This is a genomic window from Micromonospora sp. NPDC049139 (assembly GCF_055586845.1).
Genome location: NZ_JBVJHK010000018.1, coordinates 1 through 55,528, shown reverse-complemented (window position 1 = coordinate 55,528; position 55,528 = coordinate 1). Strand labels below are relative to the sequence as shown.

Sequence of the window (55,528 nt, the reverse complement as noted above, 5' to 3'; positions counted from 1 at the left end):
ACCTCACCCAGAAACGCCAGATCGGGCTGCCTCTTCATCTCCGTCAGCGCCCGATCCGTCTCCGCGTAGGAGGTGGACTTCCGTTCGGCGTGCCAGCGGGCGTGACGGGCAGCGAGAGTGCGGTTCCACACCACCCGGATGCAACCGAACGTGCGGTTCAGCACCGCCGCCTGCTCCGGGGTCGGGTACGCCCGACACCTGTACGCCGTCCGCACAGAACCAGTCATACCAGAAAGGACAGTCATGGCTGACAACGCATCCGCCATTCCTCCCCGCCCTGAAGGACGGGGCATCCTGGCGGTGATCCGGTGACCGCTCTGGTCATCGTCGGGCACGGCACGCGCAGCGCGGCCGGGGTCGACCAGTTCGTGGCGTTCGTGGAGCGGGTCCGCCGGCGCGCCGCCGGCGCGGTCGGCGACGTCGAGGGCGGCTTCATCGAGCTGTCCCGGCCGCCGCTGACCGACGCGGTGGGCGCGCTCGTCGACCGGGGACACCGGTCGCTGGTGGCGCTGCCGCTGGTGCTGACCGCCGCCGGCCACGGCAAGGGCGACATCCCCGCCGCGCTGGCCCGCGAGCGGCAGCGCCACCCCGGGCTCAGCTACGCCTACGGCCGGCCGCTGGGCCCGCACCCGCTGCTGCACACCGCTCTGGAGCAGCGGATCGACGCCGCGCTGGCCGGCGCCGATCGGGCCGGCACCTGGGTGGCGCTGATCGGGCGCGGCTCCACCGACCCGGACGCCAACGCCGAGGTGGCCAAGGTGGCCCGGCTGCTCTGGGAGGGGCGCGGCTACGCCGGCGTCGAGCCGGGCTTCATCTCGCTCGCGGAGCCGTCGGTGCCGGCGGTGCTGGACCGGCTGCGCCGGCTCGGCGCGCGGCGCATCGTCGTCGCGCCGTACTTCCTCTTCGCCGGCGTGCTGCCCGACCGGATCGTCGCCCAGTCGGCCGACTTTGCCGCCGCCCACCCCGAGCTGGACGTGCGGGTGGCCGACCTGATCGGCGACTGCGACGCCCTCGCCGACCTCGTCCTCGAACGGCATGCCGAGGCGCGCCGCGGCGACATCCGGATGAACTGCGACACCTGCGCGTACCGGGTGCTGATGCCGGGCTTCGTCGACAAGGTGGGCCGGCCGCAGACCCCGCACGACCACCCCGACGACCCGGTCGACGGCCACGGCCACCACCATCACGGGGACCACCACCAGCACGGGGACCACCACCACGGCGGCCGTCACCACCACCGCGACCAGCGGCCCGGCCTGCGCCCGGGACAGGTCGCGGTCGTGGGCGGCGGCCCCGGCCCCGACGACCTGATCACCGTACGGGGGAAGGCCCTGCTGGACAGCGCCGACGTGGTGGTCGCCGACCGGCTCGCCCCGCGCGGGCTGCTCACCGGGCTGCGCCCGGACGTGGTGGTGGTCGACGCCGCCAAGGTGCCGCGCGGGCCGTCGATGCCGCAGGACACCATCAACGACACCCTGATCGCGTACGCCCGCGCGGGCAAGCGGGTGGTTCGGCTCAAGGGCGGCGACCCGTACGTCTTCGGCCGGGGCCACGAGGAGGTCCAGGCGTGCGCCGCGGCCGGGGTCGAGACCGTGCTGGTTCCCGGGGTGAGCAGCGCGCTGGCCGTGCCGGCCCTGGCCGGCGTCCCGGTCACCCACCGGGGCGTCGCCCACGACGTCACCGTCGTCTCCGGGCACCTGCCGCCGGGGCACCCCGACTCCCTGGTGGACTGGGTGGCGCTGGGCCGGTCCCGGGGCACCGTGGTGCTGCTGATGGCGGTGGACACCATCGCCAAGATCGCGGCGGTGCTGGTGGAGCACGGCCGCGCCCCGGACACCCCCGTGCTCGTCGTGGCCGACGGCGGCCAGCCGGAGCAGCGCACCTGGTCGTCCCGGCTGGACGAGGTGGGCGGGTTGGCCGCGCGGGAGGACGTCCGGCCGCCGGCGGTGTTCGTGCTCGGACCGGTGGTGCGGCTGCGGGAGACCGGCATGGCGGCCGGTCAGCCGGTGGCCGCGCGGGCGAGGGCGTAGCCGGCGGTGGCCGCGGCGAGGCCGGCGGCGACGCTGAGGGCCATGTTGGCCAGCGCGGCGTGCCGCCGTCCCGCCCGGGCCAGCCGCAGCGTCTCGTAGCTCAGCGTGGACCAGGTGGTCAGCGCCCCGCAGAAGCCGGTGCCGACCAGCGCCGTGAGTGCGGGGTCCGCCGGCAGGCCGGTGACCGCACCGAGCAGCAGCGACCCGACTACGTTGACCGTCAGCGTGCCCCACGGGAACCCGGTGCCGAAGCGGGCCTGCACGGCCCGGTCGGTGAGGTAGCGCAGCGGGGCGCCGAGCGCCGCGCCGAGCGCCACGAGCAGGGCGGTCACCGGCCGCTCCGGGCGAGCAGCCGCCCGGCGGCGGCCTCGCCGGCCCAGACCGCGAGCAGCGCGCCGACCAGCGTGGCGCCGAGGGCGGCCAGCGCGGTGCCGGGGGCGCCGGCGAGCAGCGCCTGGTGCGCGTCGACCGCGTAGGTGGAGAAGGTCGTGTACCCGCCGAGCACGCCCACGCCGAGGAACGGGCGGGCCAGCGGTCGGCCGCCGCCGACGTGGCCGAGCACCGCCATCAGGACACCGATCAGCAGGCACCCGCTCACGTTGACGCAGAAGGTGGCCCAGCCGAACGTGGCGGGGGAGTGCGGGACGGCGGCCTGCAGGCCGGCCCGGGCCAGCGCGCCGAGCACACCCCCGGCGGAGACGGCGGCGAGCACCGCCGCCGGGTGCGCGGTGAGTTCGTCGCGGTCGGCCGGGACCCGAAGGTCGACATCCGGGTCGACGCGCGACGGCTCGGACGGGCCGGTCACGTCTCCTCCCACGGTGCCGTCGGCCGCCATCCGGCCGTCGCCGCAGCATACGCCGGGTCGGCCGCGGACGGCCGACCCGTGCCGTGGTGCCCCGCCGTCAGCGCACCGCCGCGACGGCGGCGTCGGCGCCGCCGCGCCAGACCACGCCGGCCTCGGTGAAGCCGGCGTCGGTCAGCGCCGCCAGGTGCCAGGAGGCCGGCGGGTTCCACTCCGGGCTGTGCCCGGTCGGGTAGATCTCGCGCCGCCGTTGCACCAGTGGGGCGAGCGCCGGGTCGGCCGCCGCCCGCTCCCACCAGTCCGACCAGGAGAGCACGGCGCCGCTGGCGTAGCGGGCCTCGCGCCGGGTCCGCGCGCTGTCCAGCAGGCGCTTGGTCAGCTCCGGCAGCGCGTCGTCGGGCATGTGGTCGGCGTTGAGCAGGATCCCGCCCGGGCGCAGCACGCCGTGCAGCTCGGCGTAGAGGCGGGCCAGCCGGTCGCCCGGCAGCCAGTGCAGCGCGGTGGCGGTGAGCACCGCGTCGTACTCCCGCACCGGCAGCGCGGTCGTCCACTCCGGCTGCCCGAGGTCGGCCTCGACCACGGTGACCCGGTCGCCGAACGTCGACCTGGCGATGGCCAGCAGCGCGGGATCGAGGTCGACCAGGGTGATCTCGGCGTCGGGGAAGCGGCGCAGCGCCCGGGCCGAGATGGTGCCGGTGCCGCCGGCCAGGTCGAGCAGGCGGGGTCGCCCGCCGTCGAGGATCGCCTCGACCGCGTCGAGCATCGCGGTGAACCGGTGCTCCCGGTCCGGCAGGTACGCCTCCTGCTGCCGGTCCCAGCTCTCCTGCCAGGCGGCGACGTTGCTGATGTAAGGACTCATAGCGATGAGGCTAGTTACCGTTCCGGAGCGCTGTCCAGACCTTGTTGCCAATAATTTGCAACAGCGAGAAGATTGCAGCGGGATGGTCCGGGTCGGGGCGGCGGGGCCCGGCCCGACCGGCCCCGCTGCCGCCGGTCGGTCAGGTCGAGGCGACCAGTTCCCGCTCCGCCGGCCGCGCCGCGGCCTGCCGGCGGGCCAGTCGCAGGGCGGCCAGCAGCACGCCCAGGCCGGCCAGGGTGACCGCCGCGCCCGCCCAGATCGGGGCGGTGTAGCCGAGCCCGGCCGCGATCGTCGTCCCGCCCACCCACGCGCCGAGGGCGTTGCCGACGTTGAAGGCCGCGATGTTCGCCCCGGAGGCCAGCGTCGGCGCCTGGTGGGCGTACCTCATGATCCGCATCTGCAACGGGGGAACGGTGGCGAAGCCGAACCCGCCCATCAGCAGCAGCGAGGCCACGGTGAGCGGCCGGCTGCCGGCGGTCAGGGCGAAGAACGCGAGCACCACGGTCAGCGCCGCGAGCACGACGACCAGGGTGCGCGACAGCGACACGTCGGCGGCGCGACCGCCGAGCAGGTTCCCCACGAACAGGCCCACCCCGAAGAGCACCAGCAGCCACGGCACCGTCCCGGTGGCGAAGCCGCTGACCTCGGTCAGGGTGTACGCGATGTAGGTGAACGCGCCGAACATGCCGCCGAAGCCGAGGACGGTCACCGCGAGCGACAGCCACACCTGCGGATGGGTGAAGGCGCGCAGCTCGCCGCGGAGCCCGTCGGCGGGGCGGTCGGCGTCGCCGGTCGGGCGGGCCGGGACGAGCAGGGCCAGGCCGGCGAGCGCGACCACGCCGATGCCGGTGATCGCCCAGAACGTCGACCGCCAGCCGAGATGCTGGCCGAGGAAGGTGCCGAACGGTACGCCGAGCACGTTGGCCGTGGTCAGCCCGGCGAACATCAGCGCGATGGCGCCCGCGCGCCGGGCCGGCGCGACCAGTCCGGCGGCGACCACGGCGCCGATGCCGAAGAACGCCCCGTGGCAGAGCGCGGCCACGATCCGGCCGGCCATCATCACGCCGTAGCCGTCGGCCAGGGCGGAGAGCAGGTTGCCGATGATGAAGAGCACCATCAGGCCGAGCAGCACCGGCTTGCGCGGCAGCCGGGTGACCGCCGCGGTCAGCGCCACGCCGCCGATCGCGACGCTGAGCGCATAGCCGGAGATCAGCCACCCGGCGACCGACTCGGTCACCGCGAAGTCGGCGGCCACCTGGGGCAGCAGCCCCATGATCACGAACTCGGTGAGGCCGATGCCGAAGGCGCCGACGGCCAGCGCGAGCAGTCCACCGGGCAGGGACCGGTTCCGTCCAGACATGGTCTTCCGTTCCAGGAGAGAGGCAGAATAGCTGGCGCATGCAACTACACGCGGAAGCAACGAAATAGTTGCACGCGCGGGATAACGGCGCAAGCCTGCTAGGCTGGGGGTCGACCAGGTCACACCGCGAGGAGGTCGGATGGGCATCGGCGACGACGCCGTGGAGGTCCGCGCACAGGGCTGGCGCACCCTCGCCGCGCTGCACGGCCTCATCGAGGCGTCCCTGGAACGCGCGCTCCAGGCCGGGCACCAGCTCTCCGTGGTCGAGTACACGGTGCTCGACGCGCTCTCCCGCCAGGACGGCTGGCACATGCGGATGCGGCAGCTGGCCCGGGCCGCCGCGCTCTCCGACAGCGCCACCACCCGGCTGGTCACCCGCCTGGAGGACCGCGGCCTGCTCACCCGGGTCCTCTGCGCCGACGACCGACGCGGCATCTACACCGAGCTCACCCCCGCCGGGTGCGAGCTGCTCGCCCAGGCCCGGCCCACCCACGACCGGGTGCTGGCCGAGGCGCTGGCCGAGGCCGAGGCCGCACCGGAACTCGCCCCGCTGGTCGACGCGCTGCACCGGCTCCCGGCGTCCCGCTGACCCGCCGATCCGCCGATCCGCCGTTTCGCCGCGCCGTTCCGCCGCGCCGACCCGCCGTTTCGGCAGCGCCGAGCCGGGGCACATGCCCGACAGGGGATCGTCGAGAGGGGGTCGTGATGGCGGATACGACGACGCCGGCACAGGTGCGTCCGTCCGGTCCAGCGTCCGACGGGGGAGGTTCGCGCCGCAACGCCAGGCAGGCCGGGGGGCCGCCGTTCCGGAAGCCGCGCTGGCCCCGGGCGTACGCGTTCGCGCTGGTGACCGGGGCGCTGTTCCTGTTCTCCTGGATCGGCCAGTTCGTCTTCCAGGCGGTGGCGGAGAGCAACGAGGCGAGCCAGCACGGTCAGTCCTTCGCCTGGGCGGACTTCCTGCCGCAGTTCCTCGCCTCCACCTTCGAGAACTGGCAGTCCGAGTTCCTCCAGCTGATCTGGCAGGCGGCCGGCCTGGCCCTGTTCTACTACTGGGGCTCCTCCCAGTCCCGCGAGTCCGACGAGCGGATCGAAGCCAAGCTGGACGCGCTGCTGCGCGAGCGCGACCTGGACCCGGAGAACCCGTGACGTGTGGGCGGCGCCACGGCGCCGCCCGTTGACCTCAACCTCGCTTCACCTCCGAGGCTTGACCGCGTCGGCGAGCGATGTGGAGGGTTGACATGCGGGTGATCGAGGTGGCGACGTTCGGCGGGCCGGAGGTGCTGGCCCTGACCGAGGCCCCCGAGCCGGTACCCGGTCCGGACGAGGTCGTGGTCGAGGTGTCCGTCGCGGACGTGCTCTGGGTGGAGACGATGATCCGACGCGGGCAGGGCGGCGAATACTTTCCCGTCCGGCCGCCGTACCGGCCGGGGGTCGGGGTCGCCGGCACCGTCGGCGCGGTCGGCGCGGGGGTCGACCCGGGCTGGATCGGCCGGCGGGTGGTCACCAGGACCGACGAGCGGGGTGGCTACCTGGAGCGCGCCGTGGTGCCCGCCGAGGGGCTGGTGCCGGTGCCCGACGGGGTCTCCCTGCCGGCCGCGGCGGCGCTGCTGCACGACGGGACGACCGCGTTCGGCCTGCTCGACCTGGTGCCGGTCCGCCCCGGGGACCACGTGCTGGTCACGGCCGCCGCCGGCGGCCTCGGCGTGGTGCTCGTGCAGGAGGTCCGCGCCCGAGGCGGGTTCGTCGTCGCGGCGGCCCGGGGCGCGGCCAAGCTCGACGCGCTGCGCCGGCTGGGCGCCGACGTCGTGGTGGACTACGCCGAGCCGGACTGGACGCTGCGGGTCCGGGCCGCGACGGACGGCCCGCACGTCGTCTTCGACGGTGCCGGCGGCGACTACGGCCGGGCGGCGTTCGACCTGGTGCGCGACGGCGGGCGGTTCTCCGCGCACGGCACCCCGGCCGGGGAGTTCGCGGTGCCCGCCGCCGAGGCCGCGCGCGCCCGGGGCATCACCGTCACCGGCATCGGCGACGTCCAGTTCACCCCCGAGCAGGCGCGCCGGCACCTGCGGGCCGCGCTCGACGCCACGGCGGCGGGGCGGATCGCGCCCCTGGTCGGCCAGACCTTCCCGTTGCACCGGGCCGCCGACGCCCATCGGGCGATCGAGGAGCGTGCCGCGATCGGCAAGACGCTGCTCACCGTCTGACCGCCGGGCCCGCCGGCCGTCCCGGCCACCGGTGGTGCCGCGCCGCCGGCCGGCGTACGGTACCAAGATCGGCAGGCGGGGCGGCCCGGTTCCGGGGCGATCCGGAGGTGTCGGCACGCGACCGCCGCCGCCGCGCCAGCGTGACGTGCAGGAGGCACCGATGCAGGACCGCACCCCGCGCCCCGAGGACCTGGAGCCGATCGAGCGGGCGAGCGTCGACGAGCTGCGGGCGGTGCAGCGGGAGCGGCTGCGCTGGTCGCTGCGGCACGCGTACGACAACGTGCCGCACTACCGCCGCGCCTTCGACGCCGCCGGGGTGCACCCCGACGACTGCCGGGACCTGGCCGACCTGGCCCGCTTCCCGTTCACCGGCAAGGCGGAGCTGCGGGAGAACTACCCGTTCGGCATGTTCGCCGTGCCGCGCGAACGCATCGCCCGGCTGCACGCCTCCTCCGGCACCACCGGCCGGCCGACGGTGGTCGGCTACACCGCCGACGACCTGCGGACCTGGGCCCGGCTGATGGCCAGGTCGATCCGGGCCGCCGGCGGCCGCCCCGGCGACCGCGTGCACGTCGCGTACGGCTACGGGCTGTTCACCGGCGGGCTCGGTGCGCACTACGGCGCGGAGGAACTGGGCTGCACCGTCATCCCCGTCTCCGGCGGGATGACCGAACGCCAGGTGATGCTGATCCGGGACTTCGAGCCGGAGGTCATCATGGCGACCCCCAGCTACCTGCTCGCGATCGTGGACGAGATGGAGCGGCAGGGGATCGACCCGCGCGCCACCTCGCTCCAGGTCGGTGTCCTCGGCGCGGAGCCGTGGACGGAGGACATGCGCCGGGAGATGGAACAGCGCCTCGACATGCACGCCGTGGACGTCTACGGCCTCTCCGAGATGATGGGCCCGGGCGTGGCCAACGAGTGCGTGGAGACCAAGGACGGGCCGCACCTGTGGGAGGACCACTTCTATCCGGAGATCGTCGACCCGGTCACCGGGGAGGTGCTCCCCGACGGCGAGCGCGGCGAGTTGGTGCTCACCTCGCTCACGAGGGAGGCCATGCCGGTCGTCCGCTACCGCACCCGCGACCTGACCCGGCTGCTGCCCGGCACCGCCCGCCCGATGCGCCGGATGGAGAAGATCACCGGGCGCAGCGACGACATGATGATCGTGCGCGGGGTGAACGTCTTCCCCACCCAGATCGAGGAGCTGATCCTGCGTACGCCGCAGCTCTCGCCGCACTTCCAGTGCGTCCTCGGGCGGGAGGGGCGGATGGACACGCTGACCGTCCGGGTGGAGCGGCGGGCGGGGGTGGCCGCCGAGGCCGCCGAGCGGGCCGGCGGCGCGCTGGTCGGGCTGGTCAAGAACACGATCGGAGTGAGCGTGGCGGTCGAGGTGGTCGCCCCGGACGGGGTGGAGCGGTCGATGGGCAAGATGCGGCGGATCGTCGACCAGCGGCGGGGCGGCTGACATGGCGGGGCGCAACGCCGCGTACGAGATGTTCGACGCCGACGCGGCGTCGAAGGGGCTCGGCATCGAGCTGGTGGACGCCGCCGGCGGCGCGGCGGTGGCCCGGATGCGGGTGACCGGTGCGATGGTCAACGGCCACGCGATCGCCCACGGGGGCTTCGTCTTCCTGCTCGCCGACACCGCCTTCGCGCTGGCCTGCAACAGCCACGGTCCGGTCACCGTCGCCGCCGGCGGCGAGATCACCTTCGTCCGTCCCGCCCGCGAGGGCGACCTGCTGACCGCCCGCGCCACCGAACGCACCCGGTACGGCCGCAGCGGCATCTACGACGTCACCGTCACCCGAGACGGCGGCGAGGTGGTCGCCGAGTTCCGGGGCCGCAGCCGCACCCTGCCGCCGCCCGCCGGCTGAGCCTCGCGCCGCCGCCGATGCGCCCCACCTCGCCGCCCCCACGAGCCTTACCGGCGCGGCTAGCATCGGGGCGGTGCGAGTTCTGGTGGTCTCCGCGCCGTTGATCGGGCACGTCTTCCCCCTGCTGCCGCTGGCCGCCGCGCTGCGCGACGCCGGGCACGAGGTGCTCGTCGCCACCGCCGCCGACGGCCTGCGGGCGGAGCAGTCCGGGCTGCCGGTGCGCGATGTCGCGCCGGCGTTCGACTTCGGCCGGATCGCCCGGGGCGTCATGCTGCGCCACCCGCTGATCGCCCGGGCCGAGCTGGCCGGCACGGCCGGCACCCGGGGCGCGGCGCTGCTCTTCGGCGCGGTCAACGACCAGATCGCCGACGGGGTGGTCGCCGTCGCCGCGCGGTGGAAGCCCGACCTGGTGGTCCACGAGCCGTTCGCGGTGGCCGGCGCGCTCGCCGCCGCGACGCGCGGCGTGCCCGCCGTACGCCAGGAGAACGCCCTCTTCGACGGCCGGGAGCTGGTCCGGGTCACCCTCGCGCGCCTGGGCGGGGCCCTGCGCCGGCACGGCCTGACGGAGCTGCCGCCCCCGGCCGCCGCGATCGCCGTCGCCCCGCCCAGCGTGCGGCACCAGGACGGCTGGCCCATGCGCTACGCCGCCCACACCGGCGGCGGCGAGCTGCCGGGCTGGCTGCGCGAGCCGGGGGAACGCCCGCGGGTGCTGGTCAGCCGCAGCACCGTCGCCGGCCCCGGCAGCGCCGGGCCGATGCCGGCGGTCGTCGCCGCCGCCGACCGGGTCGACGCCGAGTTCGTCCTGGTCCGCCCGGACGCACGGCTGGCCCGCCGGGCGCTGCCCGGCAACGTGCGCACCGTCGACTGGATTCCGCTCGCCGAGGCCCTGCCGGCGAGCGCGGCGCTGGTCCACCACGGCGGCGCGGGCAGCGTCTTCACCGCGCTGACCGCGGGGGTGCCGCAGCTGGCCACCGTCGGGCCCGGCGACCGGCGGCACAACGCCGAGCTGGTGGCGGCGCGCGGCGCGGGAATCGCGGTCCGGGCCCGCGACATCACCGCCGACACCCTGACCCGGCTGGTCGGCGATCCGGCGCTGCGCGACGCGGCGAGGCAGGTCAGCGCCGAGATCGCCGCGATGCCGGGGCCGGCGGAGCTGGTGCGCCGGCTGGAGTCGCTGGGCTGACGCCGTCCCGCCCGCGCGGCGGCCCGTTCCGGTCGGGGGTGTGAGGCAGGATGCCTCCATGGGACATGTCGTGCTGTTTCACTCCGTCTACGGGCTGCGGCCGGCCGTGCTGACCGCCGCCGACCGGCTGCGCGCCGCCGGGCACACGGTCGTCACCCCCGACCTCTACGGCGCGCCGGCCGCGGCGACGGTGGAGGACGGCTTCGCCCTGCTCGGCAAGATCGGCCAGGAGGCCGTGCTGGACCGGGCCCGGGAGGCCCTGCGCGAGGCGCCGGCCGACGCGGTGCTGGCCGGCTTCTCGATGGGCGCGGGGGTGGCCGGCGCGATGCTCGCCGAGCGCCCCGACGCGGCGGCGCTGCTGCTGCTCTCCGGCGTCGGCGGCGAGCCGGAGTCGGTCCGGCCGGGCCTGCCGGTGCAGCTGCACCTGGGCGACCCGGACGACTACGACGCGGAACCGGAGGTCGCGCAGTGGCGGCGGGCGATGACCGACGCCGGCGCGGAGCTGTCCGTCCACCGTTATCCCGGCGTCGGGCACCTCTACACCGACCCGCACCTGCCCGACCACGACGCGACGGCCGCCGCGCAGACCTGGGAGCGGGCCATCGCCTTCCTCGCCGACCGCTGACCGGACCCCGGCGGGGCGGGCCGTCGGCCCGCTGAGCCGCCCCGGGCTTGGGCCAGACCGGGCCGCTCAGCTGAGGCGGGCCAGGTCGTCGGCGGAGAGCCGGATCGCGCCGGCCGCCACGTTCTGCGCCAGGTGCTCCGGGTCGCCGGTGCCGGGGATGGCCAGCACGTGCCGCCCCCGGTGCAGCGTCCAGGCCAGGCGGACCTGGTGCGGGGTCACCCCGTGGGCGCGGGCCACCGCGCGCACCGCGTCGTCGTGCTCGCCGGTCGCGCCCGCCTCCCGCCCGGCGCCGGCGATCGCGAAGAACGGCACGAAGGCCACTCCGCGCTCGCCGCAGACCCGCAGCAGGTCGTCGGCCCACCGGTTCGTGTCGAGGGCGTACGCGTTCTGCACGCAGACCACCGGTGCGACGGCCTGCGCCTCGTCCAGGTGGTCCACCCGCACGTTGGACAGGCCGAGGTGCCGGATCAGCCCGGCGTCGCGCAGCTCGGCGAGGGCGGCGAAGCGCTCCGCCACCGAGTCCCGCCCCTCGCGCCGGACGATCCGCAGGTTGACCACGTCCAGGTGGTCCCGGCCGAGGCGGCGCAGGTTCTCCTCCACCTCCCGGCGCAGCTCGGCCGGGGTCAGCTCCCGGTGCCGGTTCGCCGCGTCGAACGACGGCCCGACCTTCGTGGTGATGACCAGGTCGTTCGGGTACGGCGCGAGCGCCTCCCGGATGAGTTCGGTGGCGTACCGGCGCGGTCCGGTGCCGACGCCGAGGGGCCCGCCCGGCGAGACGTAGAAGGCGGCGGTGTCGATGTGGTTGACGCCGAGCTCGACCGCCCGGCGCAGGACGCGGAGGGCGCGCGCCCGGTCCGGGTCGGCGGTCAGCCGCATCGACCCGAAGCCCATCCGGTGCACGGTGCGGTCGCCGAGGGTCCAGGTGCCGGCGGCGGAGGCGGTGATCTCTTCGACAGGCATCAGGCGAAGCTAGCCAAGGGGATCCGGCCCGCGCACTCGGTCAGCCGCCCGATACCGCCCGGGGCCGGCACCGGCTTAACATGGATCGTGGGGGAAGAAGGCCCTCCGTCACGCCGCCGCCGACGCCCCGCGCGGCAGCCCCCACGCCGACCGCCATTCGCGGCGCCTCCGCCAGTCCGACCGTGCCGGCCGGGCCGACGGGGCGCGGTCGCGTTCGACGGGCACGGCGGAGGACGGGGCGGCCCCCGACGCGGTTACGGCCGCCGCGGCGAGCCGGCGGGCCGGCGCCACCGGATCCGAGGGCTGCCCGGCCCACCCGGCGATCGCGGCCCGCACCGCCCTCGGCAGCCGGGCGCATGCGACCTCGCGCAGCACCGGGTCGGCGACCGCGTACCCGCCGCCGGCGCGGCCGACCAGCAGGCCCGAGGCGGCGAGGGCGCGTAGCTCCGGCACCGCGCGGGCGGGCGACCAGCCGAGCAGGTGCCCCACCGCCGACGCGGTGACCCCCGCGCCGAGGGCAGCGACGCCGAGGGCCGCCACCGCCGTCAGCGCCGCCCGCCGGACGCCGTCGAGGCGGTCCAGCCGGGCGTCCACCTCCCGGCGCACCGGCTCGGGCACGGGCGGCACCGCGGTCGGCGCCACGTCGGTCGGCGCCACGTCGAGCGACGCCACGTACGCGGCGGCTCGGCCGGGGTTGCCCCCGACCAGCGGCAGCAGGCGCGCGGCCTCCGCCGCCGGCCGGTCGGCCCGGCGCAGCAGGTGACGCAGCAGCCGGCCGGTCTCCACCGGGCGCAGCGGCGGCACGTCCAGCCGGTGCCGGCGGTCCCGGGCCCCGGGCAGCACGTCCGCCCACTCGGGACGGTGCAGCACCACGACCGCCAGCGGCAGGGACCGGGCGGTGGCCGCCGCGAAGAGCCGGTGCAGGAAGCGGTTCAGCTCCCCGGTGGCCCGGTCGAGGTCGTCCACCGCCACCACCAGCGGCTCCCGGGCGGCGAGCGACAGCAGCACCTCCCGCGCCACCTCGGCGCCCCGCGCGGCCTCACCGGCGGCGTCCGGGCCCGCCAGGAGTCCTTCCAGCGCGGACACCGCCTCGGTCAGGCCGGCGGGCGGCACCAGGCCCGCGAGGGCGGCGGCGAGCCGACGGCGTACGACCGGAGGTGGGTCGTTCGCGCGGAGGCCGGCGGCTCCGCGTACCAGGTCGGCGACGGGCGCCAGGGCCTCCGGGCACGGCGGGCAGTGCGCGACGCACCAGCGCACCGGCACGTCGTCCACGGTCGGGACGGCGTGCCGCAGCTCTTGCAGCAGCCGGCTGCGCCCGCTGCCGGCGGGACCGACCAGCGACAGCCAGCGCGGGCTGCGGTCCCGCACGGCGCGGACGATCAGGTCCCGGGCGGTGGCGAGTTCCCGCCGTCGCCCGACCAGCGGGCCCTCGTGCGGGGCCGGGGCCGGCCGGGTGGCGCCGGTGGCGTGCCACACGTCCACCGGCAGCGCCTTGCCCGCGAGGGCCACCGGCGGCACGCGGCGCTGGTCGATCAGCCCCACGGTGGCCCGGTGGGTGGCCGCGCAGAGCGCCACCCCGCCCGGCGGGGCGTACTCCTGCAACCGGGCGGCGGTGCTGGTCACCGCGCCGCTGGCCGCGCCGTGCCCGCCGTCGTGCGTCGCGGCGAGGTCCACCAGCGCCTCACCGGTGGCCACCCCGACCCGGACCCGCAGCCGCGGCGCGCCGGGCACGGGACGCCGGTCGAGGGCCCGCTGGATGTCCAGCGCCGCCCGCACCGCCCGGTACGCGTCGAACCCGTCGGACTCGCGCGCGCCGAACAGCGCCATGACCGCGTCGCCGACGTACTTCTCGACCACCCCGTGCCACCGGCGCAGCACCCCGGCGACGGTGGCGAAGTAGGCGCGCTGCAGGGCCCGTACGTCCTCGGGGTCGAGCCGGTCGACGAGCGCGGTCGACCCGACGATGTCGGCGAACAGCACGGTGACCATGCGTCTCTCCTCCGGTGCCGGCCAGCCTGCCGACGCGACACGTTGCGGACCGGCGACGATGGTGAGCATGGGCATCGCACCCGCCTTTCCCCCCGTTGCCTGCCGACGCCTCGGAGACTGTCACCTGTGGGTCGACGGGGGATCTGCAGAACGACGTATGTCGGCCAGCCGCAACCTCCGGTCGCAATGTCGACGCGACGGGTACCACAGGGGCAGAAGACCCGTAGAACGGTGCGCGGACGTGTGACTAGGCTGCGTGCCATGGCCAGCGATGTGGACGCCGCACCGCTCGTCGGCCGGGCCGACCTGGTGACGACGGTACGGTCCGCGCTGCTCGACGAGGTCGCGCAGGGGCACACCGCCGCCGTCTTCCTCACCGGCGAGAGCGGCGTGGGCAAGACCCGGCTGCTGCGCGAGGTGGGCGCCCGGCTGCGCGACGCGGGCGCCCTGGTGCTCACCGGCTCCTGTCTGGACATCGGCGACGCGTCCCCGCTGCACCCGCTGCTGCAGGCGTTGCGCCGCTTCGACGCCGAGCTGACCGGCTCCCACGCCCGGACGTCCTCGGCCGTCCGCGGCCTCCTGCAGATGTTCGCCGACGAGACCGCCGGCCCGGACGGCGCCGGGGCGCTGCTGGAGCGGGTCTCCCGGGGGCTGCACCTGATCGCCGAAGGGCGCCCGCTGGTGCTCGTGCTGGACGACCTCCAGTGGGTCGACCGCAGCACCCGACAGTTGCTGCTCTATCTGCTCGCCGGCCTCGGCGACCTCCAGTTGTCCGTGCTCGCCGCGGTGCGGGCCGAGTCGTTGCAGGGCGCGCACCCGCTGCGCCGGGTGCTCACCGAGCTGCGTCGGCTGCGCTCGGTGCGGGTGCTCGACCTGGTTCCGTTGGACCGGGCCGGCACCGACCAGCTCGCCGCCGCCGTGGTCGGCCGACCGCTCGCGCCTGAGGCGGCGGAGCTGGTGTGGCGGCGCAGCGGCGGCAACCCGTTCGTGGTGGAGGAGTTGGCCCGCGACCTGCGCGACGGCCGGGACGGCCTCTCCGACACGCTGCGCGAGATCTTCCTGGCCCGGGTCGACGCGTTGCCCCAGCACGCGCACGCCGTGGTGCACGCGGTCGCGGCCGGCGTCGAGCCGGTGGAGCACTGGCTGCTGGCGCGGGTGACGCGGCTGCCCGAGGACGAGCTGATCGAGGCGGTCCGCGCGGCCGTCGCGCACCGGCTGCTGGTGGGCGCGGACGACGGCTACCGGCTGCGGCACCGGCTGGTCGCCGAGGTGCTGGAGCACGAGCTGCTGCCCGCCGAGCGGGCCGCCCTGCACCGCCGCTACGCCGAGGCGCTCACCTCGGCCCCGGCGGAGCTGCACCAGGCCCGCCTGGCGCACCACTGGCGGCTGGCCGGTGAGCCGGCGCGGGCGCTGCCGGCGGCGACGGCGGCGGCCCGGGAGGCCGAGCGGCTGCACGGCTGGGCCGAGGCGCACCGGCACTGGTCGGTCGCGTTGCAGCTGGCCGGCTCGCCCGGCGTGGGTCCGCTGGACGTGGACCGGGTGACCCTGCTGGAGCGCGCCGCCGAGGCCGCCCACCACTGTGGCGAGCACGCCCGCGCGCTGACCCTGCTCGAGGAGTTGGCCGGCTCCGGCGCCGACCGGTCGACCTGTGCGCTGCACATCCGGCGGGCCCGCTACCTGGCCGCCGCCGGCCGGTCGGCGCTCGCCGAGGCGGAATACCGGCGGGCCCTGGAGGCCGCCGACTGCACGCCCCGGGAACGCGCCACCGCCGCCGCCCACCTGGCCGAGCTGCTGCTGCACCTCGGCCGGTACGCCGACGCCGGCCGGCGGGCCCGGGAGGCGCTGAAGCTGTCCGCCGCGGTCGAGGGCTCCACGTCGGAGGTCGTGCTGGCCAGCGCGGCCCTCGGGTTCTCCGAGGCGTACCTGGAGGACCCGGACGCCGGGCTGGCGGTGATGCGCCGGGCGCTGGAGACCGCCGAGCGCTCCGGCCGCCCCGAGGACGTGGCCTGCGCGTACCTACACCTGGCCGAGCTGTTGACCGGGCCGCTGAACGTGCTGGAGGAGGGCGTCGTCGTCGCCCGCCGGGGTGCCGAGCGGGTGGCCGAGCTGGGCCTCGGTCGCACCTGGGAGACCCGGCTGCTGGCCATCGCCACCAACGGGCTGTTCCGCGTGGGCCAGTGGGCGGAGGCGGAGAAGGTCGTCGCGGCGGCGCTGCGGCACCGCCCCTCCGGCGCGGACGCGGTCGAGCTGCTGCTGGCCCGCTGCCGGCTGTCGGTGGGCTACGGCGACATCGCGGCCGCCGACCGCGACCTGGATGCCGTGGCCACGGTGCTCGCCGGCGGCGGGGCGCGGCACGTGATTCCGTTGCTCACACTGCGGGCGGGGCTGGCCATGTGGCAGGGCCGGCACGACCTCGCCCGGCAGGCGGTGCAGCGCGGCCTGACCGAGAGCCGTTCCGACGACGTGGGCATCCTCGCCGCGCTGGTGTGGCACGGCCTGCGGGCCGAGGCGGAGGCGCACGCCAGCCGGACGATCGCGGTGGACGAGACCGCGGTGCGGCGGCTGCGGGAGGTGGCCGACCGGGTGGCCCGCAAGAGCGAGCACGCGGCCCGCCCGGTGCGCGATGTGGTCGACGGGTTCCTGGCGCTGTGCGCCGCCGAGGTGAGCCGCCTCGACGGCAGCGACCCGGAGCTGTGGGCCCGGTCCGTGGCGCAGTGGGACCGGCGCCACCACCCCTACCCGGCGGCCTACTCGCGGCTGCGTCAGGCCGAGGCGCTGCTGGCCCGGCGCAGCCGCAGCGCCACGGCGGGCAAGCTGCTGCGGCAGGCGTACCAGGTGGCGCAGGGGCTCGGCGCGGTGCCGTTGACCTCGGAGATCCGGACCCTCGCGGGCCGGGCCCGGGTGGCGCTGGAGGACCGGCCGGTCGCGGGTGAGCCGACCGCCGGCCCGGACGGCGACGAGTTGGCGGTGCTGACCGCGCGGGAGCGGGAGGTGCTCGCCGCCGTCGCCGAGGGGCTGACGAACCGGGAGATCGGCCAGCGGCTGTTCATCAGCGAGCGGACCATCGGCGTGCACGTCTCGCACATCTTCGACAAGCTCCAGGTCCGCACCCGGGTGCAGGCCAGCGCCATCTTCCTGCGCAACCGGCCCACCTGACGCGCGTACGGATACGTCGTTCTACTGATCCGGCCGACGGTCGTCGGCTGGCAGGCTGTGCAGCGTCGCCGACGGCACGGGGTGCCGGGAACCACTGTGGAGGAGAGATGACGGAACCGGTGTGGGGGCCCGTGCATCGGGACGTCGTCGACCTGCTCGCCGACCACCCCGCCGACGTGCCGGCGGTGGTCGACCACCTCACCAAGCTCCAGGACCTGCTGGTCCGGCTGCCTCCGCTGGAGGCGAGCTGCCCGCTGGCCGACTTCAACAAGCTCTATCTGACGATCACCGAGAACGTGCTGAACGGGCTCTACGACGACCGGTTCTCCGACCCCGTGTTCCTGTCGCGCCTCGACGTGGAGTTCGCCGCGCGCTACTTCGACGCGATGCGGCTGTGGACCGACTCCAGCCCGGGCACGCCGAAGGCCTGGACGTGCCTGTTCGAGCGGATGCGCGGGCCGGACGCCCGCCCGCTGCCGTCGGCGGCGGCCGGGGTGAACGCGCACATCAACTTCGACCTGCCGTTCGCGCTGGTGACCACGTTCGACAGCCTGGAGTCGGAGCCGGTCGACGGCACCGAGCAGCATCGCGACTACCTCGAGATCAACAACATCTTCGCGGACAAGATCCCCGGCCTGCGGCGCGGCTACCTGGAGCGGTGGCAGCTGCTCATCGACATGCTCAACGGCGACATCGACGACTGGTACCAGGGGGAACTGGTCGAGTACACCCGCGACGTCGCCTGGCGCAACGCGCAGAAGATCTGGCGGTGCCGGCACGACCCGGCCGCCCACGAGTGTGAGCGCGCGCGGTTGGACGACACCGCCGCGGCGCTCGGCCGGCTGCTGCTCTCGCCCCTCGGGGCGTTCCTGCAGTAGCCGGGACGGGGGGTCCCCGCGCTCCGCACCGGCACACGGCGGAGCGCGGGGACGCGTCCGCGCCGCGCCGCGCGCACGGCCGCCCGTCGCCGCCCCGCCCGCCATCCGCCGAGGCCGGTCGGGCGCGCCGCCGGCCGCGCCGGGTGGCGCGCTCAGGGGCGTTTCGACCTGCTGCGGTACGCCGCGGCGGCTGCCCGGTTGGTTACAGCTCGCAGCAGACGCGCTGCCGGGCCGACACCCGGGACGACCGGGCGGCCTGGCTGGCCGGGCGGCTGGCACCGGCCGGCTGAGGGCGGCGCCGACGGCGGCCGGGCCCGGGGGGTGCCCGGCCGAAGTCGGCGCGCGGCGGGCGGGTCCGGGGGGTGCCCGGCCGCCGTGGCCGCCCGGCGGGCGGGCCGTGGTCGGGGGTTGGGGGGAGGGCCGGCCGGCTCGGGGGGTGTCGGCCGGTCCGCGCGGGGTACGCCCGCGCCGGCCGGTGTCGGCCGGTCCGGCCGGCGTCCCCGGCCGGCCCGTCCGTCCGGGAGGCCTCCCGCCTCGTGGAAGGGCGCTCCGGGTTCGCCGTTCCGGCGGGCGGCCGGCGGGAGACCGCCTACGGTCGGGTCAGGACGGCCGAGGGGCGGGGACGGGGGATGGCTGACGAGCACGGGGCGGGGCCGCGGCGCACGCGCGGCCGCCGCCCGCCGCGCGGCGGAATGGACCGGGAGCTGCGCGCCGCGCGCGATCCCACCCACCCCGGCCGCCGCGCGGGTCGCCCGGTCGCCGTTCCGGAGGTCGTGGCCAGTCCCAGCCGGCCGGTGGCGCCGCCCAGCCCGCTGCGACGGTGGCTGTTGACGCACCGGGTGCAGCCGGTGGGCCCCGAGTCGGCGGAGGGCCAGGCCCGCTCGCACGCCTGGTGGCAGGTCATGTGCCTGACCGGGGTGGACTACTTCTCCACCCTGTCGTACCTGCCGGGGATCGCGGCGGTCGCGGCCGGGGCGCTCTCCCCGCTGGCCACCCTGCTGATCGTCGCGCTGACGCTGCTGGGCATGCTGCCGATGTACCGGCGGGTGGCCCGGGAGAGCCCGCACGGGCAGGGCTCGGTGGCGATGCTGGAACGGCTGCTGCCGTTCTGGCGGGGCAAGGTCTTCGTGCTGGTCCTGCTCGGCTTCGTGGCCACCTCCTGGATCATCACGATCACCCTCTCCTCGGCCGACGCCACGGTGCACCTGCTGGAGAACCCGCTGCTGCCCGAGGGCGTCGGCGGAACGGCGGTCGCCGTCGGCGTCACCGTCGTGCTGCTGCTGGTCCTCGGCGGCGTCTTCCTGCTCGGCTTCCGGGAGGCGGTGGCGGTGGCCATTCCGCTGGTCGCCGTCTTCCTGGCGCTGAACGCGGTGGTCGTCGCGGTCTCGGTGGCCGAGATCGCGGCGAACCCGGGGGCGCTGGCGGGCTGGACTTCGGCGCTGAGCGCGGGTCGGGGTCCCGGCGAGGTGGTGGTGACCGCCGTGCTGGCCTTCCCGCTGCTGGTGCTCGGGCTCTCCGGTTTCGAGACCGGGGTCAGCATGATGCCGCTGGTGGCCGGGGAGGGGCCGGACCGCGCGGCCCGGTTTGCCGCGCGGATCCGCAACACCCGCCGGATGCTCGCCACCGCCGCCCTCGTCATGTCGGTCTACCTGGTCTCGACCTCGCTCGTGACCACGGTCCTGATCCCGCCCGGTGAGTTCGCGCCGGGCGGGGCCGCCAACGGCCGGGCGCTGGCGTACCTCGCCCACGAGCACGTCGGCGAGGTCTTCGGCACCGTCTACGACGTCAGCAGCGCGCTCATCCTCTGGTTCGCCGGCGCCTCCGCGATGGCCGGCCTGATCAACATCGTGCCCCGCTATCTGCCCACCTACGGCATGGCGCCGGAGTGGGCCCGCGCGGTGCGGCCGGTCGTGATCGTCTACACGCTGGTCAGCATCGCGATCACCGTGGTGTTCCGGGCCGACGTCAACGAACAGGCCGGGGCGTACGCCACCGGGATCCTCGCCATGATGGTCTCCGCCGCCGTGGCGGTCACCATCTCCGCGGCCGGCCGCCGGGAGCGCGTCGCCGCCGTCGGCTTCGCCGTGCTCACCCTGGTCCTGTTGTACGCCCTGGCCGAGAACGCCATCGCCAAACCGGACGGCATCACCATCTCGGTCCTGTTCATCCTCGGCATCGTCGCGGTCTCGCTGGCCTCGCGGGTGAGCCGGACCACCGAGCTGCGCACGGAGCGGATCGAGTTCGACGAGCCGGCCCGCCGGTTCGTCGCCGACTCGCTGGCGCACGACGGCCGGCTGCACCTCATCGCCCACAAGCGGGCCCGGGGCGCGGTGAAGGAGTACACGATCAAGGAGCGGGCGCAGCGGGGGATGAACCCGGTCCCCGGCGAGGGCGACATCCTGTTCCTGGAGATCGAGGTGGTCGACCCGTCCGAGTTCAGCCAGGTGCTGCGGGTCCACGGCGTGGAGGTCGGGGGCTTCCGGGTGCTGCGGGCCAGCAGCCCGGCGGTGCCGAACGCCATCGCGGCGATCCTCCTGGCGCTGCGCGACGCCACCGGCGTCCGCCCGCACGCCCACTTCGAGTGGTCCGAGGGGAACCCCCTCGCGCACCTGCTGCGCTACCTGATCCTCGGTCGGGGCGACACCCCGCCGGTGGTCCGGGAGATCCTCCGCAAGTCCGAGCCGGACCCGGCGCGTCGGCCGGGCATCCATGTCGGCGGCTGACCCCGGCACCCCGCGCCGGCCTCGGGCCGGACAGCCGTTCTCGACCGTCTCAAGATGAATCGTACGTTTATTCATCTTCGACTGACTTGCCCGAGTTTCGCTCGTATCGTGGCCTTCGGTGGCTGTCGGGATGTCGGTCACCCCGCGCCCGGTTCGGGCCGGCCGTGTCATGCACCGAGAGGCAGGGGAAGCCTGATGTCGACGTATCAAGGGAACCGGCGAGCGGCACCAACCAGGCGACGGTCCCGGTGGTTCTTAGCCGGTGGGCTCGTGGCGGGCACCCTGGTGGCCGGGGTGGCGGGCGGCGTCGCGGTGGCTGCGGGAGCGCTGCCCGTCGCGCCGGAGACGCCGTCCCTGGTGCTGCGCGGCGACGACTCCGGCGCGGAGCACCGCGACGACCGCCGCGAGCAGGGCCGCGCCGCCCTCGGCGGGCAGCCCTCCGGCGATCCTGCCGGGCAGCCCTCCGGGGCTGCCGCCGGGGAGCCCTCCGGCGACCGGTCGGGCGACTCCGCCGGGGAGCACCGGGGCGGGGAGGAGGGCCGGGACGGGTACCCGGACCCGGGGCCCGGGGCCGGGCGCCGCGCGGAGGTCGCGGTGCCGTGCGACTCGACGAAGCTCATCGCCGCGCTGGTCCGCGCCAACGCCGAGGGCGGCGCCCACCTGCGGCTCGCGCCGAAGTGCACGTACGAGCTGACGCACGCCTTCCAGCAGCCCGACGACTACGACGGCGGGATCCGGGACGCCCGGGAGGCGGCCGACAGCGCGGAGAACCCGGGCGACGCCGAGGCCCCGCCGCGCAACCCGCAGCACGACAGGGCGGGGCTGCCGGTCATCTACCACCCGATCACGATCCGGGGCGAGGGCGCCACGATCGAGCGGGACGTGCACGCCGAGGCGTTCCGGTTCTTCACCGTCCGCGACGGCGGGGAACTGACCCTCTCCGACGTCGTGCTGCGCAACGGCCTCTCCGCCGCCGAGGGCGGCAGCATCCACGTCGTGCACGGCGCGTCGGCGGTGGTCGAGCGCACCGCCGTCGTCGGCAGCACCTCCCTCTCCGCCGAGGGCGGCGGTGGCGGGATCTTCAACGACGGCAACATGGTGGTCGTCGACAGCACGTTCGTCGACAACCACGCCGCCGGCAAGGCGGGCAAGGGCGGGGGCCTGCTCAACGGCGGAGTGCTGACCCTGCGCACGTCGGACTTCCGGAACAACACCGCCGTCGCGTACGGCGGCGGTCTCGGCAACTACCGCGGGGCCGCCGAGGTGCGGAAGAGCGCCTTCGCGCACAACAACGCGGCGCAGGGCGGCGGCATCGCCAGCTTCTCGGCCCGCACCAGGGTGGCCGACAGCAAGGTGCTCGGCAACACCGCCCAGACCGGTGGCGGCATCGCCAACTCGGACGCCCTGATCTTCCTGCGCGGCCTGGAGGTGCGCGACAACACCGCCACCGGCAACGGCGGCGGCATCTCGACCTCCCAGGGCCTGCTTCCGCTCGACGACAGCGTCGTCGCCGGCAACACCGCCCGGGGTGCCGGCGGCGGGATCTACGCCGCGAAGTCCAACCTGCTGGTCCGCCACAGCGAGGTCGACCGGAACCACGCCGTCGGCGCCGCGTCGACGGGCGGCGGGGTGTTCGCGACCCAGGGTCAGGTCTCCCTCTACCGCAGCCGGGTGAGCGACAACACCGCCACGGGGAAGCCGGGCGGTCTTTTCGCCGACAAGGCCCGGGTCAGGGTCGACGACGAGACCGACATCGTCGACAACGAGCCCACCAACTGCGAGGGCAGCCGGGTGCCGGTGGCCAACTGCTTCCGCTGACCGGCCGCCCCGAGGGGCGCAGCCGGCCCCGCTCCCGACGATCGTGAGGATCCTCGGCGGCGCGGGCCGGGTGCGCCCCTCGTCGCGTGCCCGCCGTCCGGACGCGCCCCTCCGCTCGCCGTCCGTCCGAGCTCGCCTGCGCGAGCTCGGCGGTCGGCCGCTCCGGCCGGGCCCAGCGACCCTACCGGGAGGTGGAGCCGCTGGCGGTGTAGCCGCTGCCCGGGAGAGGGCGCGGCTACACCGGTACGGTCCACGGGACCGGGTTCACGACGTGGGCGTCGTCACGGGCAGCTCGTCGGCCTGGTCGCGACCGCCGTGCTGTGCCGTCCGCCCCGGGACCGCCCTCGGTGAGGCGGGTCCGGGCCGGTTGCGTGCGGCGCGGAGCATGGTGGCGATCAGGATGGCCCCGCCCGCCGTCAGGACGACGCTGACCATCGCGGCGATCCGCATCTCGTGGGTGAAGGCGTCGAAGGCAACGCTCCGCAGCGCCTCCGCGGTCTGGTGCGGTAAGGCCGCGGCGGTGTCGACGGCGCCGCCGAGGGTCTCCTCCGCCGCGGCCAGCTCTTTGGAGGTGAGGCCCGCAGGGGCCTGGGACTCCATCTGCGAGCGGTAGACGGCGGTGCCGATGCTGCCGAGGACCGCGATGCCCAGCGCTCCGCCGAACTCGGCGGAGGTCTCCGCCAGGGCGGAGGCCGCTCCGGCTCGCTCCGGCGGCGCGGCGGACAAGATCACCTCGGTGACGACGGCGGACACACCGCCGATGCCGATGGAGACCACGGCCAGTGCGCTGACCAGGTAGACGATGCCCGAGTCGGTCCGGATCAGGGACAGCGCGACGTATCCGGCGGTCGCCACCAAAAGCCCGGCGATCATCACGTTGGGCTTGCCGATACGCGGCGCCATCGCGGTGGCCAGGGCGACACCCACGGGCAGCACGAGGAACGTGGGCAGCGACCACAGGGCCGACTCGAACGGGCTCATGCCCAGGACGAGCTGCATGAACTGCCAGTTGAACAGCGAGAAGCCGATCATCGCGAAGGTCACCAGGGCGTCGATGAGCAGCGGCACGTTGAACCGGCGGGTGCGGAACAGCGCGAGGTCGATCATCGGGTTCACGGCCGTGCGCTGGCGGCGGATGAACAGTGCTCCCACGGCGAGTCCGGCGGCGATGCAGGCAGCCGGGGTCCATCCGAAGCCGTGCTTCGCCGTCAGCTTGATGCCGTAGATCACGGCGAGGACGGCCACCAGGGACAGCAGGGCGCCGAGCAGGTCGAAGCGGCCCGGCTTGGGATCGCGGTACTCGGGCAGCAGCAGCGGCCCGAGGAGCAGCAGCAGGATCATCACGGGGACGTTGATCAGGAAGACCGAGCCCCACCAGAAGTGCTCCAGCAGCAGGCCGCCGATGATGGGGCCGACGACGGCACCGCCCGCGAAGCCGGCCGTCCAGACGCCGACGGCGGTGGCCCGCTGCCGGTCGTCGTGGAACATGTTCCGGATCAGGGAGAGGGTGGAGGGGGCCAGCGAGGCTCCGGCGATGCCCATGAGCGCGCGGGTCGCGATCAGCATCTCGGGGCTGGACGCGTAGGCCGCGAGGACCGAGGCGAGACCGAAGGCCGCAGCACCGGTCAGCAGCACCCGCCGCCGTCCGATCCGGTCACCGAGGGTGCCCATCGTGATCAGCAGGCCGGCCAGCAGGAAGCCGTAGGCGTCCATGATCCACAGCAGTTCGGAGCTGCTCGGCTGGAGGTCGGCCGTCAGGGACGGGAGCGTGACGAACATGACGGACATGTCCATGGACGCCAGTACGCACGGCACCACCAGAACGGCGAGCCCGACCCACTGTCTGGTTCCGGCTCTCTTACGTTCTTCGGTCATGTCCTTCGCTCCTGCTCTTTCGGTTGGGACGGATTCCGTCACGCAGTGCGTACTTAGTACGCGCGTAGCTGTGTACAGGATACGCACACGCGTGCGGGTGGCTGCAAATGTGTTTCGGGCCTGCTATTTTCCCTGCTTCATGCGCTCGCTTCGATGGCGGGATAGAATTTCGACACACCTTCGCCGGGTGTGACGAAAAGGAGTGTGGTGATGTCGGAGCAGTCGGCCTGCGCGTCCTGCGGAAAGACGCTGGAGCATGCGGAACGGGGGCGGCCGCGGCGCTACTGCTCCCGCGCCTGCCAGGCGCGGGCCTACCGGGGCCGTAGGACGGAGGCGCCGGCCGACGTCCTGGAGGAGAGCGACAGCGCACCCCACCTCACCGTCGAGCGCATCGTGCGGGCCGGAATCGACGTCGCGGACGCGGAGGGGCTCGACGCGCTGTCGATGCGCCGGGTCGCCACGGACCTCGGCGCGAGCACCATGGCCCTGTACCGGCATGTGGCGTCCAAGGACGATCTGGTGGCCCTGATGGTGGAGGCGGCGATGGCCGACGTCCCTCTGCCCGACGCGCCGCCGCGGAACTGGCGGCACGGCCTCGAACGAGCCGCCTACCGCGACTGGGAGCTGTACCACCGCCACCCGTGGATCCTGTCGAGGGTCCTGGTGACAACCCGCGCACACTTCAGCCCGGCACTCGCGGCGGACAGCGAAAGCACCTTCTCCTCCTTCGACGGACTCGGCCTCGAACCTGCCGACGCCTTCCGGTACATGTTCATGTTCGCCTCCTACGTGCAGGGTGTGGCGCTGACCTACGTCAGCGACGTGGAGGCGGAACGGCAGGCGGAAAGCACCACGCAGCGGACGGCGCACGCCCCGGACGAGGAACGCAGCCCGCTCTTCGAGTCCGGCGCGTACCCGCGGCTCGGCTCCGCGATGCGCGCGGGCGCCGCCCCCTGGGACCTCGACGCCCTGTTCGCCTCGGGCCTCGCCGGAGTCCTGGACGGCATCGCGGCCGATCTTGCACGGCGGGGCATCGAGGCCTGAGTCGCGGCGGGCGGTTTGTCACGCGGCCCGGATCGCTCCCGAGCAACTCGGAGTCCATCGCCCGGCGATCACCCGCAGTGTCGCCGAGGTGCGGCCGCTGCTGGCCGAGCGTGGCTGCTGGGTGCACGACGGAGTGCGGATACGGACCCTCGCCGACGTGGTGGCCTACCTGGACCATCACCCGTGCGCCTTGATGGACGCCACCGAGGTGCGGATCTGCCGACTGTTCCCGCCGCCCGCTCCGGCAAACGTGCCCCGCCTCCGGCGCGGGTTCGGTCCCGTCGACCTGACAGCCCATCCTCCTAGGATGCCTTAGGGATGTGCGGTAGGCGGGCGGCTTGGCTGCCCCTCGGATGCCCGCCCGTCGCCCACCCCGGTGACGTTCCTAGGTTGGTCTACGGACGTCGTCGCTGCCGCGCCCGCGCCGCCGGCGGTTATCGCGTTGACGATTGCTCCGCGCCGTCACTAGGGTTTGCGTCGTGTCCAGCCCCGAGGCGTCCAGACGCCAGCCACCGGTGTCCGGTGGCTGGCCCTCGTTGACGTCGCACTAGGCGCTGTCGGAACCGGACAGCGTCCCTCGGGCGTCCCCGCCACCGATCGCCGTCATACCGGCTGCTCCCGGGCGTCACCTGCGCGTCACCACGTCGTGCCGCGTCCACGCACCCGGGAGGCCCTCGCGCGGTGGTCTCCGCGCCCGGCTGGACGGTTGTCCCGTGCGCCGCCCGGCCGTGGCCGCCGTGACCCACCCGCGTCCTCTTCATCCATCCACGACGCGGAATGTGGAGTGTCATGCCGTTCGCCATCTACCTGCTCGGACTGGCGGTCTTCGCCCAGGGAACGTCTGAGTTCATGCTGTCCGGCCTGGTGCCGGACATCGCCCGGGACCTGCACGTGCCCGTCCCGGCCGCCGGCGCGCTGACGTCGGCCTTCGCGGTAGGGATGATCATCGGAGCGCCGCTGATGGCCGCCCTCAGTCTGCGGTGGCCCAGACGTCGGGCGCTGCTGGTCTTCCTGACCGCCGTCGTCGTCGTGCACGTCGTCGGGGCGGTCACCGACAGCTTCGGCATGCTGCTGGCCACCCGGGTCGTCGGAGCGCTGGCGTACGCCGGGTTCCTCGCGGTGGGCCTGGCCACGGCGACCGACCTGGCCGGACCCGGGGCCAAGGGCCGGGCCGCCTCCGTGCTGCTCGGGGGTCTCACCCTCTCCTGCGTCGCGGGGGTGCCGGCCGGGGCGTTCCTCGGCCAGCTGTGGGGATGGCGCTCGGCGTTCTGGGCGGTGGCCGTCGTCTCGCTGCCCGCCGTCGTGGCCATCCGGCGCGCGGTCCCGGCCACGCCACCGGACGCGGCCGTACCGAGCGCCAAGCACGAGATTCGGGCGCTGCGCCGTCCCCGCCTGCTGGTGACCCTGCTCCTGGGCGCCCTGGTGAACGGGGCGACCTTCTGCACCTTCACCTACCTGGCGCCGCTGATCACCGACGTCAGCGGCTACGACCGGAGGTGGGTGCCGGTCCTGCTGGCCCTCTTCGGCCTGGGGTCATTCGTCGGTGTGACGGTCGGCGGTCGCGTGTCGGACTCACAGCCCATGCGGGTCCTGGTGCCCGGTGGGGTGGCCCTGCTCGTCGGCTGGCTCCTGTTCGCGGCCACCGCGGCCAGCGCGCCCGCCGCGTTCCTGCTCGTCTTCGTCCAGGGGACGCTCTCGTTCGCGGTCGGATCCACACTGATCACCCGGGCGTTGTACGCGGCCGTCGACGCGCCGTCCCTGGGCGGCTCCTTCGCGACCGCCGCCCTGAACGTGGGCGCGACCGTCGGCCCCCTGCTGGGCGGGGCAGCCATCGGCGCCGGGCTCGGCTACCGGTCCCCGCTGTGGGTCAGCGCGCTGCTGGTGGCACTGGCGTTCGTCGCCGCCGTACCCACCTGGACGGTGTGGCGGGATGCCGGGACGGAGTCGCCCACGCGGACGGTCGCTTCCTAGCCCGCGTCGCGGTCCCGTCACCGCACGAAGGTCGTCCACGGGGCCGGCCCGCGCCACCCGCCAGGCGCGGGCCGGGGTCCGTCCTACTCGGAGGGCTGGGGCAGCTCGCAGTCGACCTTCGGGTTGGCGCCGATGTAGTTCAGCGGCCCGGCCACGATGGTCACCAGGATGGTGCCCGCCTCGGCGCAGTTGGTGTCGTCGCCGTTGTAGTAGCCGCGCTGGCCGGCGGCGACCGCGCCGATGATCAGCCAGATGACGACGATGACTCCGAATATCGACGTGCCGCGCATCGCTGCCTCCAGAAAGGGGTGTGGTGGTTCGAGGTGTCGAACGTTGTACCCAGTCGCGTGGAACGGCTAACGACGCCGCCGATCGACCGACCCGCCGGCCGCCCGGCAGGCCCCGCCGGCCTGACGGCCCGCCCCCGGCCGACCGCCCGGACCGGGGCGCGCCGGTGCGCTATCGGATCGGCGACCGACGGCCGCGCGCGGCAGCCCGGCGGGCGTACAACTGCGTCAGAAGCACCGCACAGGAGGACACCATGGACGCCCCGACCCCGCACCTGTACGTCGACCGCCCCGAGGACGTCGCCGTCGCGGCCCGCGCACTGGCCGGGGGCGCGGTGGTGGCGGTGGCTTTCGGGAACTTCTACGCGCTGGTGACCCGCCCGGACGCCGCCACCGTGCGCCGGGTCAACGTCGCCAAGGGGCGGCCGGCCGACCAGGTCGGCAGCATCACCACCGCCTTCGGGCGGATCCCCGCGATGTTCGACTGGGCGCGGCTGCCGCACCGGCTGCCCGCGCACCGGGTGCGGCAGCTGATGGGCGTCCTCTACGGCGCGGGCCCGTTCGGCTTCCGTGGCCCGGCCGTCGACCGGCTGCCCGCCCACCTCACCCGGCACGACCGGGGCGTACGCACCACGCAGGTGATCGCGCCGGGGCTGGCCTGCCCGTCGAACGTGTTCTTCGCGCGGGCGGTCGCCGAGACCGGGGTGGACCACCTCCACATCACCTCGGCGAACCGTTCCCGGCACCTGACCGGGGTCGCGGAGGAGCCGGCGCACTGGAAGGCCGACGGCATCGCCGAGGACTTCGCCCACCTCGACGACCTGGTGGTGCTCGCGCACCGGGACGAGGCGGCGGCCCGGGCGGCGCACCCCGGGCACCTGCCGGCCTCGGTGACGCTGCTGTCGTTCCACGCCCCGGCCGGGGAGCCGGAGGAGCCGCCGGTGCTCACCGTCGACCGGCACGGCTCGCTGCACGTCGACGACGTGCGCCGGGCCGCCGCGCCGCTCGGCCTCCAGGTGCGGCTCGGCCCCACCGCCGGTCGGCGCCTGCGGGTCCGCGGGTACGCGGAGGCGCTGGTCTGACCGGGCACCGGATCGGCCGGTGGTGTCCGGCTCCCACGAATGCCGCCCGGTGGCTGGTCGGCCTCCGTCCGGAATGCCCGACGTCGCGGCGTCCGGGTGAGCGGACGTCGCGACGTCGGTGGCATCGGGTGGATCCTGTCGTGGCGCCGTCCCGGCTCGCCGGGGAGCGGCGTCCGGGGCCGCCGTCGGTGCGGCGGCCCCGGGGTCAGGCGTCGTCGCCGCCGGTCGGCAGCGCGGCGGCCGCCTCCTGCGGGGCGCCCGCGAGCACCTTCGCCTGCTGGGGCCAGGTCGCCAGGCTCGGCGCGGCCCGCAGCCCGGCTCCCCGGATCGTCTCCCGCAGCGCGGCCTCGTCCAACTCCGCGAGCTGCCCGTACGTGCGGATGCCGGCGGCCTGCAGCGCCGCCGCCATCTTCGGGCCGACGCCCTGGATGCGGCGGAAGTCGTCGGCGTCCACGTCGGCCGCCGACCGCACCGGCGGAGTCGCCACCGCGCCGCGCGCGGCGGGCACGACCACCGGTTCGGCCGGTTCGTCCACCGGGTCGGCCGGCTTGCTCGGTTCGTCCACCGGGTCGGCCGCCTTGCTCGGTTCGTCCACCGGGTCGGCCGCCTTGCTCGGCTCGTCCACCGGCTCGGCCGGCGTGGTCGCCGCCGGCGTCGCGTCCGGCCCGGCCGGGGCGGCGGGGGCCGGCTCCGCCGGGCCGGCGGCTGCGGGGACCGGCTCGGCCTCGGGCTGCGCCTGGGCGGGGACGGCGACGGTCCGGACGGGTTCCGGCTCGGTGGCCGGGACGGGCTCCGCCCCGCCGGTGCGCGCGGGCTCCGGCTCGGCGGCCGGGGCCTCGATCGGGGCGGCGGCGGCCGGCACCGGCTCCGGTTCGGTCGCGGCGACCGGTTCCGGCTCGGTGGCGGTGGTCGGCTCCTCGGCCGGCTCGCGGTCGACGGGGCCGGTCACCCCGGCAGCGGCCGGCAGCACGACCTCGGCGTCCGGCCGGTCACCCGGGGCGGTGTCGCTCGGCGCGGCCGTCGCCACGGAGTCGGTGTCGGGCGCCGGCACCGGGTCGCCGGTGAGCGCCATGTCGGCCGGGTCGATCTTGTCGGCCCGCCCGGCGTCGGTGGTGACGACGGTGACCGGGGCGGCGTCGGCGTCGGCCGGGGCGTCGGGGGCGGGCACGGGGTCGGCGACGGCGTCCGGGGCCCGGTCGAGGGTCGCCTCGGGGCGTACCTCGTCGGTGGTGGCGGCGGGCGGCGGGTCGACCACCACGGCGGTCATGCCGGCGACCGGATCACCCTCCACCGTGGGCGAGCCGTGCCCGGCTGCCGCGCCCTGCCGGCCGCGCCAGAACCAACCGGCCGCCACACCCACCAGCAGGGCCACGATCAGTATCAGCCAGTGCCCGAAAGACCACGCCACGGCAGACCTCCTATTCGTTCGCGTCGAAACTTCGAGAAAAACTCGCCGCAGCTTCGCACACGCGTCGTTCGGGCGGCAGGCAGGATCGGCCGGTCACGGCGCATGTGGGACGGGTTGCACCGGCGGTGTCCGCCGGGCGACGGACCGTCGTCGCCCGGCGCCGTCCACGCACGGGGCGGGGTGGGCACGCGGGGACCCCGGCGCCGGGCGGGCGCCGGGGTCCGGGTCGGACGATCAGTCCTCCTCGCCGCGGTAGGTGTAGAAGTCGTTGACGAACTTGCGCGCCAGTCGGGGCACCCGGCTGGTGACGCCGAAGTAGCCGCGTGCGCCGAGCAGCGCGAGCCGGCCGACGACGGGCTTGTACATCCGGTCGTCGCCGTTGGTGCCGCTGCGGTTGAGCGAGTCGGCGACCCGGGCGAAGCCGTACGGCACCATCGCGGCCTCGTAGTCGGCCACCGCCTGGAGCAGCGTCTTGTCGCCGGCCGCGGCCAGCCGGAGCTGCCGGCAGAGCAGGGCGGCGTCGCGCAGCGCGGTGTTGGCGCCCACGCCGCGCCCCGGGGTCATGGTGTGGATGGCGTCGCCGAGCAGGGTGACGGTGCTGCTCTTCCACGGCGGCACCGGCTCGCTGGTGGACACCCGGATCGGCAGGGCGCTGCCCGGGTCGCTGCGGGCGAGCAGTTCGCGCAGGTGGGGGTGCCAGTTGCGGGTGAGTTGGAGGGCGAGCAGGACGAGGTCCTCGCCGCGGCGCTGCATGACGTCGGGCGGGAACCGGCGGGCGGTGCTCCAGATGACCAGGTTGATGTTGTCGCGGGTGGTGTCGTGGCGCAGTCCGGGCCAGTCGCGCAGCAGCACGGCGTCGGCGGGGTCGACGCCGGGTTTCAGCGTGCCGTCGCCGTTCCACTTGAACTCCATCACGTGCAGCACGCCCATCATCCCGCCGGTGCCGAAGATCAGCGAGATGCCCTGCTCGATCCGTTGCGGCAGCAGCTGGCGGGTGTGCGGGGTCAGGGGGATGCGGGTGGCGATGTTGATCGTGCCGGCGTCGCGGGTGACCGCGTGCGGCAGGTACTGGCGGCGCACGGCGGAGTGCGTGCCGTCCGCGGCGACGAGCAGGTCGCCGGTGGCGGTGCTGCCGTCGGCGAAGTGGGCGGTGACGGTGCCGTCGTCGCCTTGCTCGTACCGGGTGAAGGTCTTGTCGAAGTGGACCGCGTCCTCCATGCCGGTGAGCAGGACCTGGCGCAGGGTCATCCGGGCCACGGACCGTTCGGTGTCCACCGGGTCGGTGTCGGGGCGCAGGGTGAACGAGGCCGTCTGACGCATCCGCTGGGTGATGACGTTGAAGTAGCGGGGGGATCGGGCGCAGGTGGCCAGGTAGGTGTCGAACAGCCGTGGCGGCAGGCACTCCCGTAGGGCGCGGCTGCCGGTGGGGCCGATGCCGACGCGGTAGCCGAGCAGTCCCTCGCCGCGGGTGCGGTACTTCTCGTAGACGGCGACGCTGATTCCGGCGCGACGCAGGCCGTGGGCCAGGCACAGCCCGCCGGTGCCGGCGCCGATGATCAGGACGTGGGGTGGCCTGGGTGACATGGGCCGCCTCCGCTCAGCCGGCCGTGTGCGGGGACGGCGCGTCGGCGGCGTCCCAGCGGTAGAAGCAGCCGGCGATCGCGTCGCGTGGCGAGCGCCAGGTCGGCAGGTACGGCGAGGTGTGCGCGGACAGGCGCTCGTTGACCTGGCGGTACAGCGGGTGGTTGCGGGCGCCGGCCAGGGCGTCCGGGTCGACGTCCGCGGTCTCCATCAGGTGGACGCACAGGTCGTGCAGGCAGTACAGGGACCGGTGCTGGACCCCGGTCAGGGCGGGCAGTTCGGTCGCGTCGGACTCGGCGAAGATCTGCGCGACCCGACCCTCCGCGCCCGGGATGATCCTGCTGACGATCAGTAGACGGCTCATGGGACCCCTCTCGCCGGTGGCGCTCCCCGAGCGGTGTCGGAGGCCACGGACTGTTGTGCGGCCAACCCTGCCCGGGCGGCTGTCACCTGCCCGTCACGCGCGCGGCCGCGCCGGTGACGCCGGTTCAGCGGGCGCGGGGCGCGACCCGGGCGGACGGCGTGCGGCGCGGCGGCGTCGGGGTGTCCCGGGTGGCCTCCCGGATGGGCGCGAGGGTGTCGTCGAGCAGCGCGGTCATGGCTGCGGAGGGTTCGAGTCGAAGTTCCCGCAGCAGCAGGTCGCGGTAGACGTAGAAGGCGTGCACGGCCTCGAAGGCGTTGCCCTCGGCGAGGTGGATGCGCACCACCAGCCGGTGCGGGGTCTCGCGCAGGGGCTCGGCGGCCATCGCCTCGAGGGCGGCCTCCAGGGCCTGCCCGTGCTGGCCCGCCGCCAGGTGCTGGCCGGCCAGTTCCTCCAGCATGTGCAGGCGCAGCTGGCGCAGCCGCTCCCGGTCGGCGAGGACCCAGTCGTCGTACCAGCCGGGGAGCAGGTCGTGCCGGCCGGCGGCGAGGGCGGCGGCGCACGGGTCGTCGCCGTCGCGCACCCGCGCGGCCGTGCCGATGAGGGCGTCGACGTCGACCTGGACGGTGGGGCCGAGGCGTACGGTGTCGCCGACGGTGGTGAGCGGGCAGCAGGGGTCCTGGCGCAGCCGCCACAGCGCGGTCCGCAGGGACGACAGCGCGCGGTCCTCGGGGGCGTCGGGCCAGAGCAGCCCGGCGAGGTGGCTGCGGGTGGCGCCGGGGCGCAGGCCGATCAGGGCGATGACCCGTTGCAGGCCGCGTGGCACCACGACGGGGGTGTCGCCGTGCAGCAGCCGGAAGCCGCCGAGCAGGTGCAGCGATATCTGCGTGCCGGGGCGGCGCCCGGTGGTCGGCATCGACGGATCAGCGGCCACGGCGGCACCCCCTGCGGAACGCTCGTCCCGACTCCTCTGCTGTCCCGGCGCGGCTGCCCTTGACCCCACTGTCGGGTCGCTCCGCCGCGGCGCGGCGTCGCGCGCCGCGGTCGCCGGGCTGACCGTGACGAAGATTATCAATCGCGGTCACTCTCGGTCAATATTTCAGGCGAGATCCGACTGTCGGCGACGCGTCCACGAGAACGGTTCTGAACTGCGGATAGTCCACCGTGGTGGGCGGTTGTTGTACAGCGGATACACAGCCTGCGTCAACGCAGCGTCACGAAGTGGCGTCGCCGGGCGGCGGGCTGCGGTGACGCCGCCGTGACGCCCGTGGCCGCATCGTGTCGCCAGTCGTCCGGCTCGGCCGGCGCCGTCGTCACCGACGTCGGACGTCGTGGAGGGAGGTCCACCCATGGACCGTTCGCTGATCGTCGCGAAGGTGGTGCCGAGCGCCGAGGCGCGCGTCGCCGAGATCTTCGCCGAGTCCGACGCGACGGAGCTGCCGCACCTGGTCGGGGTGCGGCACCGGTCGTTGTACCGGCTGGGTGACCTCTACGTGCACCTGTTGGAGACGGACGCGCCGGCCGGGGCGGCGGTCGAGGCGGCCCGGGGGCACCCCGAGTTCGTGCGGGTGAGCGCCCGGCTGCGCCCGTACGTCTCGCCGTACCTGCCGACGTGGCGGGAGCCGCGCGACGCCATGGCCCGGTGCTTCTACCGCTTCGACGCCGCGCCCGCCGGGCGGCCGTCGTGACCGCCACCGCGCCCCGGGAGGGGCAGCTCTGGTCCCGCTGCGGCGGCTGCGCCACCCTGCTGTACCGCAAGCGGCTGCGCCGCAACCTCGACGTCTGCCCCGAGTGCGGCACGCACGCCCGCCTCGACGCGCCGGAGCGGCTGCTCCAGCTCGTCGACCCGGGGTCGTTCACCGCTCTGCCGGACCGGCCGGCGGAGGTCGACCCGATCGGCTTCGTCGACCTGCTGCCGTACCCGCACCGGCTCACCGCCGCCCGGGCCGGCACCGGGCTGGCCGAGGCGGTCGTCTGCGGCACCGCCACCATCGGCCGGCATCGGTGCGCGCTCGCGGTGATGGACTTCCGCTTCCTCGGCGGCAGCCTCGGCTGCGCCGTCGGGGAGCTGATCACCCGGGCCGCCGAGCGGGCGCTGGAAGACGGCACGCCGCTGATCCTGGTCACCGCCTCCGGCGGCGCGCGGATGCAGGAGGGCGTCCTGTCGCTGATGCAGATGGCCACGGTCAGCCAGGCGATCGCCGCGCTGCGGGAGGCGGGGCTGCTCACCGTCAGCGTGCTCACGGACCCGACGTACGGGGGAGTGGCGGCCTCGTTCGCCACCAACACCGACGTGGTGCTCGCCGAGAGCGGGGCGCGGATGGGCTTCGCCGGTCCCCGGGTGATCCGGCAGGTCACCGGCCGGCCGCTGCCGGAGGGCTTCCAGACGGCCGACTTCCTGCTGCGGCACGGGCAGGTCGACATGGTGGTGCCCCGGCACGCCCTGCGGGGCCGGCTGGCGGCGCTGCTCGCCGCGGCCCGGGCGGGACGTCGGCCGGCGGTGCGTCCCGCCGTACCCCGGCAGGAGCCGTCGCCGGTCGTGGCGCGGCCGGCCGGCGGGGCGGGTGCCGCGACGGCGCCGGGCCCGGCCGACCCGCCGGGCGGCGACGCCTGGGAGACGGTGCGGCTGGCCCGGCACCCGGGCCGGCCGACCACGCTGGACTACCTGGAGTCGGCGTTCGACGGCTTCGTCGAACTGCACGGCGACCGGCTCGGCGCGGACTGCCCGGCGGTGGTCGGCGGACTGGCCCGGCTGGACGGCCGGCCCGTCATGGTGATCGGGCACCAGAAGGGCCACACCACCGCCGAGCTGGTCGCCCGCAACTTCGGCATGGCCAGCCCGGCCGGGCACCGCAAGGCGCTGCGGCTGATGCGGCTGGCCGCCCGCCTCGGCCTGCCGGTGGTCACCCTGGTCGACACGCCCGGGGCGGATCCCGGCGTGGGCGCCGAGGAGCAGGGGCAGGCGGCGGCCATCGCGGAGAACATCCTCGCGCTCGCCGTGCTGCCCACCCCGGTCGTCGCGGTGATCACGGGGGAGGGCGGCAGCGGCGGCGCGCTGGCCCTCGCGGTGGCCGACCGGGTGCTGATGCTCCAGCACGCCGTCTACTCGGTGATCAGCCCCGAGGGCTGCGCCGCCATCCTCTGGCCGGATCGGGGTGCCGCCCCGCAGGCGGCGCGCGCCTTGCGGTTGACCGCGCCCGACCTGTGCCGCCTGGGGGTGGTCGACGACCTCGTGCCCGAGCCGGCCCCGGCCGCGCACCACGACCCGCAGGCGGCCGCGCGGGCGTTGGGGGCGGCGGTGTCGGCGGCCCTGCTGCCGCTGCTGGACGTGCCCCCCGCCACGCTGGTCCGGCGCCGGCGGCAGCGGTTCCGGCGCTTCGGCGCGGCCCGCCTCGGCGCCCGGGCGGGTGTCCGGTGAGCGCGGGCGGTGCCCCGGTCGACACCGCGCCGGCCGGCGCGGAGTCGGCGTCCGGGGTGGACGCGGTGCTGGCCGGGCTGCGGCGGCACGCCCGGGACCTGGTCGCCGAGCTGGCCGGCCCGGTCCGCCGGGTGCGGCTGCGCAGCGGCGACACGGTGCTGGAGGTGGAGTGGCACGGCGGGCCGCCCGCGGAGACGCCGGAGACGGTGCCCGCCCGGCCCGCGCCGCCGCCCGTGGCCGACGGCGAGCCGGGCCGGTACGCGGTGCGCTCGCCCATCGTCGGCACGTTCTACCGGGCGCCGGAGCCGGGCGCCGCGCCCTTCGTCGCCGTCGGCGACCTGGTCCGCCCCGGCCAGGTCATCGGCATCGTCGAGGCGATGAAGCTGATGAACGAGGTGACCGCCGACCGGGGCGGCCGGGTCGCCGAGGTCCTCGCCGCCGACGGGCAGCCGGTCGAGTACGACCAGCCGCTCGTCGCGCTGGACCCGGTCTGAGGCGGTGCGTGATGTTCGAGAAGGTGCTGATCGCCAACCGGGGTGAGATCGCCCTGCGGGTGCTGCGCGCCTGCCGCGAGCTGGGGGTGCGTACCGCCGTCGTCTACTCCACGGCGGACGCCGACTCCGCCGTGGTGCGCCTCGCCGACGAGGCCGTCCTGATCGGTCCGCCGGCCAGCCGGCGCAGCTACCTCAACGCCGCCGCGATCGTGGAGGCGGCCCGGCAGGTCGGCGCGCAGGCGGTGCATCCCGGCTACGGGTTCCTCTCCGAGGACGCCGACTTCGCCGAGATCTGCGCCGACAACGGGCTGACGTTCATCGGTCCGCCGCCGGAGGTGATGGCCGCGCTGGCGGACAAGTCCTCGGCGCGGGCGCTGATGCGCCGGGCCGGGCTGCCGCTGCCGCCGGGCAGCGTCGCGCCGGTGCCCACCGCGGCCGCGGCGGCGGAGGTGGCCGCCGAGGCGGGCTACCCGGTGATCGTCAAGGCGGCGGCCGGCGGCGGCGGCCGGGGCATGACCGTGGTCGCCACCCCGGCCGAGCTGCCCCGGGCGTACGCGCGGACCAGGGCCGCCGCGCAGGCCGCGTTCGGCGACGACCGGGTGTACGTGGAGCGGTTCCTGACCGGCGCCCGGCACGTCGAGGTGCAGTTGCTGTGCGACTCCCACGGCAACGGGGTGCACCTGGGCACCCGGGACTGCTCGGTGCAGCGCCGGCACCAGAAGCTGGTGGAGGAGGCGCCCGCCCCGGCGCTGTCCGCCGGCACCCTGGCGGCCATCGCGGAGTGCGCCCTGCGCGGTGCCCTGTCCGCCGGCTTCACCGGCGCCGGCACGGTGGAGTTCCTCGTCGACCCCGACGAGCGGTTCCACTTCCTGGAGATCAACTGCCGGATCCAGGTCGAGCACCCCGTGACCGAGATGATCACCGGGATCGACCTGGTGCACGAGCAGCTGCACATCGCCGCCGGGGTGCCGCTGCGCTGGCGGCAGGAGGACGTCCGCCCGCACGGGGTCGCCATCGAGTGCCGGGTCAACGTGGAGGACCCGGACCGCGGGTTCGCGCCGACCCCCGGCCGGCTGGACCGCTTCGTCCCGCCCGGCGGCCCGTTCACCCGGGTCGACACGCACGGCCACGCCGGCTACCTGTTCGGCCCGTACTACGACTCCCTGCTGGCCAAGGTGGCGGTGTGGGCGCCGGACCGGGAGCTCGCGCTCAACCGGCTGGAACGCGCCCTCGACGAGTTCGACATCGCCGGGCCCGGCGTCCGCACCACCATCCCGTTCGTCCGGCGGGTGCTCGACGACGCCGGGTTCCGCAAGGGCCGCTACTCCACCGGCCTGGTCGACCAGTTGCTCGCCGGCCCGTCCGACGCACACCACAGGAGGCTCCGTTGACCGTCACCCATGGCCGTCCGCTGACCGCCGAGATCACCGACATCCTGGTAACCAACTGCGGGCTGGACGCCGACGCGGCCGCCCGCGCCCCGGCCGCGTCCCTGGAGGAACTCGGCATGGACTCGCTGGCGCTGCTCGAACTCTCCGCCGTGGTCGCCGACCGGTGGCAGGTGCAGATCCCCGAGCAGGCCGGGCAGCTCAGCATCGCGGGCGTCGCCGAGCTGGTGGCCCGCCGCGCCGACCCGCCCGGACACACCGAGAACAGCGTGCTCATCGCCGCGCCGCTGCCGCTGGTCTGGGACGTCACCAACGACGTCGCCGGCTGGCCCGAGCTGTTCACCGAGTACGCCCGGGCGGAGATCCTGGACCGCGACGGCGACACGGTGCGGTTCCGGCTCACCATGCACCCCGACGAGAACGGGGTGGCGTGGAGCTGGGTCAGCGAACGCACCGCCGACCCGGCCACCCGGCAGGTGCGCGCCCGGCGGGTGGAGACCGGGCCGTTCGAGTACATGCGCATCTACTGGAGCTACGCGGAGGAGCCCGGCGGCACCCGGATGACCTGGGTGCAGGACTTCGCGATGAAACCGACCGCGCCGGTGGACAACGCCGGCATGACCGACCGGATCAATACCAACAGCGCCGTGCAGCTCGCCGTCATCAAGGAGAAGATCGAGCGGTTGGCCGCCGCCGACGGCGGTCGGGCCCCGGCCGGTGCCGACGGGTCGACGGGAGCCGGCGATGAGTGAGGACACCCTGCGGCTCGTCGCCGCCGCCGACGTCGCGCCGGACGGCCGCCGCGGCGGCGAGCTGCGGGTGCTGCTCGGCCCGAAGACCGTCGGCAGCACCTCCGGCTTCATGGGGGTGGCGACGCTGCGCCCGGGGGAGCGGATCGCCGAGCACTACCACCCCTACAGCGAGGAGTTTCTGTACGTCGTCCGGGGCACGATCACCGCCGACCTGGACGACGAGGCGGTGCCGCTGGCCGCCGGGGAGGCGCTGTTCGTGCCGCGCAACGTCCGGCACCGGCTGCGCAACACCGGCGACGAGCCGGCCGAGGTCGTCTTCCACCTGGGACCCCTCGCACCCCGGCCGGAACTGGGCCACGTCGACACCGAACTCGTCGAGCAGCGGGGCGGGTCGTGAGCGCGAGGAGTGAGCCGGTGTTGCGAGCCCCGCAGTCGCGAACCGAGGTGGCGTCGTGAGCGCGAGGAGTGAGCCGGTGTTGCGAGCCCCGCAGTCGCGAACCGAGGTGGCGTCGTGACCGGGCGCCGCACGGTCGTCACCGGCGTCGGGGTGGTCGCGCCGGGCGGCGCCACCCGGGACAGCTTCTGGAAGACCGTGACCGCAGGGCGTACGGCCACCCGACGGATCACCTTCTTCGACCCGTCGCCGTTCCGCTCCCAGATCGCCGCCGAGTGCGAGTTCGACCCCGACGCGGCCGGCATCACCCTCGCCGAACGGCAGCGCGCCGACCGGTACGTACAGTTCGCCCTGGCCTGCTCCATCGAGGCGCTCGCCGACAGCGGCCTGGAACTCACCGACGCCGAACGGGAGGTCACCGGCGTGGTGCTGGGCACCGCCGTCGGCGGCACCATGGCGCTGGAGCAGGAGTACGTGCGGGTCAGCGACTCCGGCCGGCGGTGGCTGGTCGACCACGCCCTCGGCGGGCCGTACCTGTACCCGGCGCTGGTGCCGAGCACCCTCGCCGCCGACGTGGCCGTCCGGCACGGGCTGCACGGCCCCGCCCAGGTCGTGTCCACCGGCTGCACCTCCGGCATCGACGCCATCGGCTACGCCCACCAGCTCGTCGTCGACGGGGAGGCCGACATCGTGCTGGCCGGGGCGTCGGACTCGCCGATCTCCCCGGTCACCGTCGCCTCCTTCGACGCGATCAAGGCGACCAGCCCGGACAACGACGACCCGGCGCACGCCTCCCGCCCGTTCGACGCCGACCGGCACGGCTTCGTCCTCGCCGAGGGCGCGGCGGTGCTGGTGCTGGAGGAGTGGGAGCACGCCCGCCGCCGGGGCGCGCACGTCTACTGCGAGCTGGCCGGGTACGCCAGCCGCGCCAACGGCTTCCACATGACCGGGCTGCGCCCGGACGGGGTGGAGATGGGCCTGGCGATCACCGACGCGCTGCGCCAGGGCCGGCTGTCCCCGCAGGACGTCTCCTACATCAGCGCGCACGGCTCCGGCACCCGGCAGAACGACCGGCACGAGACGGCGGCGTTCAAGCGGGCGCTCGGCGAGGCCGCGTACGGGGTGCCGATCAGTTCGATCAAGTCGATGGTCGGGCACTCGCTCGGCGCGATCGGCTCGATCGAGATGGCCGCCTGCGCCCTGGCCATCGAGTACGGCGTGGTGCCGCCCACCGCCAACTGGGCCACCCGGGACCCGGAGTGCGACCTGGACTACGTGCCCAACGTGGCCCGGGAGACCCCGGTGGACGTGGCCCTGTCGGTGGGCAGCGGCTTCGGCGGCTTCCAGTCCGCGATGGTGTTCCGGCGGCTGGCGGCGGCGGCGTGAGCGCCCGGGCCGTGGTCACCGGCATCGGGGTGGTGGCCCCCAGCGGTGTCGGCGCCGACGCCCACTGGCGCACGGTCGCGGCGGGAACCCGGTGCACCGGCCCGATCACCCTGTTCGACCCGGCGGACTACCCGACCCGGGTCGCCGGTGAGGTGCCCGGCTTCGACGCGACGGCGTACGCCGACACCCGACAGCTCGTGCAGACCGACCGCTGGACGCACCTGGGCTTCGCCGCGACCAGGCTGGCGTTGGCCGACGCCGGGCTGCCCGAGCGGGCCCCCGAGCCCTACGGCTGGGCGGTGACGCTGGCCAGCTCGTCCGGGGGGAACCTGTTCGGGCAGCGGGAACTGCAACGGCTGTGGGGCGGCGCCACCCGTACGGTGGGGGCGTACCAGTCGATCGCCTGGTTCTACGCCGCCAGTGTCGGGCAGCTCTCCATCCACCACCAGTTCAAGGGGCCGTGCGGGGTGCTGGTCGCCGAGTCCGCCGGTGGGCTGGACAGCCTCGCCCACGCGGTGCGCACCGTGCGCCGGGGCACGCCGGTGGTGATCGCCGGGGCGACCGAGTGCCCGCTGAGCCCGTACGCGCTGACCTGTCAGCTCCGCTCCGGGCTGCTCAGCGACGTCGCCGACCCGGAGGTGGCGTACCGGCCGTTCGACCGGTCGGCCGGCGGCTACGTACCGGCGGAGGGTGGGGCGGTGTTCGTGGTGGAGGAGTTGGGGCACGCGCTGGCCCGGGGCGCCCGGGTCTACGGCGAGGTGACCGGCTGGGGCGCCACCCACGACGCCGCGCACACCGGCCCGGACGCCGGCGGCGACTCCGCCCGGTACGCCCGGGCGATGCGGCTGGCCCTGGACCGCTCCGGGGTCACCGCGGACGAGGTGGACGTGGTGGTCCCCGACGCCCTCGGGGTGCCCCGCTTCGACCGCGCCGAGGCCGAGGCGCTGCGCGCGGTCTTCGGCGACCGGCCCCCGCCGGTGAGCACGCACAAGGCGCTGACCGGCCGCGCCCACCAGGGCGGCTCCGCGTTGGACGTGGCCACCGCGCTGCTCGCGTTCCGCCACGACACGCTGCCCGCCTCCGCCGGTCCCCGCGAGCCGGCGCCGGGCTGCGAACTGGACTTCCTGCGGGCGCCCCGGCAGCCGCACAGCCGGCTGGCGCTGGTCTGCGCCCGGGGTTTCGACGGTTTCAACAGCGCGCTGGTGCTGCGCGGAGCGCCACCGGCACCGAGGGGAGCAGCGGAATGAGCGGGACACGGGCTCGGGTCGTCTTTCTCGTGCGGGTGGCCGAGGAGCGGACGGCGGACTTCCTGCGGGCGTACGAGGCGGTGCGTCACCTGGTCGCCGACGGTGTGCCGGGGCACCTGGTTGACCAGGTGTGCCGGTCGGCGGCGGACCCGGAGCAGTGGCTGATCACCAGTGAGTGGGAGTCCCTGGCCGACTTCGAGGCGTGGGAACGCAGTCCCGGGCACCGGGAGCTGGTGCGGCCGATGCGGGAGTGTTTCACCGACGCCCGCTCGCTGCGTTTCGTCGTCCACGCGCAGACCCCCGAGGTGGCGCGCGTCTGACCGCCCGGCGGCACGCCGTGCCGCAGCATCACCGGCGTACGTCTTCCTGCTTCTCGCGATCTGGTGCCGAGGTCCTCGGCACCAGTCTGCTCAGGGCGACCGACGGGTTCACCCGGCTCTGGCCGGCGCTCGGCCTGGCCGTGCTCAACGTCGGCGGCGCGCACCAGGGCGACGCGCGACGGAACCGGAGGGAGCGCGCCCGCACGCCCGTCGGTCGGACAGGTCCTCGGCCGCCTGGGCCTGAGTGGGCCCCCGGCGGTCGCCGGGCTCCCGTCGCCGGGTGAGACCGTTTGTCAGTAGTTGCGTGCCTACTGCGCTACTGCAACCCGGGCGGTCGCCGGGGTCCCGTCGCCGGGTGAGACCCCACGCGACCCGTGGGCCTGCATGCCGTGCGGACGGGCCGGTGGGCCAATGCCGAGCTGCGGACGCAGCTCACCCATAGTGAGCGGCGCGCTGCCGTACGCGCCCGATACTGCCTGTCCGATCGAGGGTCTGCAATCCGGCCAGCCGCTTTTTTTGATCTAGCCATTTGCATCTAGTAATGGTTCTCGCGGCTGTCGTAGTGTTCCCGCAGCACCCCGAAAGATGCACCCTATGGGCGTACTCGCCCTATTTCAGGCTGGGCGGTGGACGGCGGTGAGCATGGATCGTCCGACGGAAAATCCTGCGGCAGGGACCCCGGAATGGGTCGACGACGTGTTGCTCGCAGGTCCTGCGAACGACATTTGTCTGCGACTTCCGGAACCGGTGGAGCGGGGCACGTTGCGGCGTTTGGTCGGCGATGCGCAGACCCGTCTCGCCGCCGCCGGACTGCGTCCCGGCGGGGCCGCCGCGCTCCGCCTGCCGCCGTCACTGGCGTACGTGGTGAACCTGCTGGCCACCTGGCGCACCGGGGCGCAGGCCGTCCTGCTCGACCACCGCCTCACCGACCACGAGGTGGACCGGGCGCTGGAGCGGCTCACCCCGCAGGTGGTCGTGGCCCCGGTGCGCAGCGGCGGCGGGGCGCTGCGCATCTTCGTCGACGTCACCGAGGGCGTCACCCCGTACGCCGACCGCCCCGCGGTCAGCGGGCACGCGGTGATCCAGCTCAGCTCAGGCTCCACCGGACCGTCCAAGGTGATCGGTCGCACCGCCGACGACCTCGTCGCCGAGGTGCACCGCTACACCCGCATCGACGGGGTGGCGCTGCCCGGCGAACGGATCATCCTGCTGCCCTCGATGGTGCACGTGCTCGGCCTGGTCGGCGGCCTGCTCTACGGCCTGCACGCCGGCGTCGAGCTGGTGCCCCCGGAGCGGCTCAGCGGCGACGCCGTGCTGGCCGCGATCGCCGCCGGCGACTCACCGGCCACCGTGCTCGGCGTGCCGTTCCACATCGGACTGCTCGCCTCCACCCGGCCCGCCGGGCCGCTGCCGCAGTTCAAGCGGATGACCACCGGCGGCGAGCTGGTCCCGGCCGCCGTCGCCCGCGCCTTCACCGACCGTTACGGCGTGCCGCTGGGCAACATGTACGGGATGACCGAGGTCGGCGTCATCGGCACCGACCTGTACGGGCGGCACCGCCCGTCGATCGCCCCCGCCCCCGGCATCGAGGTCCGCGAGGTCGACGGCGAGCTTCGGGTCAGCTGCCCCGCGTCGCCGTACGTCGGGCTGAGCGACCCGACCCGCTGGGCCGACGGCTGGCTGCACACCCGCGACGCCGGCACGGTCGACCCCGACACCGGGCTGGTCACCGTGCGCGGGCGGCTCGACTCGCAGGTCTCCGTCGGCGGCCTGAAGGTCGACCTCACCGAGGTGGAGACGACCGTCGCCGGGCTGCCCGGCGTCGCCGCCGCCGTGGTCGTCTGGGACAACGGCATCACCGCGTACGTGCAGCCGGACGGGCCGCTGTCGGAGGAGGTGCTGGACAAGCTGCTCGCCGAGCGGCTGGCCGGCTACAAGCGGCCGCGCACCCTGCACCTGCTGGATCAGCTGCCCCGCACCACGACCGGCAAGCTGGTCCGCTCGGTCGACACGCTCCGGGCAGCGGCGACGTGACCGCTCCGCGGCGCCGCCCCGATCGTCCCGTCCCCGTCCACCTGGACCTCCAGCACCTCGACCGGCGGCGCGTCGGCGCCGACCACCGCGACCGCCACGACGAGGCCCCCGCCGACCGGCGGGTGCCCGACGCGCAGCCCCGCCACGCCGGGCACCGGCCGCAGCTCGCCGCCCGCCGGCGGTGCGGTGTCCGCGCGCCGGGGCGTGCCGGCAGCGGCGGGCACCGGCATCCGCCGGCGCAGGCCGCCGTCGCGCAGCCCCACCCCGAGCGCCTTGCCCACCGCCTCCTTCGCGGTCCACAGCCGCAGGAAGTCCGCCGCCCGGCCGCCGGCGGGCCGCCCGGCCAGCCAGGCCGTCTCGGCCGGGGCGTACCACCGCCGGGCCAGCGCCAGGGCGGGCAGCGGCCGGGACCGCTCCACGTCGACCCCGACCGGGCCGGCCAGCCGGGTGGCGACCACCACCACCCGGTCGGCGCGGCTCACGCTGACCGACACCTGGGCGTCCACATCGGACGCGCTGACGAGCGGTCGCCCGTCCGGGCCGTGGCCCACCACGATCTGCGCCTCCGCGCGGCCGAGCAGCGTGGCACCCGCCCGCCGCAGCAGCCGCCCGGCCGGGATCGGCCGACCGCCGTCCCCTCGGCCGACCCACACGTACACGGTGTCCCGACCGGGCACCGGTAACTGGCTCACGGAGAGAGGTTAACCATGCGAGCCGAGATCCGCGCCTTCGTCGTCGAGCAGCTCGAGGACATGAACTACGACGTCGAGGGCATCGACGACGAGACCACCCTCGGACCGTCCGGGGTGGACCTGGAGTCGTTGGCCCTCGCCGACCTGGCCGTGCGGGTGGAGGACCGCTACGGCCTGAAGTTCGCCGACGACGAGTCGGAGAAGCTGGCCCTGATGACGGTCGGCGAGTTCACCACGATGGTCGCCGACCGGGTCGCCGGGGCGACGAGCGACGACTCCTGATGGCCGGTCAGCCCGACCTGGGGCGAGCTGACCTGGTGACCATGCTCGCCGAACTCACCGAGAAACCGGCCGCCGAGGTCGGCGACCGGATCGGCTCGATGGAACTGGCCTGGCTGGTGCACCTCGTCGAGCAGCGCTACGACCGGCGGCTCGACCTCACCGACGACCAGCTCGCCGGCATCCGTACCGTCGACGACGCCCTGGCGGTCTTCCGGACCTCCCTGACCGCCCCCGCCGATGGCTGAGCGGGCCGCCGTTCAGCTCACCGGCGTCCACGCGACCAGCGCGCTCGGCAGGGGACCCGACGCGCAGCTCACCGGCGTCCTGGCCGGGGCGCCCGCGTTCCGGCCGGTGGACCGCTTCGACACGGCGTCGCGGCGGGTCGACGCCGCCGCCACCCTGCCCGACGTCGGCGACCTGGCCGACGAGCTGGCCGAGGCGGTCGACGCCGCCTGCCGAGCCGCCGGGCTCGACGCCGGCCGCCGGGCCGGCACGGCGCTGCTGCTGGCCGTGCACGGCGGCGCGGGCGTGCCGGCGCTGACCACCGGCCTGGCCGCCCGGACCGGGCTCACCGGCCCGACCCGGGCGTACACCACCGCCTGCGTCTCGGCCAGCAGCGCGGTGGCCGACGCCGCGGCCCTGATCCGGCGGGGCGACGTCGAGCGGGCGGTGGTCGCGGCCGGCTACCTGGTCGAGCCGGACCAGTACGCGCTCTTCGACGCCGGCCGCGCCCTCGCCACCGACGGCGCGGTGCGCCCGTTCAGCGCCGGCCGCACCGGGCTGCTGCTCGGCGACGGGATTGCCGCGGTGGTGCTGGAATCGGCGGCCGTCGCCCGGGCGCCGGTGGCCGACCTGCTCGGGTGGGGCCGGGCCGGGGACGCGTTCCACCCCTGCCAGCCGGAGCCGGGCGGGCGCGGCCTGGCCCGCGCCGTCGCCGCGGCGCTGCGTCGGGCCGGGCTGGCGGCGGAGGCGATCGGGTACGTCAACGCCAACGCCACCGGCACCGGCTACAGCGACGCCTCCGAGGCGGCGGCGCTGCGCGCGGCGCTCGGCGCGGCGGCGGCGCGGACCCCGGTCAGCTCCACCAAGGCGCTGCACGGGCACGCCCTGGAGGCCTCCGGCCTGCTGGAACTGGTGGTCACCGTGCTCGCCCTGCGGCGCGGGAAGCTGCCCGTCAACGCCGGCTGGCTCGGCCCCGATCCGGCCTGCCCGGTCGACGTCATCCGCGACGCGCCCCGGCCGGCCGCCACCGGGTACGCGCTGAGCCTCAACGCCGCCTTCGGCGGTGCGAACACCGCCCTGCTGGTGGGCGCCGCGTGAACGCCGGAAGCGGGCCCGCCGGCACGCGCCCGGACAGCGGCCAGGCAGTCGCCACCGGCCGCCTCACCGTGCTGGCCGAGGCGGCCTGGCCCGAGCCGGGCGACGGCGCGCCGCCGCCGGTGCCCGGGTTCGTGTACTCCAGCTTCCCACCCCTGGTCGCGGCGGTCGCCGAGCGTTGCCTTACCCGGGCGTACGACGGGCGACCCGCACCCGACGGGGAGCGGACCGCGGTTGTGCTGGCCAGCGCGGCGGGGGACCGGGCCAGCGCGGCGCAGGTGCGCGCCACGGTCGCCGCCGGCAACCGGCCCGGGCCGCTGTTCTTCTTCCAGTCGGTGCCCAACAGCGTGGCCGGGCACGTGGCCGCCCGCTGGGGGCTGGGCGGGCCCGTGGTCTGCCTCGCGCCGACCGGGGACCCGCGCGACGAGGGGATTGCCGAGGTCGACCTGCTGCTGCACGACGGTGACGCCGACCGGGCGTTGCTGGTCCTGATCGAACAGGCACCGGACGACGGCGGTGCGCGGGGCCCGGGCGGGGAGCCCGGCGCCCGGGCCGTCGCGGTGCTGCTGGGGGGAGGAACGCCATGAGGACCAGGGGACTACGCGGGACACTGGCCACCGACGAGGGGATCGGCGCCGGCAACGTGCTGGCCCGGGTGCTGGCGCACGGCGCCGACCCGCAGGGGCCGGGGCTCACCTTCGACACCGCCGTGGACGGCCACCCGGCCGAGCGGCCGCTCACGCTGGGCCGGCTCGACGAGCGGGTCGCCGCCCGCACCGCGTGGCTGCACGAGCGGGGGATCAGGCCGCGCGACCCGGTGGCCGTCTGGGCCACCGCCGCCGCCGACATGGTGCTCAGCTACCTCGCGCTGACCCGGCTCGGCGCGATCCCGGCGCTGATGAACGGCAGGCTGCGCCCGGAGATCGCCGCCGAGTACATCCGCCGGCTGCGCGGCGTCGGGGTGCTCGCCGACGACGCGCACACCGCGCTGCTGGCCGGGCACGACCTCGGCGTGCCGGTGATCGGCACCCCCGCCGAGGCGGGCACGGGCGACCCGGCCGCCGCGCCGGCGCACTACCGGCACCACGCCGACGACCCGGTCGTCATCACCCACACCTCCGGCACCACCGGGGTGCCCAAGGCGGTCCTGCACTCGCACGCGAGCCTGTTCGCCGCCACCCGGCACCTGCTCGCCATGCCACAGGCGCAGGGCACCAACCGCATCCTCAACGCGCTGCCCGCCCCGCACACCGCCACCGTGCTCATGGTCAACCAGGCCCTCGGCAACCGGGCGGAGATGTTCCTGCTGTCCGACCAGGGCGGTGAGCGGGTGCTGGACGCGATCCAGCGCTGGCGCCCCGACGGGGTGTTCGGCTTCTCCGTCACCTGGGCGGAACTGGCCCGCTTCGACCTGTCCGCGTACGACCTGGACTCGGTGTCGCTGTGGTTCAACACCGGCGACTGCTCACACGAGCCGCACGTGCGCCGGCTGGTCGCGGTCGGTTCCCGGGACGTGGTGACCCGCGACGGGATCACCCGGGTGCCCGGCTCGGTCTTCATCGACGGGCTCGGCTCCAGTGAGATGGGCCACTCGATGTTCCACATCACCCACCGCACCGACACCGACCGGTACGGCCGCTGCATCGGCCGCCCCTACCGGTTCGCCCGGGTCGCCGTGCTCGACGCCGCGGGCGAGCCGGTGCCGACCGGCGAGGTGGGCTGGCTCGGCATCGACTCGCCGTCGCTGTTCCGCGGCTACTGGAACGACTCGGTCACCACCCACCGCTTCCGCCGGCGCGGCTGGTACCTGACCGGCGACCTGGTGTACGCCGACGACGAGGGCCGCTACTACCACCTGGACCGGGCCGTCGACTCGGTCGACGCGGGCGACGGCCGGCGGTTCTACACCGCGCTGTCGGAGGAGCGGATCCTCGCCGCCTGCCCCGACGTCACCGACTGCACGGTGGTGATCGTCGCCGAGGCCGGCCGGGTGGTCACCGACGTGCTGCTGGAACTCGCCGCCGGCGCCGACGACGCCGAGGACCGCACCGCGCGGGTCCGGGCGGCCCTCGGGCCGGACGTCGGCGCGACCCTGCGCCGGGTGGTGCCGGTGCGGCCCGCCGACCTCCCGGTCACCGTCACCGGCAAGGTGCGCAAGGTGGCCCTGCGGGAGCGCTATCTCACCGAGGCGCCGTCATGACCGCCGTCATCACCGGGATGGGGCTGTTCACCCCCGTCGGCCGGGGCGTCGCGGCGACGTTCGACGCGCTCCGCACCGGGCGGTCCGGGCTGACCCGGCCGCCGGCCGGGCACCCCGCCGCCGGGTCGCTGGAGGTCGCCGGCCTGCTCCCGGAGATCGACCCGCGCACCGTCGCCTCCGGGCCGGAGACCCGGGTGCTGGACCGGATCGTCGTGCTCGCCCTGCTCGCCGCCGCCGACGCGCTCGCCGACGCCGGCATCGAGGTGGGCCGGGACGTGGACCCGGGCCGGATCGGGGTGATCGTCGGCGGGGTCGGCGGGATGTCCACCCTGGAGGCGCAGGTGCTGGCCCGGGCCGAGCGGGGCCGCGCCGCCGTCAGCCCGTACCTGCTCACCGGAATCCTGCCGAACATGCCGGCGGCGCGGATCGCCATCGCGTACGGCATCCGCGGCTACACCTCCTCGGTCGGCACCGCCTGCGCCTCCGGCGCCCAGTCGGTCGCCGACGCGGTCCGGCTGATCCGTGCCGGGGAGGCCGACGTGGTGCTCTGCGGGGCCAGCGAGGCGCCGCTGTTCCCGACGTTCGCCGACACCTTCGGCAACGCCCGGGCACTGGCCCGGGGTTGGGACGACCCGACGGCGGCGAGCCGGCCGTTCGACGCCCGCCGCAACGGGTTCGTCCTCGCCGAGGGCGCGGCCCTGCTGGTGCTGGAACGCGCCGAGCACGCCGCCGCCCGGGGCGTCACCGGCTACGCCGAGGTCGCGGGGTACGGGGCGACCACCGACGCGTACCACCCGACCGCCCCGCGGCCCGACGGCGCCGGCGCGGCGGAGTGCATGCGGCGCGCGCTGGCCAGCGGCGGCGTGCCCGCCGCGCGGGTCGGCTACGTCAACGCGCACGGCACCGGCACGAAGCTCGGCGACATCGCCGAGACCACCGCCCTGGCCGAGGTGTTCGGCGACGGCGGCGTCCCGGTCAGCTCCACCAAGGCGCTCACCGGCCACCTGCTCGGCGCCTCCGGGGTGCTGGAGACGGCGGCCACCGCGCTGGCACTCGGCCGGGGCCTGCTCCCGCCGACGCACAACCTCGACGACCCGGACCCGGCCTGCCCGGCGGACCACATCCGCAAGGAGCCGCGGGCGACGGACACCGGCTACGCGCTGACCAACTCCTTCGGCTTCGGCGGCCAGAACGTGAGCCTGCTGCTCGCGCGGGCCGCCCGGCCGAGGGCCTGAGACACGCTCCACCCCGGGCGGGGCGCGCCCGGGCGGCAGACCACGGGGGACCCGTGGAAAGGGCTGAGGACATGGACATCCGTGGAATAGACCACATCGAACTCTACGTGGGGGACGCCCGGCAGGCGGCCTTCTACTTCGGCCGGGCGGTCGGCTTCCACCTCTGCGGCCAAGGCGGTCCCGAGACCGGGCTGGCCGACCAGCGGTCGCTGCTGCTGTGCCACGCCGACATCCGGATGGTGCTGACCTCCGGGCTCACCGCCGAGCACCCGGCGTCCCGGTACGTGCAGCGGCACGGCGACGGCATCGCCGTGGTCGCGCTGGAGGTCGACGACGCCGCCGACGCGTACGCCGAGCTGGTGGGCCGCGGGGCGGCGGGGGTGACGCCGCCGACCACCTGGACCGGGCCGGCCGCCGAGGTGGTGACCGCCGAGGTGGGCGGCTTCGGCGACGTGCTGCACCGCCTGGTGTCGCGGCGCGGCGACCGGACCGAGTTCCTGCCCGGGGCGGTCGAGTTGACGCCCCCGGCCGGCGGCAGCGACGACAAGCTGCTCGCCGAGATCGACCACCTGGCGGTCTGCGTGCCGCCGGGCCAGCTCGACGAGACCGTCCGGCACTACCGCGAGGTGTTCGGGTTCGCGGAGATCTTCGAGGAGCACATCGAGGTCGCCGGGCAGGCGATGAACTCCAAGGTGGTGCAGAGCCCGTCGGGGCGGGTCACCCTGGTGCTGCTGGAGCCGGACCGCAGCCGCCGGCCGGGGCAGATCGACGCCTTCCTCGACCAGCACGCCGGTGCCGGGGTGCAGCACCTCGGGCTGCGCACCGACGACATCGTCACCGCCGTCGGCACCCTCGCCGACCGGGGGGTGCGCTTCGCCGGCACCCCCGGCAGCTACTACGACACCCTCGAGGCGCGGGTCGGCCGGGTGGACGCGCCGCTGGACCGGCTGCGCGACCTCGGTGTGCTGGTCGACCGCGACCACGGCGGGCAGCTGCTGCAGATCTTCACCGAGTCCATGCACGTGCGCCGCACGCTCTTCCTGGAGCTGATCGAGCGGCGCGGGGCCCGGACGTTCGGCAGCGGCAACATCAAGGCGCTCTACGAGGCCAAGGAACGGGAACTGGCCGCGGCGGGGGCGAGGACCGCCGTCGCGGCCGCGACACCGCAGGAGGTGCGGGCGTGACCACGACCGAGTTCGAGCCGACACTCACCGCCGAGGAGGAGGCGCTGCTCCCGTCCGACGAGGACGTCGCCTTCTACGCCGAGCACGGCTGGTACCTGTCGAAGAAGCTGTTCACCGACGACGAGGTGGACGCCCTCACCGCGGCGTCCGACCGCTACTACGACGGCGAGCGGCACCGCCGCCTGCCGGTGCGCCCGCCGAAGCTCGCCTACTGGGAGCCGTCGAAGGGCGCGGTGCAGCGGCACAACGACTACGTCCACCACGAGCACGACGGGCTGGGCGCGATCCTGCGCAAGCCGCTCGTCGGCGCGGTCGCCGCCCGGCTCGCGCGGGCCACCGAGATCCGCGTCTTCCAGTCCACGCTGATCTACAAGCCGCCGATCTCCGGCGAGCCGTCCAACATCGTGCCCTGGCACTTCGACAAGCACTACTGGGCGTCGTCGTCGTCGGAGAACATGCTCACCGCGTTCATCCCGTTCCACGACTGCGGGGAGGAGACGGGCACCATCACCATGGTCGACGGCTCGCACCGCTGGCAGGAGATCGGCGCGGACGACACGGTGGTGCGCCACTTCGCCGACCGCGACCGCGACCAGCTGGAGGAGATGCTCGCCGAGAACGCGGCCCACAACGGCGCCGAGATCCGCAAGGTGCCGATGGTGATCCCCAAGGGACACGTGAGCTTCCACCACTGCCGCACCTACCACGGCAGTGGCGCCAACGTCAGCGGCCGCCCGCGCCGGGCGATCTCGCTGCACCTGCAGGACGGCGACAACGCCTGGCGGGAGTACCCGCTCTCCGACGGCACGCGCGCCGCGTACAACCACGACGTGCTGGTCCGCCGCACCCCCGATGGGCGGCCGGACTACGCGGACCCCGAATACTGCCCCGTCATCTGGCGCCACCGCGCCCCACAGGGAGGCTGACATGTCACGGTACGACTGGGGAAGGACGCACCCGGGCATCGAGCGGTTGGAGAAGGCGGTGACCGACCGCCGCGACGTGGTGGTCCGGCACCCGCTCTACGCCAACCTCGACACCCACGAGGCGCTGGTCACCTTCATGGAGCACCACGTCTTCGCCGTGTGGGACTTCATGTCGCTGCTGAAGTCGTTGCAGCGGCAGCTCACCTGCGTCACCGTGCCGTGGATCCCGACCGGCCCGACCGGCAGTCGCCGGCTCATCAACGACATCGTGATGGTGGAGGAGAGCGACGAGCTGGGCGACGGCTACATCAGCCACTTCGAGCTGTACGTGCAGGGCATGCGGGAGGCCGGCGCCGACACCACGGCCGTGGAGAGGCTGATCGACCTGCTGCGGGCGGGCCGGCCGGTGGCCGAGTCGCTGGTCGAGGCCGGCGTGCCCGGGCCGTCCGCCGCGTTCGCCGCCACCACCTGGCGGATCATCGAGGAGACCCCGGTGCACTGCCAGGCGGCGGCGTTCGCCTTCGGCCGGGAGGACCTGATCCCCGACATGTTCACCCAGGTCGTCGCCGTCAACGAGCGCAGCCGCAAGCTGAACACGTTCGTCGACTACCTGGAGCGGCACATCGAGGTCGACGGCGAGCAGCACACCCCGATGGCGATGCAGATGCTCGCCGACCTGTGCGGCGACGACGACACCAGGTGGCAGGAGTGCGCCGACACCGTCAACACCGCGCTCGCCGCCCGGGCGAAGCTCTGGGACGACATCCTCGCCGCCGTGAAGGAGGGGCGCGAGCGGTGACCGACGCCGACCCGGTCCGGCTCTACCGGACGGTACGGCTGATCCGCCGGTTCGAGGAGCGGGCCGTCGAGCTGGTCCGCTCCGGGCACGTCGTCGGCGGCATCCACCCGTACCTCGGGCAGGAGGGGATCGCCGCCGGGGTGTGCGCCGCCCTGGGTGCCGACGACGTCGTCGCCGGCACCCACCGGGGGCACGGGCACGTGCTCGCCAAGGGCGCCGACCCGGCCCGGATGCTCGCCGAGCTGTGCGGCCGGGTCACCGGCCTCAACGCCGGCCGGGGCGGCTCGATGCACGCCGCCGACTTCGGCGTCGGCGTGCTCGGCGCCAACGCCATCGTCGGCGCGTCCGGGGCGATCATCACCGGCGCCGTGTGGGCGCGCCGACGGCGCGGCGACGACACCGTCGGGGTGAGCTTCTTCGGCGACGGCGCGGTCAACGAGGGGATGCTGCTGGAGGCGTTCAACCTGGCCGCGCTGTGGCGGGTGCCGGTCCTGTTCGTCTGCGAGAACAACGGCTACGCCACCACCATGCCCGTCGCGGGCGCGGTCGCCGGCAGCATCCCCGGCCGCGCCGCCGCCTTCGGCATCCCGGCCGCCGTCGTGGACGGCCAGGACCCCGAGGCGGTACGCGACGCCGCGGCGGCCGCCGTCGACCGGATGCGCGTCGGCGGCGGCCCCGAGCTGATCGAGGCCCGGACCTACCGGTTCGACGCCCACCACACCTTCGAGCACGCGGTACGCCTCGACTACCGCCCGCCCGACGAGGTGGCCCGGGGCCGGTCCCGGGACCCGGTGGACATCCAGGGCGGGCGGCTGCCCGCCGACGCGCGGGCCGAGGTCGACGCCGAGGTCGAAGTCACGCTGGACGCGGCCGTCGAGTTCGCCCTCGCCGGCGGAGAGCCGGACCCGGCCGACGCCCTGGCGCACCTGTACGCCAGCGGGCTGACCGCCCGCACCGGAGGTGGGTAGATGCCCAGACTGTCCTACCGCAAGGCGCTCACCCGGGCGCTCGCCGACGAGTTGGCCCGCGACGAGTCGGTGTTCCTGCTCGGCGAGGACATCCGGGTGGCCGCCTCGAACGTCACCGCCGGACTGTTCAAGCGGTTCGGCCCCGAGCGGGTGCTCGACACCCCGCTGTCGGAGCAGGCGTTCACCAGCTTCGCCACCGGGGCGGCACTGGCCGGGATGCGGCCGGTGGTCGAGTTCCAGATCCCGTCGCTGCTGTTCCTGGTCTTCGAGCAGATCGTCAACCACGCGCACAAGTTCCCGCTGATGACCGGCGGGCAGTGCGCCGTACCGGTCACCTACCTGGTGCCCGGCTCCGGTTCCCGGACGGGCTGGGCTGGCCAGCACTCCGACCACCCGTACAGCCTCTTCGCCCACGTCGGGGTGACCACCGTGGTGCCGGCCACCCCGGCCGACGCGTACGGGCTGCTGGTGTCGGCGGTGCGGTGCGACGACCCGGTGGTGGTCTTCGCCCCGGCCGGGGCGCTCGACGTCCGCGACGACGTGGACCTCGCCGCGCTGGCTCCGGTGCCGCTGGGCCGGGGCCGGGTGCGCCGCTTCGGCGACGACGTGACCGTGGTGGCGGTCGGGCACCTGGTGCACGACGCCCTCGCGGTCGCCGAGGAGCTGGCCGACCAGGTGTCGGTGGAGGTGTTCGACCCCCGCACGCTGTACCCGTTCGACTGGGACGGGCTCGCCGAGTCGGTGTCGCGCACGGGGCGGCTGGTGGTGGTGGACGACTCCAACCGTTCCTGCGGCATCGCCGGGGAGATCATCGCGACCATGGTCGAGCGGGTACGCCTGGTCGCGCCGCCGCGCCGCGTCACCCGCCCCGACGGCGCGGTGCTGCCGTTCGCCCCGGCGCTGGACCGGGCCGTGCAGCCGAGCCGCGAGCAACTCCTGGCCGCCATCCAACACGTGATGAAGGACTGATGTATGACCGACGTCGACTACCGCTGGCCCTCCGCCGCGCAGGCGTGGCTCGACCTGCCCGCGCCGATCCGCGCCGAGATGGTCGCCGCCGGGGCGGAGTCCTGGCGGGAGATCTTCGACGGCCGGGCCACGTACAACAAGCAGTGGCGGCTGGCCCGGCCGCCGGTGATGGACGAGACCTCCCTCGGCGTGCTCAACGCCGTCTCCGACCGCCTCGCCCAGCTCGTCTTCGAGGCGTGCCGGCGGCGGGCCGGCACGGCGGGGGAGCTGCGCCGGCTGCTGAACGTGCCCGACGGCGAGACCCGGCTGCTCGACGACGACGAGCCGCTGACCGAGGCGCTGCTGGAGGCGTTCCGGCCGGACGTGCTGCTCTCCGACGGGGTGCCCCGGTTCGTGGAGTACAACATCGACAGCAGCCTCGGCGGGGCGTTCGACGCGGACACCACCGTGCGTCGCTTCGTCGACGTCTACCGGCGGCGCGGCCTCACCGACCGGGTCCGCCTGGCGGCGGCCCCCTCGGCGGTGGACCAGCGGTTCGCCGCGATCCGCGCCGGGCTCGGCCTGCCCGAGGGCGCCCGGGTCGCCATGCTGATCGACTTCGACGCCGAGTACCCGGGCCTGGACGACCCGCAGCGGTTCTTCCGGCTGCTGTCGCCGGTGGTCGAGCGGGCCGCCGCGTCCGGCATGGACCTGGTCATCGCGCCGGTCTCCCAGGTGACCCTCGACGACGGGAAGCGGCTCGTCGCCGGGGGCGCCCCGGTCGACGGGGTGTTCCGCCTCTTCGTGCCCAACCGGGTCACCCCGAGCGCCGGGGTGGACGCCCTGGAGGCGGGGCTGGCGGCCGGGACGGTGCCGATGTGGGTGTCGGCGGCGGCCTGGCTGATCGCCAACAAGCGGGCCTTCGCCTGGCTGTGGGAGGATGCCGCCGCGCTGGCGCCGGCGGACCGGGACCTGGTCCAGCGGTACGTGCCGCGGACCTGGTCGCTGACCGCCGACCTGCTCGACCGGGCGGTGGCCGACCGGCCCGGCCTGGTGGCGAAGCCGGCCGACGGCTCCGCCGGGGTGGACGTGCTGATCGGCCGGGAGACCGACACCGACGCGTGGCGGGACGGGCTGACCCGGGCCGTCGAGCGGGGCGGCTTCATCCTCCAGGAGTACGTGAAGGCCGACGACGTCCCGCTGGACTTCGTGCACATCGAGACCGGCGAGACGGTCAGCGCCGAGGTGCCGTACAGCATCGCCCCGTACCTGTTCGGCCGCCGGGCCGCCGGCGCCTGCATCCGCACCGGCTTCCCCGGCTGCGACGGGGTGCTCAACCTGGCCCGCGGCGTCCTCCTCTCCGGCCTCCTGGTGGTCGACTGATTCCCTATCGGGGATCGGCTGTCAAGGTGCTGGCTGGCTTGACGGTGTAGGTCGGCTGGTTGGACGATCGCTGGTGGGGGAGGTCGCC

51 protein-coding genes (1 of these 51 cut by a window edge) are annotated in these 55,528 nt (G+C 75.2%); 37 read left to right on the top strand and 14 right to left on the bottom strand.

What is annotated here, in order from left to right:
* A protein-coding gene (locus ACZ6Q9_RS25985) for an RNA-guided endonuclease InsQ/TnpB family protein (RefSeq protein WP_396829941.1) crosses the window boundary here: on the bottom strand, positions 1-335 show its 5' portion. Its footprint begins 994 nt before the window's first position; 335 of the gene's 1,329 nt are visible here — the first part of the coding sequence; the start codon lies at positions 333-335; its stop codon lies off the left edge, out of view.
* On the opposite strand from ACZ6Q9_RS25985, the gene cobA reads away from it, so the two are divergent.
* Positions 309-2,030, top strand: a complete 1,722-nt coding sequence (gene cobA, locus ACZ6Q9_RS25980; protein ID WP_396829942.1) for a uroporphyrinogen-III C-methyltransferase — start codon at positions 309-311, stop codon at positions 2,028-2,030. The two genes, ACZ6Q9_RS25985 and cobA, sit on opposite strands and share 27 nt — an antisense overlap.
* Here cobA and crcB read toward each other — a convergent pair.
* The 4 genes from crcB to ACZ6Q9_RS25960 all read right to left on the bottom strand — a co-directional run bounded on the left by crcB (position 2,000) and on the right by ACZ6Q9_RS25960 (position 5,051).
* Entirely contained in the window at positions 2,000-2,362 is a 363-nt protein-coding gene (gene crcB, locus ACZ6Q9_RS25975; protein WP_393266365.1) for a fluoride efflux transporter CrcB, read from the bottom strand. The two genes, cobA and crcB, sit on opposite strands and share 31 nt — an antisense overlap.
* Positions 2,359-2,865 carry a fluoride efflux transporter FluC gene (locus tag ACZ6Q9_RS25970; RefSeq protein WP_393266363.1) on the bottom strand — a complete coding sequence of 169 codons (507 nt, stop codon included), beginning with the start codon at positions 2,863-2,865 and terminating at the stop codon, positions 2,359-2,361. Before ACZ6Q9_RS25970 ends, crcB begins: the two co-directional genes overlap by 4 nt.
* Positions 2,866-2,932: 67 nt before the next feature.
* Positions 2,933-3,691 (bottom strand): class I SAM-dependent methyltransferase, encoded by a 759-nt coding sequence (locus ACZ6Q9_RS25965; protein ID WP_393266361.1) that lies wholly within the window; start codon positions 3,689-3,691, stop codon positions 2,933-2,935.
* 139 nt (positions 3,692-3,830) lie between these two features.
* Positions 3,831-5,051: an MFS transporter gene (locus tag ACZ6Q9_RS25960; protein ID WP_393448652.1), complete on the bottom strand. Its 1,221-nt coding sequence runs from the start codon at positions 5,049-5,051 to the stop codon at positions 3,831-3,833.
* A gap of 139 nt (positions 5,052-5,190) precedes the next feature.
* Between ACZ6Q9_RS25960 and ACZ6Q9_RS25955 the strand changes: the two genes are divergently transcribed.
* From ACZ6Q9_RS25955 to ACZ6Q9_RS25925, 7 genes are all read left to right on the top strand, one after another.
* Positions 5,191-5,640 carry a MarR family winged helix-turn-helix transcriptional regulator gene (locus ACZ6Q9_RS25955; protein WP_363707415.1) on the top strand — a complete coding sequence of 150 codons (450 nt, stop codon included), beginning with the start codon at positions 5,191-5,193 and terminating at the stop codon, positions 5,638-5,640.
* 116 nt (positions 5,641-5,756) lie between these two features.
* Complete coding sequence (locus ACZ6Q9_RS25950; protein ID WP_396829944.1) at positions 5,757-6,197, top strand: DUF6766 family protein; 441 nt, start codon at positions 5,757-5,759, stop codon at positions 6,195-6,197.
* A gap of 92 nt (positions 6,198-6,289) precedes the next feature.
* Positions 6,290-7,255: a zinc-binding dehydrogenase gene (locus ACZ6Q9_RS25945; RefSeq protein ID WP_396829945.1), complete on the top strand. Its 966-nt coding sequence runs from the start codon at positions 6,290-6,292 to the stop codon at positions 7,253-7,255.
* Between the two features lie 160 nt (positions 7,256-7,415).
* On the top strand, positions 7,416-8,723 hold the full coding sequence (paaK, locus tag ACZ6Q9_RS25940) for a phenylacetate--CoA ligase PaaK (protein WP_396829947.1): 1,308 nt from the start codon (positions 7,416-7,418) through the stop codon (positions 8,721-8,723).
* 1 nt (position 8,724) lies between these two features.
* Positions 8,725-9,132 carry a hydroxyphenylacetyl-CoA thioesterase PaaI gene (gene paaI, locus ACZ6Q9_RS25935; protein WP_396829948.1) on the top strand — a complete coding sequence of 136 codons (408 nt, stop codon included), beginning with the start codon at positions 8,725-8,727 and terminating at the stop codon, positions 9,130-9,132.
* A gap of 73 nt (positions 9,133-9,205) precedes the next feature.
* Positions 9,206-10,315: a nucleotide disphospho-sugar-binding domain-containing protein gene (locus tag ACZ6Q9_RS25930; RefSeq protein ID WP_396829949.1), complete on the top strand. Its 1,110-nt coding sequence runs from the start codon at positions 9,206-9,208 to the stop codon at positions 10,313-10,315.
* A 58-nt stretch (positions 10,316-10,373) separates the two neighbouring features.
* Positions 10,374-10,940, top strand: coding sequence for a dienelactone hydrolase family protein (locus tag ACZ6Q9_RS25925; protein ID WP_393448661.1), 567 nt, complete (start codon positions 10,374-10,376; stop codon positions 10,938-10,940).
* Positions 10,941-11,006: 66 nt separating this feature from the next.
* Here the strand turns inward: ACZ6Q9_RS25925 and ACZ6Q9_RS25920 are convergent, their stop codons facing one another.
* Together ACZ6Q9_RS25920 and ACZ6Q9_RS25915 are read right to left on the bottom strand one after the other, a co-directional pair.
* Entirely contained in the window at positions 11,007-11,900 is an 894-nt protein-coding gene (locus ACZ6Q9_RS25920) for an aldo/keto reductase (protein ID WP_393448664.1), read from the bottom strand.
* Positions 11,901-12,008: 108 nt separating this feature from the next.
* The gene (locus ACZ6Q9_RS25915) at positions 12,009-13,889 is read right to left on the bottom strand and encodes an AAA family ATPase (RefSeq protein ID WP_396829952.1); all 1,881 of its coding nucleotides are present in this window, start codon (positions 13,887-13,889) and stop codon (positions 12,009-12,011) included.
* A gap of 261 nt (positions 13,890-14,150) precedes the next feature.
* On the opposite strand from ACZ6Q9_RS25915, the gene ACZ6Q9_RS25910 reads away from it, so the two are divergent.
* From ACZ6Q9_RS25910 to ACZ6Q9_RS25895, 4 genes are all read left to right on the top strand, one after another.
* Complete coding sequence (locus ACZ6Q9_RS25910; RefSeq protein ID WP_396829954.1) at positions 14,151-17,045, top strand: helix-turn-helix transcriptional regulator; 2,895 nt, start codon at positions 14,151-14,153, stop codon at positions 17,043-17,045.
* A 107-nt stretch (positions 17,046-17,152) separates the two neighbouring features.
* Positions 17,153-17,923 carry a DUF5995 family protein gene (locus ACZ6Q9_RS25905; protein ID WP_393448673.1) on the top strand — a complete coding sequence of 257 codons (771 nt, stop codon included), beginning with the start codon at positions 17,153-17,155 and terminating at the stop codon, positions 17,921-17,923.
* A gap of 629 nt (positions 17,924-18,552) precedes the next feature.
* Complete coding sequence (locus tag ACZ6Q9_RS25900) at positions 18,553-20,646, top strand: amino acid transporter (RefSeq protein ID WP_396829956.1); 2,094 nt, start codon at positions 18,553-18,555, stop codon at positions 20,644-20,646.
* Positions 20,647-20,841: 195 nt separating this feature from the next.
* Complete coding sequence (locus ACZ6Q9_RS25895; RefSeq protein ID WP_396829958.1) at positions 20,842-22,464, top strand: hypothetical protein; 1,623 nt, start codon at positions 20,842-20,844, stop codon at positions 22,462-22,464.
* A 264-nt stretch (positions 22,465-22,728) separates the two neighbouring features.
* On the opposite strand, the gene ACZ6Q9_RS25890 is transcribed toward ACZ6Q9_RS25895, so the two are convergent.
* Complete coding sequence (locus ACZ6Q9_RS25890; RefSeq protein WP_466021437.1) at positions 22,729-24,339, bottom strand: MFS transporter; 1,611 nt, start codon at positions 24,337-24,339, stop codon at positions 22,729-22,731.
* Between the two features lie 210 nt (positions 24,340-24,549).
* On the opposite strand from ACZ6Q9_RS25890, the gene ACZ6Q9_RS25885 reads away from it, so the two are divergent.
* Both ACZ6Q9_RS25885 and ACZ6Q9_RS25880 read left to right on the top strand, forming a co-directional pair.
* A complete protein-coding gene (locus tag ACZ6Q9_RS25885; protein WP_393448681.1) occupies positions 24,550-25,383 on the top strand; it encodes a TetR/AcrR family transcriptional regulator in 834 nt (277 codons plus the stop codon).
* A gap of 789 nt (positions 25,384-26,172) precedes the next feature.
* Positions 26,173-27,354, top strand: coding sequence for a Cmx/CmrA family chloramphenicol efflux MFS transporter (locus ACZ6Q9_RS25880; RefSeq protein WP_393448684.1), 1,182 nt, complete (start codon positions 26,173-26,175; stop codon positions 27,352-27,354).
* Positions 27,355-27,437: 83 nt separating this feature from the next.
* Here ACZ6Q9_RS25880 and ACZ6Q9_RS25875 read toward each other — a convergent pair whose 3' ends face one another.
* Positions 27,438-27,644 (bottom strand): hypothetical protein, encoded by a 207-nt coding sequence (locus tag ACZ6Q9_RS25875; protein WP_393266324.1) that lies wholly within the window; start codon positions 27,642-27,644, stop codon positions 27,438-27,440.
* A gap of 251 nt (positions 27,645-27,895) precedes the next feature.
* On the opposite strand from ACZ6Q9_RS25875, the gene ACZ6Q9_RS25870 reads away from it, so the two are divergent.
* Positions 27,896-28,723 (top strand): hypothetical protein, encoded by an 828-nt coding sequence (locus ACZ6Q9_RS25870; RefSeq protein WP_393448687.1) that lies wholly within the window; start codon positions 27,896-27,898, stop codon positions 28,721-28,723.
* Between the two features lie 205 nt (positions 28,724-28,928).
* On the opposite strand, the gene ACZ6Q9_RS25865 is transcribed toward ACZ6Q9_RS25870, so the two are convergent.
* From ACZ6Q9_RS25865 to ACZ6Q9_RS25850, 4 genes are all read right to left on the bottom strand, one after another.
* The gene (locus tag ACZ6Q9_RS25865; RefSeq protein WP_393448690.1) at positions 28,929-30,131 is read right to left on the bottom strand and encodes a hypothetical protein; all 1,203 of its coding nucleotides are present in this window, start codon (positions 30,129-30,131) and stop codon (positions 28,929-28,931) included.
* Positions 30,132-30,365: 234 nt separating this feature from the next.
* Positions 30,366-31,715, bottom strand: coding sequence for an FAD-dependent oxidoreductase (locus ACZ6Q9_RS25860; RefSeq protein WP_393448693.1), 1,350 nt, complete (start codon positions 31,713-31,715; stop codon positions 30,366-30,368).
* 13 nt (positions 31,716-31,728) lie between these two features.
* A complete protein-coding gene (locus ACZ6Q9_RS25855; protein WP_393448696.1) occupies positions 31,729-32,076 on the bottom strand; it encodes a TcmI family type II polyketide cyclase in 348 nt (115 codons plus the stop codon).
* A 124-nt stretch (positions 32,077-32,200) separates the two neighbouring features.
* Positions 32,201-33,007 (bottom strand): AfsR/SARP family transcriptional regulator, encoded by an 807-nt coding sequence (locus ACZ6Q9_RS25850; RefSeq protein WP_393266314.1) that lies wholly within the window; start codon positions 33,005-33,007, stop codon positions 32,201-32,203.
* Positions 33,008-33,422: 415 nt separating this feature from the next.
* Between ACZ6Q9_RS25850 and ACZ6Q9_RS25845 the strand changes: the two genes are divergently transcribed.
* The 10 genes from ACZ6Q9_RS25845 to ACZ6Q9_RS25800 all read left to right on the top strand — a co-directional run bounded on the left by ACZ6Q9_RS25845 (position 33,423) and on the right by ACZ6Q9_RS25800 (position 43,506).
* Positions 33,423-33,761, top strand: a complete 339-nt coding sequence (locus tag ACZ6Q9_RS25845) for a TcmI family type II polyketide cyclase (protein ID WP_350707477.1) — start codon at positions 33,423-33,425, stop codon at positions 33,759-33,761.
* Positions 33,758-35,491: an acetyl-CoA carboxylase carboxyltransferase subunit alpha gene (locus tag ACZ6Q9_RS25840; protein WP_396829962.1), complete on the top strand. Its 1,734-nt coding sequence runs from the start codon at positions 33,758-33,760 to the stop codon at positions 35,489-35,491. The genes ACZ6Q9_RS25845 and ACZ6Q9_RS25840 overlap by 4 nt, the downstream gene beginning before the upstream one ends.
* A complete protein-coding gene (gene accB, locus ACZ6Q9_RS25835; RefSeq protein WP_393448705.1) occupies positions 35,488-35,985 on the top strand; it encodes an acetyl-CoA carboxylase biotin carboxyl carrier protein in 498 nt (165 codons plus the stop codon). Before ACZ6Q9_RS25840 ends, accB begins: the two co-directional genes overlap by 4 nt.
* An 11-nt stretch (positions 35,986-35,996) precedes the next feature.
* Positions 35,997-37,376 carry an acetyl/propionyl/methylcrotonyl-CoA carboxylase subunit alpha gene (locus ACZ6Q9_RS25830; RefSeq protein ID WP_396829964.1) on the top strand — a complete coding sequence of 460 codons (1,380 nt, stop codon included), beginning with the start codon at positions 35,997-35,999 and terminating at the stop codon, positions 37,374-37,376.
* Positions 37,373-38,125, top strand: a complete 753-nt coding sequence (locus tag ACZ6Q9_RS25825) for an SRPBCC family protein (protein ID WP_396829966.1) — start codon at positions 37,373-37,375, stop codon at positions 38,123-38,125. Before ACZ6Q9_RS25830 ends, ACZ6Q9_RS25825 begins: the two co-directional genes overlap by 4 nt.
* Positions 38,118-38,522 carry a cupin domain-containing protein gene (locus ACZ6Q9_RS25820; protein WP_357701335.1) on the top strand — a complete coding sequence of 135 codons (405 nt, stop codon included), beginning with the start codon at positions 38,118-38,120 and terminating at the stop codon, positions 38,520-38,522. Before ACZ6Q9_RS25825 ends, ACZ6Q9_RS25820 begins: the two co-directional genes overlap by 8 nt.
* 114 nt (positions 38,523-38,636) lie before the next feature.
* Positions 38,637-39,905: a beta-ketoacyl-[acyl-carrier-protein] synthase family protein gene (locus ACZ6Q9_RS25815; protein WP_393266299.1), complete on the top strand. Its 1,269-nt coding sequence runs from the start codon at positions 38,637-38,639 to the stop codon at positions 39,903-39,905.
* Complete coding sequence (locus ACZ6Q9_RS25810) at positions 39,902-41,152, top strand: beta-ketoacyl synthase N-terminal-like domain-containing protein (RefSeq protein WP_396829968.1); 1,251 nt, start codon at positions 39,902-39,904, stop codon at positions 41,150-41,152. Before ACZ6Q9_RS25815 ends, ACZ6Q9_RS25810 begins: the two co-directional genes overlap by 4 nt.
* Positions 41,149-41,472, top strand: coding sequence for an antibiotic biosynthesis monooxygenase family protein (locus ACZ6Q9_RS25805; protein WP_393266293.1), 324 nt, complete (start codon positions 41,149-41,151; stop codon positions 41,470-41,472). The genes ACZ6Q9_RS25810 and ACZ6Q9_RS25805 overlap by 4 nt, the downstream gene beginning before the upstream one ends.
* A 642-nt stretch (positions 41,473-42,114) precedes the next feature.
* A complete protein-coding gene (locus ACZ6Q9_RS25800) occupies positions 42,115-43,506 on the top strand; it encodes a class I adenylate-forming enzyme family protein (protein WP_393448711.1) in 1,392 nt (463 codons plus the stop codon).
* Here ACZ6Q9_RS25800 and ACZ6Q9_RS25795 read toward each other — a convergent pair.
* Positions 43,437-44,198 (bottom strand): 4'-phosphopantetheinyl transferase family protein, encoded by a 762-nt coding sequence (locus tag ACZ6Q9_RS25795; protein ID WP_393448714.1) that lies wholly within the window; start codon positions 44,196-44,198, stop codon positions 43,437-43,439. The two genes, ACZ6Q9_RS25800 and ACZ6Q9_RS25795, sit on opposite strands and share 70 nt — an antisense overlap.
* Positions 44,199-44,213: 15 nt before the next feature.
* Between ACZ6Q9_RS25795 and ACZ6Q9_RS25790 the strand changes: the two genes are divergently transcribed.
* The 12 genes from ACZ6Q9_RS25790 to ACZ6Q9_RS25735 all read left to right on the top strand — a co-directional run bounded on the left by ACZ6Q9_RS25790 (position 44,214) and on the right by ACZ6Q9_RS25735 (position 55,440).
* Positions 44,214-44,480: an acyl carrier protein gene (locus ACZ6Q9_RS25790; protein ID WP_393266285.1), complete on the top strand. Its 267-nt coding sequence runs from the start codon at positions 44,214-44,216 to the stop codon at positions 44,478-44,480.
* Entirely contained in the window at positions 44,480-44,725 is a 246-nt protein-coding gene (locus tag ACZ6Q9_RS25785; RefSeq protein ID WP_350685990.1) for an acyl carrier protein, read from the top strand. Before ACZ6Q9_RS25790 ends, ACZ6Q9_RS25785 begins: the two co-directional genes overlap by 1 nt.
* On the top strand, positions 44,718-45,800 hold the full coding sequence (locus ACZ6Q9_RS25780; RefSeq protein WP_393448717.1) for a beta-ketoacyl synthase N-terminal-like domain-containing protein: 1,083 nt from the start codon (positions 44,718-44,720) through the stop codon (positions 45,798-45,800). Before ACZ6Q9_RS25785 ends, ACZ6Q9_RS25780 begins: the two co-directional genes overlap by 8 nt.
* A gap of 68 nt (positions 45,801-45,868) precedes the next feature.
* On the top strand, positions 45,869-46,384 hold the full coding sequence (locus tag ACZ6Q9_RS25775) for a beta-ketoacyl synthase chain length factor (protein ID WP_393266595.1): 516 nt from the start codon (positions 45,869-45,871) through the stop codon (positions 46,382-46,384).
* Positions 46,381-47,997, top strand: coding sequence for a class I adenylate-forming enzyme family protein (locus tag ACZ6Q9_RS25770; RefSeq protein ID WP_396829971.1), 1,617 nt, complete (start codon positions 46,381-46,383; stop codon positions 47,995-47,997). The genes ACZ6Q9_RS25775 and ACZ6Q9_RS25770 overlap by 4 nt, the downstream gene beginning before the upstream one ends.
* On the top strand, positions 47,994-49,232 hold the full coding sequence (locus tag ACZ6Q9_RS25765; RefSeq protein WP_393448723.1) for a beta-ketoacyl-[acyl-carrier-protein] synthase family protein: 1,239 nt from the start codon (positions 47,994-47,996) through the stop codon (positions 49,230-49,232). Before ACZ6Q9_RS25770 ends, ACZ6Q9_RS25765 begins: the two co-directional genes overlap by 4 nt.
* A 71-nt stretch (positions 49,233-49,303) precedes the next feature.
* The gene (hppD, locus tag ACZ6Q9_RS25760) at positions 49,304-50,416 is read left to right on the top strand and encodes a 4-hydroxyphenylpyruvate dioxygenase (RefSeq protein ID WP_393448726.1); all 1,113 of its coding nucleotides are present in this window, start codon (positions 49,304-49,306) and stop codon (positions 50,414-50,416) included.
* Positions 50,413-51,342, top strand: coding sequence for a phytanoyl-CoA dioxygenase family protein (locus ACZ6Q9_RS25755; protein WP_396829972.1), 930 nt, complete (start codon positions 50,413-50,415; stop codon positions 51,340-51,342). The genes hppD and ACZ6Q9_RS25755 overlap by 4 nt, the downstream gene beginning before the upstream one ends.
* Before the next feature lies 1 nt (position 51,343).
* Positions 51,344-52,141, top strand: coding sequence for a DUF3050 domain-containing protein (locus ACZ6Q9_RS25750; protein ID WP_393266269.1), 798 nt, complete (start codon positions 51,344-51,346; stop codon positions 52,139-52,141).
* Positions 52,138-53,109, top strand: a complete 972-nt coding sequence (locus ACZ6Q9_RS25745; RefSeq protein WP_393448732.1) for a thiamine pyrophosphate-dependent dehydrogenase E1 component subunit alpha — start codon at positions 52,138-52,140, stop codon at positions 53,107-53,109. Before ACZ6Q9_RS25750 ends, ACZ6Q9_RS25745 begins: the two co-directional genes overlap by 4 nt.
* The gene (locus tag ACZ6Q9_RS25740; RefSeq protein WP_393448735.1) at positions 53,110-54,078 is read left to right on the top strand and encodes an alpha-ketoacid dehydrogenase subunit beta; all 969 of its coding nucleotides are present in this window, start codon (positions 53,110-53,112) and stop codon (positions 54,076-54,078) included.
* Positions 54,079-54,081: 3 nt separating this feature from the next.
* Positions 54,082-55,440, top strand: a complete 1,359-nt coding sequence (locus tag ACZ6Q9_RS25735; protein WP_393448738.1) for an ATP-grasp domain-containing protein — start codon at positions 54,082-54,084, stop codon at positions 55,438-55,440.
* Positions 55,441-55,528 lie beyond the last annotated feature (88 nt).

Excerpts from the sequence above, each read along its gene's own strand:
- ACZ6Q9_RS25905 (WP_393448673.1), top strand. The coding sequence starts at position 17,153 with ATGACGGAACCGGTGTGGGGGCCCGTGCATCGGGACGTCGTCGACCTG.
- ACZ6Q9_RS25880 (WP_393448684.1), top strand. The coding sequence starts at position 26,173 with ATGCCGTTCGCCATCTACCTGCTCGGACTGGCGGTCTTCGCCCAGGGA.
- ACZ6Q9_RS25790 (WP_393266285.1), top strand. The coding sequence starts at position 44,214 with ATGCGAGCCGAGATCCGCGCCTTCGTCGTCGAGCAGCTCGAGGACATG.
- ACZ6Q9_RS25785 (WP_350685990.1), top strand. The coding sequence starts at position 44,480 with ATGGCCGGTCAGCCCGACCTGGGGCGAGCTGACCTGGTGACCATGCTC.
- ACZ6Q9_RS25770 (WP_396829971.1), top strand. The coding sequence starts at position 46,381 with ATGAGGACCAGGGGACTACGCGGGACACTGGCCACCGACGAGGGGATC.
- hppD (WP_393448726.1), top strand. The coding sequence starts at position 49,304 with ATGGACATCCGTGGAATAGACCACATCGAACTCTACGTGGGGGACGCC.
- ACZ6Q9_RS25875 (WP_393266324.1), bottom strand. The coding sequence starts at position 27,644 with ATGCGCGGCACGTCGATATTCGGAGTCATCGTCGTCATCTGGCTGATC.
- ACZ6Q9_RS25900 (WP_396829956.1), top strand. The coding sequence starts at position 18,553 with ATGGCTGACGAGCACGGGGCGGGGCCGCGGCGCACGCGCGGCCGCCGC.
- ACZ6Q9_RS25765 (WP_393448723.1), top strand. The coding sequence starts at position 47,994 with ATGACCGCCGTCATCACCGGGATGGGGCTGTTCACCCCCGTCGGCCGG.
- paaK (WP_396829947.1), top strand. The coding sequence starts at position 7,416 with ATGCAGGACCGCACCCCGCGCCCCGAGGACCTGGAGCCGATCGAGCGG.
- ACZ6Q9_RS25735 (WP_393448738.1), top strand. The coding sequence starts at position 54,082 with ATGACCGACGTCGACTACCGCTGGCCCTCCGCCGCGCAGGCGTGGCTC.
- ACZ6Q9_RS25805 (WP_393266293.1), top strand. The coding sequence starts at position 41,149 with ATGAGCGGGACACGGGCTCGGGTCGTCTTTCTCGTGCGGGTGGCCGAG.
- ACZ6Q9_RS25960 (WP_393448652.1), bottom strand. The coding sequence starts at position 5,051 with ATGTCTGGACGGAACCGGTCCCTGCCCGGTGGACTGCTCGCGCTGGCC.
- ACZ6Q9_RS25800 (WP_393448711.1), top strand. The coding sequence starts at position 42,115 with ATGGATCGTCCGACGGAAAATCCTGCGGCAGGGACCCCGGAATGGGTC.
- ACZ6Q9_RS25920 (WP_393448664.1), bottom strand. The coding sequence starts at position 11,900 with ATGCCTGTCGAAGAGATCACCGCCTCCGCCGCCGGCACCTGGACCCTC.
- paaI (WP_396829948.1), top strand. The coding sequence starts at position 8,725 with ATGGCGGGGCGCAACGCCGCGTACGAGATGTTCGACGCCGACGCGGCG.
- ACZ6Q9_RS25870 (WP_393448687.1), top strand. The coding sequence starts at position 27,896 with ATGGACGCCCCGACCCCGCACCTGTACGTCGACCGCCCCGAGGACGTC.
- ACZ6Q9_RS25830 (WP_396829964.1), top strand. The coding sequence starts at position 35,997 with ATGTTCGAGAAGGTGCTGATCGCCAACCGGGGTGAGATCGCCCTGCGG.
- ACZ6Q9_RS25780 (WP_393448717.1), top strand. The coding sequence starts at position 44,718 with ATGGCTGAGCGGGCCGCCGTTCAGCTCACCGGCGTCCACGCGACCAGC.
- ACZ6Q9_RS25945 (WP_396829945.1), top strand. The coding sequence starts at position 6,290 with ATGCGGGTGATCGAGGTGGCGACGTTCGGCGGGCCGGAGGTGCTGGCC.
- ACZ6Q9_RS25855 (WP_393448696.1), bottom strand. The coding sequence starts at position 32,076 with ATGAGCCGTCTACTGATCGTCAGCAGGATCATCCCGGGCGCGGAGGGT.
- ACZ6Q9_RS25910 (WP_396829954.1), top strand. The coding sequence starts at position 14,151 with ATGGCCAGCGATGTGGACGCCGCACCGCTCGTCGGCCGGGCCGACCTG.
- ACZ6Q9_RS25885 (WP_393448681.1), top strand. The coding sequence starts at position 24,550 with ATGTCGGAGCAGTCGGCCTGCGCGTCCTGCGGAAAGACGCTGGAGCAT.
- ACZ6Q9_RS25955 (WP_363707415.1), top strand. The coding sequence starts at position 5,191 with ATGGGCATCGGCGACGACGCCGTGGAGGTCCGCGCACAGGGCTGGCGC.
- ACZ6Q9_RS25890 (WP_466021437.1), bottom strand. The coding sequence starts at position 24,339 with ATGACCGAAGAACGTAAGAGAGCCGGAACCAGACAGTGGGTCGGGCTC.
- ACZ6Q9_RS25750 (WP_393266269.1), top strand. The coding sequence starts at position 51,344 with ATGTCACGGTACGACTGGGGAAGGACGCACCCGGGCATCGAGCGGTTG.
- ACZ6Q9_RS25895 (WP_396829958.1), top strand. The coding sequence starts at position 20,842 with ATGTCGACGTATCAAGGGAACCGGCGAGCGGCACCAACCAGGCGACGG.
- ACZ6Q9_RS25950 (WP_396829944.1), top strand. The coding sequence starts at position 5,757 with ATGGCGGATACGACGACGCCGGCACAGGTGCGTCCGTCCGGTCCAGCG.
- ACZ6Q9_RS25860 (WP_393448693.1), bottom strand. The coding sequence starts at position 31,715 with ATGTCACCCAGGCCACCCCACGTCCTGATCATCGGCGCCGGCACCGGC.
- ACZ6Q9_RS25965 (WP_393266361.1), bottom strand. The coding sequence starts at position 3,691 with ATGAGTCCTTACATCAGCAACGTCGCCGCCTGGCAGGAGAGCTGGGAC.
- ACZ6Q9_RS25925 (WP_393448661.1), top strand. The coding sequence starts at position 10,374 with ATGGGACATGTCGTGCTGTTTCACTCCGTCTACGGGCTGCGGCCGGCC.
- ACZ6Q9_RS25915 (WP_396829952.1), bottom strand. The coding sequence starts at position 13,889 with ATGGTCACCGTGCTGTTCGCCGACATCGTCGGGTCGACCGCGCTCGTC.
- ACZ6Q9_RS25970 (WP_393266363.1), bottom strand. The coding sequence starts at position 2,865 with ATGGCGGCCGACGGCACCGTGGGAGGAGACGTGACCGGCCCGTCCGAG.
- ACZ6Q9_RS25740 (WP_393448735.1), top strand. The coding sequence starts at position 53,110 with ATGCCCAGACTGTCCTACCGCAAGGCGCTCACCCGGGCGCTCGCCGAC.
- ACZ6Q9_RS25845 (WP_350707477.1), top strand. The coding sequence starts at position 33,423 with ATGGACCGTTCGCTGATCGTCGCGAAGGTGGTGCCGAGCGCCGAGGCG.
- ACZ6Q9_RS25820 (WP_357701335.1), top strand. The coding sequence starts at position 38,118 with ATGAGTGAGGACACCCTGCGGCTCGTCGCCGCCGCCGACGTCGCGCCG.